The sequence below is a fragment of the Lentzea sp. NPDC058450 genome, from assembly GCF_042721395.1.
Lineage (GTDB): Bacteria > Actinomycetota > Actinomycetes > Mycobacteriales > Pseudonocardiaceae > Lentzea.
The window spans coordinates 168,220-224,654 of record NZ_JBHXLO010000008.1 but is presented as its reverse complement, the minus strand read 5'-3'; the positions used below and the strand labels follow the sequence as shown (position 1 = coordinate 224,654).

At 69.9% G+C, this 56,435-nt stretch carries 53 protein-coding genes and 2 pseudogenes (2 of these 55 only partly in view); 19 read left to right on the top strand and 36 right to left on the bottom strand.

Annotation, left to right across the window (positions count from 1 at the left end; all coding sequences use genetic code 11):
- The 4 genes and pseudogenes from ACFWNN_RS15825 to ACFWNN_RS15810 all read right to left on the bottom strand — a co-directional run.
- Window positions 1-161: pseudogene (locus tag ACFWNN_RS15825) on the bottom strand (ATP-binding cassette domain-containing protein); its annotated part reaches 346 nt to the left of the window's first position; the annotation flags it as partial.
- A gap of 692 nt (window positions 162-853) precedes the next feature.
- Window positions 854-1,483, bottom strand: a complete 630-nt coding sequence (locus tag ACFWNN_RS15820; RefSeq protein WP_382440612.1) for a DUF4041 domain-containing protein — start codon at window positions 1,481-1,483, stop codon at window positions 854-856.
- A gap of 75 nt (window positions 1,484-1,558) precedes the next feature.
- Complete coding sequence (locus ACFWNN_RS15815) at window positions 1,559-2,317, bottom strand: LLM class flavin-dependent oxidoreductase (protein WP_382440611.1); 759 nt, start codon at window positions 2,315-2,317, stop codon at window positions 1,559-1,561.
- A gap of 39 nt (window positions 2,318-2,356) precedes the next feature.
- The gene (locus tag ACFWNN_RS15810) at window positions 2,357-2,827 is read right to left on the bottom strand and encodes a hypothetical protein (protein ID WP_382440610.1); all 471 of its coding nucleotides are present in this window, start codon (window positions 2,825-2,827) and stop codon (window positions 2,357-2,359) included.
- 139 nt (window positions 2,828-2,966) lie between these two features.
- Between ACFWNN_RS15810 and ACFWNN_RS15805 the strand changes: the two genes are divergently transcribed.
- Complete coding sequence (locus ACFWNN_RS15805; protein ID WP_382440609.1) at window positions 2,967-3,518, top strand: hypothetical protein; 552 nt, start codon at window positions 2,967-2,969, stop codon at window positions 3,516-3,518.
- Here the strand turns inward: ACFWNN_RS15805 and ACFWNN_RS15800 are convergent.
- Window positions 3,508-6,342 (bottom strand): BTAD domain-containing putative transcriptional regulator, encoded by a 2,835-nt coding sequence (locus ACFWNN_RS15800; protein ID WP_382440608.1) that lies wholly within the window; start codon window positions 6,340-6,342, stop codon window positions 3,508-3,510. The two genes, ACFWNN_RS15805 and ACFWNN_RS15800, sit on opposite strands and share 11 nt — an antisense overlap.
- A 192-nt stretch (window positions 6,343-6,534) precedes the next feature.
- The gene (gene mug, locus ACFWNN_RS15795; protein WP_382440607.1) at window positions 6,535-7,029 is read right to left on the bottom strand and encodes a G/U mismatch-specific DNA glycosylase; all 495 of its coding nucleotides are present in this window, start codon (window positions 7,027-7,029) and stop codon (window positions 6,535-6,537) included.
- Window positions 7,030-7,067: 38 nt separating this feature from the next.
- Between mug and ACFWNN_RS15790 the strand changes: the two genes are divergently transcribed.
- On the top strand, window positions 7,068-7,511 hold the full coding sequence (locus tag ACFWNN_RS15790; protein ID WP_382440606.1) for a hypothetical protein: 444 nt from the start codon (window positions 7,068-7,070) through the stop codon (window positions 7,509-7,511).
- Complete coding sequence (locus ACFWNN_RS15785; protein ID WP_382440605.1) at window positions 7,508-7,945, top strand: hypothetical protein; 438 nt, start codon at window positions 7,508-7,510, stop codon at window positions 7,943-7,945. The genes ACFWNN_RS15790 and ACFWNN_RS15785 overlap by 4 nt, the downstream gene beginning before the upstream one ends.
- On the opposite strand, the gene ACFWNN_RS15780 is transcribed toward ACFWNN_RS15785, so the two are convergent.
- The 4 genes from ACFWNN_RS15780 to ACFWNN_RS15765 all read right to left on the bottom strand — a co-directional run bounded on the left by ACFWNN_RS15780 (window position 7,942) and on the right by ACFWNN_RS15765 (window position 11,034).
- The gene (locus ACFWNN_RS15780) at window positions 7,942-8,253 is read right to left on the bottom strand and encodes a hypothetical protein (protein WP_382440604.1); all 312 of its coding nucleotides are present in this window, start codon (window positions 8,251-8,253) and stop codon (window positions 7,942-7,944) included. The genes ACFWNN_RS15785 and ACFWNN_RS15780 overlap by 4 nt on opposite strands.
- 11 nt (window positions 8,254-8,264) lie before the next feature.
- On the bottom strand, window positions 8,265-8,714 hold the full coding sequence (locus ACFWNN_RS15775) for a hypothetical protein (RefSeq protein ID WP_382440603.1): 450 nt from the start codon (window positions 8,712-8,714) through the stop codon (window positions 8,265-8,267).
- A 74-nt stretch (window positions 8,715-8,788) separates the two neighbouring features.
- The gene (locus ACFWNN_RS15770) at window positions 8,789-10,441 is read right to left on the bottom strand and encodes a bifunctional metallophosphatase/5'-nucleotidase (RefSeq protein WP_382440602.1); all 1,653 of its coding nucleotides are present in this window, start codon (window positions 10,439-10,441) and stop codon (window positions 8,789-8,791) included.
- Between the two features lie 86 nt (window positions 10,442-10,527).
- The gene (locus ACFWNN_RS15765; protein WP_382440601.1) at window positions 10,528-11,034 is read right to left on the bottom strand and encodes a hypothetical protein; all 507 of its coding nucleotides are present in this window, start codon (window positions 11,032-11,034) and stop codon (window positions 10,528-10,530) included.
- Between the two features lie 109 nt (window positions 11,035-11,143).
- Between ACFWNN_RS15765 and ACFWNN_RS15760 the strand changes: the two genes are divergently transcribed.
- Genes ACFWNN_RS15760 through ACFWNN_RS15745 form a run of 4 tightly spaced genes read left to right on the top strand, consistent with a single transcriptional unit; the run spans window position 11,144 to window position 16,789 of the window.
- Window positions 11,144-11,869, top strand: a complete 726-nt coding sequence (locus ACFWNN_RS15760) for a response regulator transcription factor (protein WP_382440600.1) — start codon at window positions 11,144-11,146, stop codon at window positions 11,867-11,869.
- Window positions 11,847-13,241: a sensor histidine kinase gene (locus ACFWNN_RS15755; RefSeq protein WP_382440599.1), complete on the top strand. Its 1,395-nt coding sequence runs from the start codon at window positions 11,847-11,849 to the stop codon at window positions 13,239-13,241. The genes ACFWNN_RS15760 and ACFWNN_RS15755 overlap by 23 nt, the downstream gene beginning before the upstream one ends.
- Window positions 13,242-13,259: 18 nt before the next feature.
- Window positions 13,260-14,981 (top strand): ArnT family glycosyltransferase, encoded by a 1,722-nt coding sequence (locus ACFWNN_RS15750; protein WP_382440598.1) that lies wholly within the window; start codon window positions 13,260-13,262, stop codon window positions 14,979-14,981.
- Window positions 14,978-16,789: an ArnT family glycosyltransferase gene (locus tag ACFWNN_RS15745; protein WP_382440597.1), complete on the top strand. Its 1,812-nt coding sequence runs from the start codon at window positions 14,978-14,980 to the stop codon at window positions 16,787-16,789. Before ACFWNN_RS15750 ends, ACFWNN_RS15745 begins: the two co-directional genes overlap by 4 nt.
- 14 nt (window positions 16,790-16,803) lie before the next feature.
- Here the strand turns inward: ACFWNN_RS15745 and ACFWNN_RS15740 are convergent, their stop codons facing one another.
- The 3 genes from ACFWNN_RS15740 to aspS all read right to left on the bottom strand — a co-directional run bounded on the left by ACFWNN_RS15740 (window position 16,804) and on the right by aspS (window position 21,132).
- Window positions 16,804-17,628 (bottom strand): SGNH/GDSL hydrolase family protein, encoded by an 825-nt coding sequence (locus ACFWNN_RS15740; RefSeq protein ID WP_382440596.1) that lies wholly within the window; start codon window positions 17,626-17,628, stop codon window positions 16,804-16,806.
- Window positions 17,629-17,681: 53 nt separating this feature from the next.
- Window positions 17,682-18,857 (bottom strand): hypothetical protein, encoded by a 1,176-nt coding sequence (locus tag ACFWNN_RS15735; protein WP_382440595.1) that lies wholly within the window; start codon window positions 18,855-18,857, stop codon window positions 17,682-17,684.
- A 487-nt stretch (window positions 18,858-19,344) separates the two neighbouring features.
- A complete protein-coding gene (gene aspS / locus ACFWNN_RS15730) occupies window positions 19,345-21,132 on the bottom strand; it encodes an aspartate--tRNA ligase (protein WP_382440594.1) in 1,788 nt (595 codons plus the stop codon).
- Window positions 21,133-21,253: 121 nt separating this feature from the next.
- Between aspS and ACFWNN_RS15725 the strand changes: the two genes are divergently transcribed.
- Window positions 21,254-21,541 carry a hypothetical protein gene (locus tag ACFWNN_RS15725; protein WP_382440593.1) on the top strand — a complete coding sequence of 96 codons (288 nt, stop codon included), beginning with the start codon at window positions 21,254-21,256 and terminating at the stop codon, window positions 21,539-21,541.
- Here ACFWNN_RS15725 and ACFWNN_RS15720 read toward each other — a convergent pair.
- From ACFWNN_RS15720 to ACFWNN_RS15695, 6 genes are all read right to left on the bottom strand, one after another.
- Complete coding sequence (locus tag ACFWNN_RS15720) at window positions 21,512-21,874, bottom strand: hypothetical protein (RefSeq protein ID WP_382440592.1); 363 nt, start codon at window positions 21,872-21,874, stop codon at window positions 21,512-21,514. The genes ACFWNN_RS15725 and ACFWNN_RS15720 overlap by 30 nt on opposite strands.
- On the bottom strand, window positions 21,871-22,914 hold the full coding sequence (locus tag ACFWNN_RS15715) for a hypothetical protein (RefSeq protein ID WP_382440591.1): 1,044 nt from the start codon (window positions 22,912-22,914) through the stop codon (window positions 21,871-21,873). The genes ACFWNN_RS15720 and ACFWNN_RS15715 overlap by 4 nt, the downstream gene beginning before the upstream one ends.
- 22 nt (window positions 22,915-22,936) lie before the next feature.
- On the bottom strand, window positions 22,937-24,316 hold the full coding sequence (locus tag ACFWNN_RS15710) for a hypothetical protein (RefSeq protein ID WP_382440590.1): 1,380 nt from the start codon (window positions 24,314-24,316) through the stop codon (window positions 22,937-22,939).
- 60 nt (window positions 24,317-24,376) lie between these two features.
- Window positions 24,377-25,546, bottom strand: a complete 1,170-nt coding sequence (locus tag ACFWNN_RS15705; protein WP_382440589.1) for a S8 family peptidase — start codon at window positions 25,544-25,546, stop codon at window positions 24,377-24,379.
- Between the two features lie 118 nt (window positions 25,547-25,664).
- Window positions 25,665-26,738, bottom strand: a complete 1,074-nt coding sequence (locus ACFWNN_RS15700; RefSeq protein WP_382440588.1) for a S8 family peptidase — start codon at window positions 26,736-26,738, stop codon at window positions 25,665-25,667.
- Window positions 26,739-26,819: 81 nt separating this feature from the next.
- A complete protein-coding gene (locus ACFWNN_RS15695) occupies window positions 26,820-27,980 on the bottom strand; it encodes a S8 family peptidase (protein ID WP_382440587.1) in 1,161 nt (386 codons plus the stop codon).
- Between the two features lie 181 nt (window positions 27,981-28,161).
- On the opposite strand from ACFWNN_RS15695, the gene ACFWNN_RS15690 reads away from it, so the two are divergent.
- On the top strand, window positions 28,162-29,058 hold the full coding sequence (locus tag ACFWNN_RS15690) for a hypothetical protein (RefSeq protein WP_382440586.1): 897 nt from the start codon (window positions 28,162-28,164) through the stop codon (window positions 29,056-29,058).
- Here the strand turns inward: ACFWNN_RS15690 and ACFWNN_RS15685 are convergent.
- From ACFWNN_RS15685 to ACFWNN_RS15650, 8 genes and pseudogenes are all read right to left on the bottom strand, one after another.
- Window positions 28,998-29,801 (bottom strand): alpha/beta fold hydrolase, encoded by an 804-nt coding sequence (locus ACFWNN_RS15685; protein ID WP_382440585.1) that lies wholly within the window; start codon window positions 29,799-29,801, stop codon window positions 28,998-29,000. The two genes, ACFWNN_RS15690 and ACFWNN_RS15685, sit on opposite strands and share 61 nt — an antisense overlap.
- Window positions 29,802-29,814: 13 nt before the next feature.
- Complete coding sequence (locus tag ACFWNN_RS15680) at window positions 29,815-30,954, bottom strand: acyl-CoA dehydrogenase family protein (protein WP_382440584.1); 1,140 nt, start codon at window positions 30,952-30,954, stop codon at window positions 29,815-29,817.
- Window positions 30,951-32,783, bottom strand: a complete 1,833-nt coding sequence (locus ACFWNN_RS15675) for a biotin carboxylase N-terminal domain-containing protein (protein ID WP_382440583.1) — start codon at window positions 32,781-32,783, stop codon at window positions 30,951-30,953. Before ACFWNN_RS15675 ends, ACFWNN_RS15680 begins: the two co-directional genes overlap by 4 nt.
- A 5-nt stretch (window positions 32,784-32,788) precedes the next feature.
- Window positions 32,789-34,339, bottom strand: coding sequence for an acyl-CoA carboxylase subunit beta (locus ACFWNN_RS15670; RefSeq protein WP_382440582.1), 1,551 nt, complete (start codon window positions 34,337-34,339; stop codon window positions 32,789-32,791).
- On the bottom strand, window positions 34,339-35,451 hold the full coding sequence (locus tag ACFWNN_RS15665) for an acyl-CoA dehydrogenase family protein (RefSeq protein ID WP_382440581.1): 1,113 nt from the start codon (window positions 35,449-35,451) through the stop codon (window positions 34,339-34,341). Before ACFWNN_RS15665 ends, ACFWNN_RS15670 begins: the two co-directional genes overlap by 1 nt.
- Window positions 35,448-36,955, bottom strand: a pseudogene (locus ACFWNN_RS15660) (acyclic terpene utilization AtuA family protein). Before ACFWNN_RS15660 ends, ACFWNN_RS15665 begins: the two are co-directional and overlap by 4 nt.
- 47 nt (window positions 36,956-37,002) lie before the next feature.
- Window positions 37,003-37,734 carry a TIGR03084 family metal-binding protein gene (locus tag ACFWNN_RS15655; protein WP_382440580.1) on the bottom strand — a complete coding sequence of 244 codons (732 nt, stop codon included), beginning with the start codon at window positions 37,732-37,734 and terminating at the stop codon, window positions 37,003-37,005.
- On the bottom strand, window positions 37,731-38,258 hold the full coding sequence (locus ACFWNN_RS15650) for a TetR/AcrR family transcriptional regulator (RefSeq protein WP_382440708.1): 528 nt from the start codon (window positions 38,256-38,258) through the stop codon (window positions 37,731-37,733). Before ACFWNN_RS15650 ends, ACFWNN_RS15655 begins: the two co-directional genes overlap by 4 nt.
- A 127-nt stretch (window positions 38,259-38,385) precedes the next feature.
- On the opposite strand from ACFWNN_RS15650, the gene ACFWNN_RS15645 reads away from it, so the two are divergent.
- From ACFWNN_RS15645 to ACFWNN_RS15635, 3 genes are read left to right on the top strand one after another with little or no spacing between them, the layout of a single operon-like run.
- A complete protein-coding gene (locus tag ACFWNN_RS15645; protein WP_382440579.1) occupies window positions 38,386-39,117 on the top strand; it encodes a putative protein N(5)-glutamine methyltransferase in 732 nt (243 codons plus the stop codon).
- A gap of 19 nt (window positions 39,118-39,136) precedes the next feature.
- On the top strand, window positions 39,137-39,481 hold the full coding sequence (locus ACFWNN_RS15640; RefSeq protein ID WP_382440578.1) for a nuclear transport factor 2 family protein: 345 nt from the start codon (window positions 39,137-39,139) through the stop codon (window positions 39,479-39,481).
- Window positions 39,482-39,512: 31 nt separating this feature from the next.
- Window positions 39,513-40,040 carry a DUF4865 family protein gene (locus ACFWNN_RS15635; protein ID WP_382440577.1) on the top strand — a complete coding sequence of 176 codons (528 nt, stop codon included), beginning with the start codon at window positions 39,513-39,515 and terminating at the stop codon, window positions 40,038-40,040.
- On the opposite strand, the gene ACFWNN_RS15630 is transcribed toward ACFWNN_RS15635, so the two are convergent.
- Complete coding sequence (locus ACFWNN_RS15630; RefSeq protein WP_382440576.1) at window positions 40,027-42,003, bottom strand: intein-containing Rv2578c family radical SAM protein; 1,977 nt, start codon at window positions 42,001-42,003, stop codon at window positions 40,027-40,029. The two genes, ACFWNN_RS15635 and ACFWNN_RS15630, sit on opposite strands and share 14 nt — an antisense overlap.
- A 45-nt stretch (window positions 42,004-42,048) precedes the next feature.
- Here ACFWNN_RS15630 and pnuC point away from each other — a divergent pair, with 45 nt between their 5' ends.
- The 3 genes from pnuC to ACFWNN_RS15615 are packed head-to-tail and all read left to right on the top strand — an operon-like array spanning window position 42,049 to window position 45,042.
- Complete coding sequence (pnuC, locus tag ACFWNN_RS15625) at window positions 42,049-42,621, top strand: nicotinamide riboside transporter PnuC (protein WP_382440575.1); 573 nt, start codon at window positions 42,049-42,051, stop codon at window positions 42,619-42,621.
- Window positions 42,618-43,679: an AAA family ATPase gene (locus tag ACFWNN_RS15620; RefSeq protein WP_382440574.1), complete on the top strand. Its 1,062-nt coding sequence runs from the start codon at window positions 42,618-42,620 to the stop codon at window positions 43,677-43,679. Before pnuC ends, ACFWNN_RS15620 begins: the two co-directional genes overlap by 4 nt.
- A complete protein-coding gene (locus ACFWNN_RS15615) occupies window positions 43,657-45,042 on the top strand; it encodes a YibE/F family protein (RefSeq protein ID WP_382440573.1) in 1,386 nt (461 codons plus the stop codon). Before ACFWNN_RS15620 ends, ACFWNN_RS15615 begins: the two co-directional genes overlap by 23 nt.
- Here the strand turns inward: ACFWNN_RS15615 and ACFWNN_RS15610 are convergent.
- Window positions 44,963-45,316 carry a DUF1304 domain-containing protein gene (locus ACFWNN_RS15610; RefSeq protein WP_382440572.1) on the bottom strand — a complete coding sequence of 118 codons (354 nt, stop codon included), beginning with the start codon at window positions 45,314-45,316 and terminating at the stop codon, window positions 44,963-44,965. The two genes, ACFWNN_RS15615 and ACFWNN_RS15610, sit on opposite strands and share 80 nt — an antisense overlap.
- A 46-nt stretch (window positions 45,317-45,362) precedes the next feature.
- On the opposite strand from ACFWNN_RS15610, the gene ACFWNN_RS15605 reads away from it, so the two are divergent.
- Window positions 45,363-46,199 (top strand): spermidine synthase, encoded by an 837-nt coding sequence (locus ACFWNN_RS15605; RefSeq protein WP_382440571.1) that lies wholly within the window; start codon window positions 45,363-45,365, stop codon window positions 46,197-46,199.
- Window positions 46,200-46,307: 108 nt separating this feature from the next.
- On the opposite strand, the gene ACFWNN_RS15600 is transcribed toward ACFWNN_RS15605, so the two are convergent.
- The 3 genes from ACFWNN_RS15600 to ACFWNN_RS15590 are packed head-to-tail and all read right to left on the bottom strand — an operon-like array spanning window position 46,308 to window position 48,927.
- Window positions 46,308-46,934: a hypothetical protein gene (locus ACFWNN_RS15600; protein WP_382440570.1), complete on the bottom strand. Its 627-nt coding sequence runs from the start codon at window positions 46,932-46,934 to the stop codon at window positions 46,308-46,310.
- Window positions 46,931-48,211 carry a histidine--tRNA ligase gene (hisS, locus tag ACFWNN_RS15595; protein ID WP_382440569.1) on the bottom strand — a complete coding sequence of 427 codons (1,281 nt, stop codon included), beginning with the start codon at window positions 48,209-48,211 and terminating at the stop codon, window positions 46,931-46,933. The genes ACFWNN_RS15600 and hisS overlap by 4 nt, the downstream gene beginning before the upstream one ends.
- A gap of 5 nt (window positions 48,212-48,216) precedes the next feature.
- Window positions 48,217-48,927, bottom strand: coding sequence for an MBL fold metallo-hydrolase (locus ACFWNN_RS15590; RefSeq protein WP_382440568.1), 711 nt, complete (start codon window positions 48,925-48,927; stop codon window positions 48,217-48,219).
- Window positions 48,928-49,041: 114 nt separating this feature from the next.
- On the opposite strand from ACFWNN_RS15590, the gene ACFWNN_RS15585 reads away from it, so the two are divergent.
- Window positions 49,042-49,899, top strand: coding sequence for a peptidylprolyl isomerase (locus tag ACFWNN_RS15585; protein ID WP_382440567.1), 858 nt, complete (start codon window positions 49,042-49,044; stop codon window positions 49,897-49,899).
- Between the two features lie 99 nt (window positions 49,900-49,998).
- Here ACFWNN_RS15585 and ACFWNN_RS15580 read toward each other — a convergent pair whose 3' ends face one another.
- On the bottom strand, window positions 49,999-52,284 hold the full coding sequence (locus tag ACFWNN_RS15580) for a RelA/SpoT family protein (RefSeq protein WP_382440566.1): 2,286 nt from the start codon (window positions 52,282-52,284) through the stop codon (window positions 49,999-50,001).
- A 122-nt stretch (window positions 52,285-52,406) separates the two neighbouring features.
- The gene (locus ACFWNN_RS15575; RefSeq protein WP_382440565.1) at window positions 52,407-53,228 is read right to left on the bottom strand and encodes a helix-turn-helix domain-containing protein; all 822 of its coding nucleotides are present in this window, start codon (window positions 53,226-53,228) and stop codon (window positions 52,407-52,409) included.
- A 1,093-nt stretch (window positions 53,229-54,321) separates the two neighbouring features.
- On the opposite strand from ACFWNN_RS15575, the gene ACFWNN_RS15570 reads away from it, so the two are divergent.
- Window positions 54,322-54,603 (top strand): hypothetical protein, encoded by a 282-nt coding sequence (locus ACFWNN_RS15570; protein ID WP_382440564.1) that lies wholly within the window; start codon window positions 54,322-54,324, stop codon window positions 54,601-54,603.
- A 116-nt stretch (window positions 54,604-54,719) separates the two neighbouring features.
- On the top strand, window positions 54,720-55,037 hold the full coding sequence (locus tag ACFWNN_RS15565) for a hypothetical protein (RefSeq protein WP_382440563.1): 318 nt from the start codon (window positions 54,720-54,722) through the stop codon (window positions 55,035-55,037).
- A 51-nt stretch (window positions 55,038-55,088) separates the two neighbouring features.
- Here ACFWNN_RS15565 and ACFWNN_RS15560 read toward each other — a convergent pair whose 3' ends face one another.
- The gene (locus ACFWNN_RS15560; RefSeq protein WP_382440562.1) at window positions 55,089-55,580 is read right to left on the bottom strand and encodes an adenine phosphoribosyltransferase; all 492 of its coding nucleotides are present in this window, start codon (window positions 55,578-55,580) and stop codon (window positions 55,089-55,091) included.
- 23 nt (window positions 55,581-55,603) lie between these two features.
- Window positions 55,604-56,435, bottom strand: the 3' portion of a protein-coding gene (gene secF, locus ACFWNN_RS15555; RefSeq protein WP_382440561.1) for a protein translocase subunit SecF. 320 nt of this gene lie beyond the right edge of the window; the window shows 832 of its 1,152 coding nt (coding positions 321-1,152); its start codon lies off the right edge, out of view — the gene reads right to left on this strand; the stop codon is at window positions 55,604-55,606.

The window sequence follows — 56,435 nt, the reverse complement described above, 5'->3', positions numbered from 1 at the left end:
ACCATGCCCATCAGGGTGCTCTTGCCGGCGCCGTTCGGGCCTACCAGCGCTACGGTTCGGCCGGGTGGGATCTGCAGTGTGCAGTCTTGCAGGGCCCAGCCTCGTGGGTACTTCTTCCCCAGGTTCTCCGCCAGGACTGGCGGGTGCTCCCTCTGCCTCATGGGTTCTACCGTAGCACCCTTTCACTAGATAACTAGTGAAAGGGTGCTAGCTGGGGTGGTATGCGTCGCCAGTGCGGTGGTCGGGTTGGGTGCAAAGACGAACTGCGGACGAGCGTGGTCGAGTCATCGCCGCTGGCGCGTCGATAGAGATTGGGGCTTGACTTCGGGGCCCTTGCGAGGCGCTGATCGGCCGGAAAAGGCCGGGCTGAAAAGCGCCCGGCCGAGCTCTCGAAGCTAGCACCTCGCACCCAAAGTCAAGCCCCAATCTCCTTGCAGCGTGGGCACGTTGGCAGCGCACGTCGCCACACCGCTTGGACCGAGCCAAGAAGGAAGGACGCCTCGCCTTCGGCATTGCGTTGGGTCTTGGCCGGGCGCTCGGCTGCGCCATCGCGATGCTTACGCTCAGACGGGCTCGCCTTCGGCATCGCGAGTCCTCAAGCCATTGGTACCCGGCAAGGTCCACCCGTCTTGGCTCACCACACCTGCCGCCGTACCTCGACCGCCGTGCCCTGCCTCACCCAGCACTGTGCCGCCTCGCCTGCCGTACCTCGCTGCCGCGCTTCGCTGACTTGCTTCGCGCCGCGCTGCCCTGCCCCGCCTCGCCTTGCCTCGCCTTGCCTCGCCTTGCCTCGCCTTGCCTCGGCCTGCCTCGCCCAGGCCCGCGTTGGCGAGGGCACCCGAGCCGGCGGCTGTCAGGACGCGATGCGGCGGGTGCGCCTCGACTCCTGCCTGCGCTGGAGGTGGTCTGCGGTGAGTTCCAGTTCGTAGGCGCGCAGGGCCTGGTAGCGCGGCGAGACGCGGAGCCCGAAGGTTCCGCTGAGGCGTTCGATCGCCGACGCCGCGCGATCGAGCCTCCTTCTCGCCGCGTCCAGGCCGCCCGCTCGCAGCATGCGCAGGCAGTTCTCGGCCTCGCAGTTGTACGAGCGGAGCATGAGCGCCGACCAGTCCTCGACGAGCCTGCGGCCGGTCACGTCCGATCCGTTGTAGGTGACCTGCCCGCCACCTTCGATCGCCGCACCGGTCTTGATCAGGGTCTTCATCTCGTCGTGGACCAGGTCCAGCTGTGCCTGGTGGTCCGCTGTGGCGTCGGTGCGGAACACGCCGGCTCGCTGGAAGGTCAGTTCGTCCTTCAGCGGCTGGAGTTCGGCGCGGGCGGTGGTGATGCGGTGCCGCAGCGCTACTAGTTCGGCACCGGCTCGGTCCACCTCTTCGAACGCACTGGTCTGCGCCGTCTGGGCTGCGCTGATCCTGGAGAGGAGTTCTTGCAGGCCTTCCACGGCCTGCTCCAGCTCAGCGATCCGGCGGTCTTTGCGCCCGAGCATGCTTACCTCCCCGATCAGCGACGAAAGGCCCATGACCGTTCCATCGCAAGGGGGAATCCGCCGTTATCTCTCGCGCTACGCACTCACACCATCGAGTGATCCCACGAAACGAACGAACCCTTCGGGGTCTTCGCTCGTGGCGGACTGCTGCAAGATCACGCTGGTCGCGCCCGCGTCGGCCACGGAAGCCACCAGGTCCGTGACGTACGCACGGTCGCGCGAGTCCGTCTCCACGTAGACGACGACGGGGTGCGTGCGGGTCGCGCTGATCGCACGGACGCGGTCGAGGTCGGCCGAGGCGTCGAGGACCGTGCCGTCGCCCACCTCGCCGGCGAGGTCCAGGGTCTTCATGCCCAGTCCGCCCACGTAGATCGGCATCGGCGCGGCGGGCGGCCAGTCCAGGGCCACGCCGGTCAGGTTCACGTACCGGCCGGAGACGGTGACGCGTTCGCCTGCCAGCAGCGCCTTCAGAGCGAGGGTGTACTCGCGCAGCAACGTCAGGGGTGATGCCACTCGCGCGCCGACCTGACCCATCCAGTCCTGCACGCCGTGCCCGACGGCCAGGGTCACGCGGCCGGGGAAGAGACGCTCCAGCGTCGCGGTCTCCATCGCGGTCAGCGCCACGTTGCGCAGCGGCACCGGCAGCAGGCCGACGCCGACGTGCAGCCGCGAGGTCCAGGCCAGCGCGGCGGACGCGCAGGCGATGCCGCTCTCCAGGAAGCAGTCCTCCCACAGCCACAGGGAGTCCACTCCGGACTCCTCTGCGGCGAGGACGACGGAACGCAGGTTCTCGGGTGGGAGCTGGGGCCGGTAGACAACGCCGAGTGTGGTCACTCCGCCAACCTACTACCGGCCCCCGACAGAACTACGGCGTCAGCACCCGCAGTTGTGGTACGTGACGTCCCAGTGGTTCGACTCCAGGTAGTAGACGTTGCCGGCGTTGGAACGCCACTTGTTGCCACCGATGGAGGTGAAGCTGCCCTTGATGTAGTTCGTGACGCAGGTGCTCAGCCGGTAGTCGACCTTGTAGCCGTTCCAGTGGGAGTAGGTGCCCGACGCGTGGCCGGTCTCCGTCCCGCCGGTGATGGTCAGCGCGCAGCCCGACGCGCTCTTGAACGTCTTCGCGCCCGCGATCGTCGTCTGGTTGATCTGCTCGAACGACGTGCAGTTGGGACGGTTGCGGTCACTGCACCCACCACTGGACGTCCAGCCGATGCCGGCAGCGCTGAGCTGCGCGGTCGCCTGGGAGTGGGTGTACTTGGCAGGGGCCGCCGACGCGACGGACGCGCCCATGATCAGAGCGGCGAACATCGCGATCACGGCTGCGATCGTGCGAACGAACATGTGCTCTCTCCTTCAAGCCCAAAGCAAGGTGCCGCGAAAGCTAGGAAGGAGCGGTAAAGGAAGGCCTAAATCGGTCTTTGGCCGATCTTTGGCGCCTCCGTGGACAGTTCCGGTCGTCACCAACGATCGGAGCAACACCATGCGCATTCGCCACGCCGTGGCGGCGACCGCCATCTCGCTGGGGCTGCTGGGCGGCATGAGCGGCATCGCCCAGGCCGCGCCGGAGGGACCGTCCGAGCAGGCGACCGCCGCGACGCAGGTCGAGGCGGCGGCCGGGTACGGCGGTTCGATCAGCCGCACCGAGGTCATCAAGCGCGCCAAGGACTGGTGGGACCGCAAGGTCCCGTACAGCCAGTCGGCCTACGCCTGGGACATCAACAAGGGCAAGAAGTACCGCACCGACTGCTCGGGCTTCGTGTCCATGACGTGGAAGCTCACGTCGAGCCTCAACACGTCCACTTTGGACAGCGTCGCCACCAAGATCTCGTGGGCGAACCTCAAGCCGGGCGACATGATCCTGCGCAACGGCCACGTGAAGCTGTTCGAGAAGTGGGCCAACTCGGCCAAGACCTCCGCGTGGATCTACGAGGAGGGCAGCACCGCCACGGACATGGACCACGAGACCGTGACGATCTCGTCGCTGAAGAGCGGCGGCTACGCCCCGTGGAAGTACAAGAAGATCACGGGCTGACAGACGCGAGGCCCCACTGAGCCGGCCACTGGTGCACCTCTCCCATCTCCCTGGTGCCCAGGCGCGTGAACAGGCCGGCGGCCTCGTCCCAGGAGCGGTCCGCGCCTTCCCAGTCCCCCAGACGGGCGTGGACCGCTCCGAGGTCGCGCAACGTCCTGGCCCGCCACAGCGGCAGGCTCAGGTCGTTCCACACCGGCAGCAGATCCGTCAGCACCACCCGTGCTCCCGCGTGGTCGCCCGCCGCGAGCCGCCACTCCCCCAGCGTGCGGCGGACCAGCGCCTCGCCGAACCGGTCCCCGACGTCGCGGCACCCGTCCAGCGCCTGCCCGATCAGCGCCTCGGCCGGGTCGAGGAAACCCCTGCGCAGCAACACCTTCGCCAACGCCTGCGCGGTGTAGCAGCCGAGCAGTTCGTCTCCGGTGCCCGCGACCATCTCGTGCGCGCGCCGGATGTGCTCCTCGGCGAGGTCCAGCTCGCCGCGCGCCCGGTGCACGAGCCCGATCCCCCGTGCCGCCAGCGCCTCACCGCGCCGGCTGCGGGCCTGCCGGTAGACAGAGGCGGCCTGTTCCAGCGTCTCGAACGCCCCCGCGTCGTCGGCCAGTTCCCTTTTGATGGAGCCGATTCCGTACAGCGCGTGCGCCTCGCCTTCGAGGTCGTGCGACGCGAGCAGCTCACGCGCCCGGTCCAATGCCTCCAGCGCGCACGGGTACTGACCCAGGTCGCGGCACACCATGCCGATGCCGTTCATCGCGACGGCCTCGCCCCGCTGGTCGCCCAGGTTCACGAACAACGTCTGCGCGGTGTCGAACCACGACCGCGCCTCGACCAGGTTGTCCCGCTTGTAGTGCATCTGCCCGAGGCTGCACCGCAGCACCGCCTCCAGCCGCAGGTCGCCGGTCCGCCACGCCGCCTCCAACGCGGCCGTGTGCGTCCTCTCCCAGGCCTCGTAACGGTTCCTGAGCCCGAACCAGGCGAACACCAGCACCTCGGCGAGCTGCGAGGCGATCTCCACCAGGCCGAGCTCCGCCGCCCGTTCCACGAGCCGCACGAGCAACGGTTCCTCGCGCGCGAACCACGCGTCCTTGTCGGCGGGCCGCGCGACCGGGGCGAGCACGCCCAGCGAGTCCTGCATCCGCGGCACGGCGAGGAACAGCTGCTCGGTCAGGCCGTCCACAGTGGACAAAGCGGCGACGACGGCCCGCCGGACCACGTCCTCCCTGTCGTTCTTGGCGTCCTCGGCCTCGGCCAGCTCACGGGCGTGCAGCCGCACCAGCTCGTGCATCCGGTACCGCGCGCTGCCGATGACGTCGAGCAGCCGTGCGTCGACGAGCTGGTCGAGCACGTCCTCGTCGAGCAGGTGCACCCACAGGAAGCTCGGCACCTCGGGCAGCCCGAGGAACCCGAAGATCCGGTACGCGCGGCGGGCGTTCGCGTCGAGCGCCCGGTAGGTGAGCTCCAGGCCGGCCCTGACCGCCAGGTCGTCCGCGACCAGCTCGTCGAGCCGGGACCGTTCGTCGGACAGCCGCCTGACCAGCTTCGACACCGGCCAGTGCGCGCGTCCGGCGAGCCGGGCGCCGGTGATCCGCACGGCGAGCGGCAGGTACCCGCACAGCCGCGCGACCTCTTCTGCCTGGTCCGGCTCCGCGGCGACCCGGTCGTCTCCGAGGATCCGCCGCAGCAACGTCACCGCCTCGTCGCTGCTCAGCACGTCGAGCGGGATCCGGCGGACGCCTTCGAGCCCGCACAGCCTGCTGCGGCTCGTGATCAGCGTCAGACAGCCCGGACTGCCCGGCAGCAACGGCCTGACCTGCGAGACGCTCGTGACGCCGTCCAGCACGATCACGACCCGCCGCCCGCTGACCGTGGCCCGCCACAGCGCCGCGCGTTCCTCGGCGGACTCCGGAATCCGTTCGCTCGGCACGTCCATGGCCCGCAGCAACGCGTCGAGCGCGCCGGACGGCGAGTGCAGGTCCACGAACAGCTGCCCGTCCGGGTACCGGTCGGCGAGCCGATGGGCCGCGTGCACGGCCAACGCCGACTTGCCGACGCCCGCGGGTCCCTCGATCCACCACACGCCGCCGTCGCTGTCGAGCAGCCGCGACAGCTCCCGGTCGCGCCCGGTGAAGTCGCCCGCGTCGCGCGGCAGGTAGTTGCGGCGGCTGTCCCGCGAGCCCTCCAGCACGTCCCGGTAGAGCTGCTGCAACTGCTCGCCGGGCTCGACCCCCAGCTCGTCCACGAGCACCTTGCGCGTCTCGCGGAACACCCGCATGGCGTCGGCCCGCCTGCCCGCCCGCGCCAACGCGGTCATGAGCTGCCCGCGCAGCCGTTCGGCCAGCGGGTACTCGGCGACGAACGCCCCGAGCCGGTCGACCAGCTCGGCGTGCCGGCCCAGCGCCAGCTCGGCGTCGACCCACGCCTCGGCGGCCGCGAGCCGTTGCACGTCGAGGGTCTGCGCGAACACCACCGGAGCGCCGCGCCACAGCTGCAACGCCTGGTCGAGGCACTCGGCCTTGACCTTCAGCTCGGCCTCTTCACCCGCTCGCGCGACGAGCCGCCGGAACGCGTGCAGGTCGACGGACTCGGGGTCGGCGTTCAGCACGTACCCCGCCGCCCGGTGCTCGACCGGCAGCCCGGTCCGGCGCAGGCTGGAGATGTGCACCTGCAGCGACTTGCGCGCCTGCGGCGGCGGTTCCTCGCCCCAGATGAGGTCGATGAGGCGTTCGACGGGCACGATCTTCCCGCATTCGACCGCCAGGACGGCTAAGATCTGCGCGGGCTTCGGCGGCACCGTCGGTTCCACCGGCCCGAGAATCCTGATCTCCACTGCGCCCCCACCAGTGTTGAAGATTCACCAAGTTCTGCACGGCATTGCCAAATTCTGACGCAGCCCGGCATTCCGGGGTTCCACTTCCAGGTGAATGCACTCGAACGGACGCAGATGTGGATGCAACCAGACCAGGCCCCACTCCGTCCAGCCCACTTTCAGTGGGCATGAATGTGAACACTTGTTCTGTTTCTAGAGACTCCTTTTGAGACGCCCGAACTCCTCCGCGAGCGCCGGCAACTGCCAGTGAGCGTTCAGCCCGCTCGGATTCGGCAGGATCCACACGCGCACGCCGCCCACGGTGTCCTGCTGGGCCCCGACCTGCGCCTTCTTCCGGCCGAACGCGGCCCGGTACACGGTCACGCCGAGTACCGCGAGAACCTTCGGTGAATACCGCTCGACCTTTTCGGTCAGCTCGGCCGCGCCTTGCCGCATTTCGTCAATTGTTAATTCGGCGGCCTGGGCGCTGGGCCGCGCGACGACGTTCGTGATGCCGAGCCCGAGATCGAGCAGCTTCTCCTGCTCGGCGGGCGCGAACTGGTGCGGCGTGAACCCGGACAAATGCAGCGCGGGCCAGAACCGGTTTCCGGGCCGCGCGAAGTGGTGCCCGGTCGCCTCCGACACGAGCCCCGGGTTGATCCCGCAGAACAACACGTCGAGCCCGGGCTTGATCACATCGGCAATCACGTCGCCAAGCCTACGAGGCGCGACATAACCTGCCCGCCATGGCCGATCTGACGATGACCTGGTCCGTGCGCGACGGGTGGGCGGACGTGCGGCTGGCCGACCGCGCGGCGCAGGTGGTGGTCGTCGCCTCGTACGTGACCGCCGCTCCCGAGGACCTCCTGACCGCCGTGACCCGCCTGCTGCGCGGCGACGCCGAGACCCGTGCCGAGTTCGAGGCCGAGCCCACCGTCTACCGCTGGCACTTCCGGCGCGACGGTGGCGCGGTCGACCTGCGGATCACCGAACACCCCGGCCACCGGCGTCCCGGTGCCGAGATCTGGTCGACCCGGCAGCCGCTCGGCACGCTCGCCCGCACCGCCGTCCGCGCCTTCGACGCGCTGGCCCCGGCCGAGTACGAACGGGACTGGCGGCGCCCGTTCCCCCGCCACGAACTCGAAGGCCTGCGCACCGCGTGGCGCGAGCACCAGGCGGCCACGCTGTGAAGCCGATCCTCTTCCTCGACGTCGACGGCCCGCTGCTGCCGTTCGGCGACGGCGTCCCCGGCGACCCCGGCCTCCCCCGCCTCGACCCCGCGCACGGCCCGTGGCTCGCCGCCCTGCCGTGCGAGCTGATCTGGGCCACGACCTGGATGGACGACGCCAACACCCACATCGCGCCCCTGCTGGGCCTCCCGCCGCTCCCGGTTGCGAACTGGCCCGACGACGAGCCGCCTCAAGGCCTGCACTGGAAGACCCGCGGCCTGACAGCGATCGCCGGCACCCGGCCGTTCGCCTGGGTGGACGACGAGATCCGCGACGAGGACCGCGCCTGGGTCGCCGAACACCACGGCGACGCGCTGCTGCACCGGGTGGACCCGCGGCACGGCCTGACCGACGCGGACTACCTCACGCTCGACGCCTGGCTGCGCGCCCGCTAGGCGTCAGCCGGAACGCGCGGGCGGGGCGTCCACATCGTGTAGCCGGCGCGGCGGGCGTCCTCGGGCGAGTGGAAGAACGCGTCGCCCTTCATGCGCTTGTAGTACGGCGAGTCGGGCGTGTGGAACATCATCGTGCGCGAGTTCGCCTTGATCGAGGGCACCGGGGCCGCGGGCTCCTCCATGATCGACAGGGGCTGCACATCGGCCGGGGCGGTGTCGCGCGTGCGCATCGTCAGCCAGGTCAGCAGGACGCCGGCGAGGAACGCGCCCGCGCACAGCAGGAACATCTGGAAGAAGAACCCGAACACCGAACAGCTCCCTAGCCCGTAGTCGTGAAGTCCTCGTCGACGCGCAGGCCGGGGGCGGCCGAGCGCAGCGCGTCGCTGAGCGAGCCCGCGCGCTCCGGGTCCTCGACGCGTGCCGACGCGGTCAGGTGTCCTTCGTGGACGACACCGGTGAACTCGGTGACGCCGTGGTCGAGCACGGCCCGCAGCACCGAAGTGACCACCCCGGGCGCAACGGGCAGGCGGTCCCCGAGCGTCATCACGTCGGTGACGCGGTGGTCCGTCAGGGCGCGCACGGCGTCCACGACCTGCTGGCGTTCCTCGGCGGACGCGGCGGTGCCCGCCAGCACGACCTCGACCTGTCGCACCGCGATCACCAGCTGACCGGGCGCCACGACCGGAGCGGGATGGGCGGCGAGACCCACCGAAGCGAGCAGGGCAGGCACGACGAATGCGCCGACGGCAACGCGTTGCGGCAACTGCACGCGCTTGGACTATCTCATCCGGCTGATCGACTTCCACCGACCGAGCGGGAACCAGCAGGACACCCCACCGGAATTCACTCTTTAGTGGAAACCACCACGGGTTCGCCGCCGGACACCAGCCGCCAGTCCGAGCCGGTGAACTCGGCGGGGTCGAGCGAGCCGGCCGCCTTGACCCAGTCGATCAGCAGCTGCCGGATCTCCTGCTGCTGGTTGTGCAGCACGGGCGCCGCCGCGACGTGCGGGAAGTCGCCGCCGCCCGCCTGCCGGTAGTTGTTCACGGCCACCGCGAACTCGGCCGAGTCGCCCACCGGCCGTCCGTCGTAGGCGAGCGAGCGGATCCGCGACCCGACCGGTGCGGAGATGTCGATGTCGTAGGTCAGCGGCGCCGCGAGCCCGTAGGCGATGTCGAAGTTGTAGTCCGGCACGTCGTTCGACACCTCGGCCGCCGTGAACGGCCCCGGCCCCGACACCTGGGCGAAGTAGCGCGCCGACTCCTCCAGGAAGTCGCGCACCTGCGCGCCCGTCATCCGCACGCCCACCAGCGTGTTGTCGAAGATGTAGAGCCCGGCCACGTCCCGGATGGACACGTCCCCGGCCGGGATCGCCGCCGCGCGGTTGAAGGGCGCGCACAACGACAGCACCGGCAGCGAGGTGGCCTTCGCGACCTCCAGCGCCTGCACGTGGTTGATGAACCGCAACGCGGGCGTGTCCTCGAACCGCGACCGCGCCGCCGACATCGCCGACGCGCAGGTCCCGATGTTCCCGTTCACGTAGGACACGACCTTCTCGTGGTCGTGCCGCAGCAACCGCACGATCCGCGGGTCCTCCTGGACCGAGGCCGACGACAGCACCGAGGACCGCGAGCCGACCAGTTCCCAGTGCCCGTCGTGCGCCAGGTCGAACTCCATCACCGACAACCGCTTGCCCCAGTACAGCGGCTCGGTCAGCAGCACTGGCCGCCCGGTCACCTTGTTCGTCACGATCCGCTGCGGGATCTCCACGTGAGCGTGGCCCACCAGGATCGCGTCGATCCCCGGCACCGTCTCGGCGAGCAGCTCCGAGCAGTTCTCCGGGAACGGCACCTGGTCGCCGAGCGACGACGACAGGTCGGCGCCGGAGTGCGCCACCACGATCACCAGGTCGGACTTGTGCCGCAGCTCCGGAACCCAGTGCAGCGCCTGCTCCACGAGGCCGGGGAACGTCAGCACGCCGTCCACGTGAGCGCGGTCCCACACGGCGATCCCGGGGTTCGTGAGCCCCAGGATCCCGACCTTCAACGGCTGCCCGCCGGTGCGCCACACCGTCTTCACCACGTACGGCGGGAACGCGGGCAGTCCGGTCGCGACGTCCAGCGCGTTCGCCGCCAGCAACGGGAAGTCGAGCTGCCGTTCGAACGTCCGCAGCACCTGCAACCCGTAGTTGAACTCGTGATTTCCCAGTGCGGCGGCGTTGTAGCCGATGGCGTTCATCGCCGCCGCCATCGGATGCACGTGCGCACCACGCGTGATCGGTTCGACCTTCGCGTAGTAGTAGGCGAGCGGTGTGCCCTGGATGGTGTCACCGGCGTCGAGCAGCAACGTCCGATGGCGGCCCACCGCCGACCTCACGTCGTTCACCAGGGTCGAGATCTTCGCGAGCCCGACGTCGTTGTGCGCGAAGTCGTCGAACTCGCGGTTGAGGTAGTAGTCCCAGTTGAACAGGTTGCCGTGCAGGTCTGTCGAACCCATCACCGTCAGTGTGAACGTCCGCACGCTCACCTCCGGTTGTGGTCGGGCTGATCACCCGACCATAACCGCTCACACTTGACCCCAAATCACCTCGTGGGAGGGGTCTGTCCCTGCCGTTGCCCGCGCTGACCAGGTTCGACGACGCTGGTGGCCACGGACTTGCCGTCTTCTGTGGTGGCGATCACCGTGACGGTGTCCCCCTTCTCGACACCTTCGGCCACAGTGTCGGCGTCGATCACGTATGTCTTGGTGTAGCCGTCGGTCGACTTCACCTCCACGGAGGAGTCGCTGATCGCGGTCACCTCACCGGTCTGGAACTCGCCGTGCGTGGCGGTGCCGAAGCCGAGGCCGCCGCGCATGCCGCCGCCCGCGCCGTCCGGCGGGGTTCCGCCCATGCCTCCGGGTCCGCCGAAGCCCATCGAGTCGGCCTGCTGGTTCGTGCCGCTCGCGGCGTAGATCGCGACGCCTCCGGCACCGGCGATCGCGACGGCGATGGCCACGGCCGCCACGGTCTTCTTCGCGGTCCACGCGGGGCGAGCCTGCTGCTGTGCGGGCTGGGGTGCGCCCCACTCCGGGGGCTGTTGTTCGGTCATGACGGCAACCGTGGCGGCCGCGCCTGTGCCGGACCTGTGTGCGCCGTAGGCCTGAGCTGTGGGGATCGCTCACAGCTGGTACACAGGATCCGCGTTCACGATGGGAGCCATGCGCGCGATGAAGACCGAACTCCGCAGGCCGGACGGCACACCGGTCCGGGTGCTCGTCGTCGACGACGAGTCCACCCTGGCCGAGCTGATGTCGATGGCGTTGCGCATGGAGAAGTGGGACGTGCGCACGGCGCTCGACGGGACCACGGCTGTGAAGACCGCCCGGGAGTTCCGCCCGGACGTGGTGGTGCTCGACGTGATGCTGCCCGACTTCGACGGCTTCGAGGTGCTGCGCAAGATGCGCGCGGAGGCCCCGATCCTGCCGGTGCTGTTCCTGACGGCGAAGGACGCCGTGGAGGACCGCATCGCCGGTCTCACCGCGGGGGGCGACGACTACGTCACCAAGCCGTTCTCGCTGGAGGAGGTCGTGCTGCGGTTGCGCGCACTGCTGCGGCGCACCGGCGTGACCGACGCGGACGCCGGCACCCGGCTGATCGTCGGCGACCTGTCGCTGAACGAGGAGACCCGCGAGGTCGAACGCGCCGGCACCGCGATCGACCTGACCGCGACCGAGTTCGAGCTGCTGCGCTACCTCATGCGCAACCCGAAGCGCGTGCTGAGCAAGGCCCAGATCCTGGACCGGGTGTGGAGCTACGACTTCGGCGGCCAGGCCAACATCGTCGAGCTCTACATCTCGTACCTGCGCAAGAAGATCGACGCCGGGCGCACCCCGATGATCCACACGATGCGAGGCGCCGGATATGTCCTCAAGCCTGCGACCTAGAACTCTGCGGGCTCAGCTCGTCTCCGGCCAGATCGTCCTGCTCACGGCATTGAGCCTGGTGATCGGCGGGGTCGCGGTGCTCGCGCTGCACGCGTTCCTCATGAACAACCTGGACCGCGAGGTCACGACGCTGCGGCCCGGTCCGCCCGGCCAGCAGTACGGCCCTCCCGGCATCAACGCGCGGATCTTCCCCGACGGCAGCATCGGCGGCACGATCGAGCTCCCCGGCTGGCAGGCACCGCGCATGCTCACCGACGACGAGATCAAGGTGCTGGCGGCGACGCCCTCGGGTGTGCACACGGTGAACCTGGGCGAGGCCGGAGAGTTCCGCGTGGCGACCGATCAGCGCGGGATCAAGGGACTGTCGCTGACAACGGTCACGGACATCGTGTGGCAGATGGTGTGGATCCTCGCGGCGCTCATCCTCGCGGGAGCCGCGGTGGTCGCGCTGGCGGGCAGGGTGATCGTGCGGCGCGCGCTCGTGCCGTTGGACCGCGTCGCCGAGACCGCCACCCGCGTCTCCGAGCTCCCGCTGCACGAGGGCGAGGTCGCGCTCGCCGAGCGCGTGCCGGAGGAGGACACCGATCCCGCGACCGAGGTCGGCAAGGTGGGCCTGGCGCTGAACAAGATGCTCGGCCACGTCGACGAGGCGCTGAAAGCCAGGCACGACAGCGAGACGCGGGTCCGGCAGTTCGTCGCCGACGCGTCGCACGAGCTGCGTACGCCCCTGGCCGCCATCCGCGGGTACGCCGAGCTGACCCGCCGCACCGGCGAGGACCTGCCGCCCGCCGTCACCCACGCGATGGGCCGGGTGGAGTCCGAGGCGGTGCGGATGACGTCGCTGGTCGAGGACCTGCTGCTGCTCGCTCGCCTCGACGCCGGGCGGCCGTTGGAGAGCGAGGACGTGGACCTCTCCAGGCTGGTGCTCGACGTCGTCGGGGACGCCCGGATCGCGGGCCCCGACCACAGCTGGAGGATCGCGCTGCCGGACGAGCCCGTGACGGTTCCCGGTGACGTGCAACGGCTGCACCAGGTCATCGGCAACCTGCTGTCCAACGCCCGCGCGCACACCCCGCCGGGCACCACCGTGACCACCGGCCTGTCCGTCCACAACGGACGCGTCGACCTGAGCGTGACCGACGACGGCCCCGGCATCCCGGCCGGGCTGGAGGTCTTCGAACGGTTCGCGCGCGGCGACTCCTCGCGGTCGCGGGCGGCGGGCAGCACCGGGCTGGGGCTGTCGATCGTGGCCGCCGTGGTCGGCGCGCACGACGGCGAGGTGTCCGTCGCGAGCCGTCCGGGCGCCACCACGTTCACGGTCTCCCTGCACACAGCTCGTTCACAGCGGGAGCACACGACCGACCCAGCGTAGGCCGCGAGGCTCGTCGCCATGAGACGAGAACGCCTGGCGCTGGCGGTCCTGCTGATCGCGACCGGCGCGCTGTACCTGTGGCGGCTGGGGGACTCGGGCTGGGCCAACGCCTACTACTCGGCCGCCGCGCAGGCCGGTGCGACGAGCTGGAAGGCGTGGTTCTTCGGTTCCTCCGACGCCTCGAACGCGATCACCGTCGACAAGACGCCCGCCTCGCTGTGGGTGATGGGCCTGTCCGCCCGGCTGTTCGGCGTCAACGCGTGGAGCATCCTGGTGCCGCAGGCGTTGATGGGCGTCGGCAGCGTCTGGCTGCTGTACGCGACCGTGCGCCGCTGGTTCTCCCCCGCCGCCGCGCTGATCGCCGGCGCGGTGCTCGCGCTGACGCCAGTCGCCGTGCTGATGTTCCGCTTCAACAATCCCGACGCGTTGCTGGTCCTGCTGATGATCGCGGGCGCCTACTGCGTGACCCGCGCGGCCGAGAAGGCGAGCCCGCTGTGGCTCGCCCTGGCCGGTGTCGCGATCGGGTTCGGCTTCCTCACCAAGATGTTGCAGGCGTTCCTGGTGCTGCCCGCGTTCGCGCTGGCGTACCTGATCGCCGCTCCCACGACCGTCGGCAGGAAACTCCTGCACCTGACCGGCGCGCTCGGCGCCATGATCGTCGCGGGCGGCTGGTGGATCGTCGCCGTGGAGCTCACGCCCGACCGGCCGTACATCGGCGGGTCGCAGACCAACAGCGTGCTGGAACTGACGTTGGGCTACAACGGGTTCGGCCGCCTCACCGGTGACGAGGTCGGCAGCGTCGGCGGCGGCCGCGGCTGGGGCAGCGCGGGCTGGAGCCGGTTGCTGAACGAGGAGATGGGCAGTCAGATCGCCTGGCTGCTGCCCGCCGCCGTGGTGCTGCTGATCGCCGGGCTGTGGCTCACGAAGGGCCGCGCCCGCACCGCGCTCGCGTTGTGGGGCGGCTGGCTCGTCGTCACGGCCGGGGTCTTCAGCTTCATGAACGGCATCATCCACTCCTACTACACCGTCGCGCTGGCCCCCGCGATCGCCGCGATCATCGGCATCGCCTCCGCCGAGCTCTGGGACCGCCGCCACGAACCCGTCGCCGCGGCGGTGCTCTCCGGTTCGGTCGCCCTGTCCGCGCTCCAGTGCTACGTCCTGATCAACGGCTTCTCGACGCCGGTCGCGCTGCTGGTCCTGATGACGGGCCTGATCGCCGCCGTCGGCCTGGTGCTGTCGCTGCGCTGGGCCATCCCGGTCGCGCTGATCGCCGCGTTGCTGGGCCCCACCACCTACTCCTTCGCGACCGTCACCACCCCGCACACCGGTGCGTTGCCGGTCGCGGGCCCGTCGAACGGCCGGATGGGCGGCATGGGCGGCGGGCTGCTCGACACGACCACCCCGGACGCCGAGGTCACGAACCTCCTGCAGGACAACGCCGACAGCTACAGGTGGGTCGCCGCCACCATCGGCTCCAACAACGCGGCGGGCCTCCAGCTCGCCAGCGGGCGGCCGGTCATGGCGCTCGGCGGCTTCAACGGCACCGACCCCGCCCCCACGCTCGCCGAGTTCCAGGAGATGGTCCGAAGTGGACAGATCCACTACTACGTCGCGGCCGGACGGATGATGCAGGGCGAGACCGGCAGCGACGACGCCCACCGCATCGCCGAGTGGGTCGCCCAGAACTACACCGCGACCACCGTCGCCGGTGCCACCCTCTACGACCTGGACGCGTCATGACCGCCACCCTCGCCCCCGCGCCGGCCGCGGCCCCGCCCGCCCCGAAGCGCGACCCGAAACCGTTGCACCGCCTGGCCTTCCTGGCGCTGCTCGCCGGCACGGCCGTGCTGTACCTGTGGAACCTGACCGCGTCCGGCTACGGCAACGAGTTCTACGCGGCGGCCACGCAGGCGGCGTCGCAGAGCTGGAAGGCGCTGCTGTTCGGCTCGCTCGACCCCGGCAACACGATCACCGTCGACAAGCCGCCCGCGTTCCTGTGGGTGAGCGGGGTGTTCGCGAAGGTCTTCGGGTTCTCCAGCTGGACCGTGCTGGCCCCGCAGGCGTTCGAGGGCATCGCGGCCGTCGGCCTCCTCTACGCGACCGTGAAGCGCACGTCAGGCCCGTGGGCGGCCCTGTTCGCGGGCGCCGCGTTCGCGCTCACCCCGGTGGCGGCGCTGATGTTCCGCTTCAACCTGCCGGACGCGCTTCTGGTGCTGCTGATGGTCGCGGCCGCGTACTGCACGGTCCGCGCGCTGGACAAGGCGAGCCCGTGGTGGCTCGCGCTCGCCGGCACCGCGATCGGGTTCGCGTTCCTCACCAAGATGTTGCAGGCGTTCCTGGTGCTGCCCGCCCTCGCGCTGGTCTACCTGATCGCCGCGCCCACATCCGTCTGGAAGCGCCTGTTGCACCTGCTCGGTGCCGGTGTCGCGGTCGTCGTGTCCGCGGGATGGTTCATCGCGCTGGTGGAGTTGTGGCCCGCCGACAGCCGTCCGTACATCGGCGGCTCGACCAACAACTCGTTGTGGGAGCTGGCGATCGGCTACAACGGCCTCGGCCGCATCTTCGGCAACGCCGGTCCCGGCGGAGGCGGCGGGGGCATGGGCGGCAACGGCAACATCGGCTTCGGCGGCTCGACGGGCATCGGCCGGTTGTTCGGCGCCAGCATGGGTCCGGAGATCTCCTGGCTGCTGCCCGCCGCGTTGATCGGCCTGGTCGCCGGGCTGTGGTTCCTGCGCCGGGCGCCCCGCACCGACCGCACCCGTGCGGCGCTGGTGCTGTGGGGCGGCTGGTTGCTGGTGAGCGGCGCGGTGTTCAGCTTCATGAGCGGCATCACCCACCCCTACTACACGGTGGCGCTGGCTCCCGCGATCGCCGCCCTGGTCGGCATCACCGCCCGTGAGCTCTGGCGTGGCCGTGGACACTTCCCGGCGCGCATGGCGTTGACCGCGATGGTCGCGGCGACCGGCGTGTGGGGCTACATCCTGCTCGACCGCACCCCGGACTGGGCGCCGTGGGTGCGCTGGCTCCTGCTGGCCGTGACCGCGGTCGCCGTGCTGGCACTGGTGTTCGGCCTCGACCGCCGCTGGGTGGCCGGAGTGCTGGTCGCCGCGACCTTGCTCGGCACGTCCGGCTACGCGGTCGCCACCGCCGCGACGACGCACAGCGGCTCGATCCCGTTGTCCGGCCCGCGTTCCCAGCAGGGCGGCGGCATGGGCATGGGCGGGGGCACGTCGTCGTCGGAGGTCGTGCAGCTGCTCAAGGCGACGGACACCGAATGGGCCGCCGCCACGACCGGCGCCCAGAGCGCGGCCGGACTCCAGCTGGCGTCAGGCCGGTCGGTGATCGCGATCGGCGGCTGGAACGGCAGCGATCCCGCCCCGACGCTGGACGAGTTCAAGCAGCTCGTCGCCGACGGAAAGGTGCGCTACTACGTCGAGGGCGGCCGCGGTGGCGGTCCCGGTGGCAGCAACGAGATCGGCGAGTGGGTCGCGGCGACCTTCACCGCCACCACGGTCGGCGGCCAGACGCTCTACGACCTCCAGGGCTGAGGTCAGGCGACACGTCAGAGGCGGCCGGTGTCAGCGGGGATAACCTCCCCCGGCACCGGCCCCGCACCTGCCTGGAACACCGTGCCCCCTGGGAACACCGTGCCCGCCGGGAAGATCTCGGCCGGTTCCTGGTCCGCCCACAGCAACGGCACCAGGTCGGCACCGCGCTTGAACAACCACGGCACGCCCTTGAGCACCAGCCACGCGAGGTGGTGCCACACCGTCAGCTCGCGCCCGCCCGAGCACTCCAGGCTGACCTCGCCGACCTGGTGCCCGACCGCCCGCAGCTCCGCCGCGAACGCCCGCGCCAGCATCCGGTGCCCGCGCTCGGACGGGTGCAGCCGGTCGACCGCCCACGTGTCCAGCTCGTACGCGCCGGGCATCGTGTGCAGGTCGACGCAGCGGACCCCGTGCCGTGCCACCACGACGTCGACCACGCGGTTGTACTCGTCGATGCGGTCCTTCAGCACCCGCCGCAACCGGCCGGGAAGCTTGAACACGCGGCCCTGGTCGTGGAACCGCACGGTGACCACCGAGACCCCGGCGGCGGTCAGCTCGCGGCACACGTGGTCGAGGTCCTCGTGCATCCGCCGCACGGAGAAGTCGGACCGGAGCGTGTCGTTGACGCCGGCGATCACGACGGCGGCGGAGGGCTTGTCCCGCAACGCCTGGGGCAGCTGGGTGCGTCTGACGTCGGCCAGCCGGGCGCCGGAGACGGCGTAGTTGCGGTAGCCGTTGTCGGAGTACGCGGACGAGAGGATCGGGCCGAAGCCGCGCCAGCCGCCGGGCACGAGGTCGCCGATCCCGACCGCTGTCGAGTCACCGAGTAACACCAGCACGCGAAACAGCATCAGCTGGCCCGGTGATCTCGGCGTGACCGTGCGGGAACGGTTCAGCGAAATGCTGGGTAAAGCGGGAGTTCGAGCACCTCAGGGCCGTAGCGGTCGGCCAGTGCCCCGATCACCGCGTCGGCGTGCGACGCGACCGTCTTCTCGCCGAGGATCAGCGCGTCCGACCGCAACCTGATCCACCGGCCGGTGAGCACCACGCTGCGCGGCGGCGCGTCGGCGTCCGGGACGGGCATCGGCTTGGACAGCGCCCGCCACGTCGCGAGCCACACCCACAGCAGCTGGGCCTCCAGCAGCCGCGGTAAGAGCACCGCGTCGTCGTCCATCTCGGGCCACACCGACCCGACCTCGGCCCGCCAGGCGGCGACCATGGCCTCGGACATGCCGGGCGGCAGCCCCCACCCGCACCAGCAGGACGGGAACGGCACCCGCAGCGCGGCGGCGTCGAACACGATGTCGCGGACGCAGCCGCCCTCGAAGTCGACGAACCGTACCCCGCGCGAGGTGACCAGGTGGTTGTCCGGGCACGACGTCGACGGGCTGAACGCGCGCCGCCGCGACGTGCTGAACGCCCGCGCCGCACCGGCCGCGAACTCGACAGCCTGCGTGGACGTGGCGACGCCGAGGGTTTCCTCCAGCAGTCCCGGTAACCCGGCGATGGCCGTGTGCACGTCGACCGCGATCGGGTCCTGGCAGCACTGCGCCCCGGCCCGCCGCATCAACGCGTCGAAGTCCGCGTCCCGGCCCGCCGTCGTCGCGTGCAGCCGGCCCATCGCGTGCGCCCAGGACAGCAACCCGCGTTCGGCGGCCCGCGCGTCCTTGGCGTGCAGCTTCTCCGACAGCCTCGGTGCCCGGCCCAGGTCCTCCAGCACGACCAGGCGCGAACCGGCGTCGTGCGCGAACAGCTCCGGGGTGGCGCGTTCCTCGGCGGGCAACGCCGTGAGCAGCTGGTGGCTGACGGCCTCGTGCGCCCACGGATCGCGGTCGCCGCTCGCCTCCGGATACCGCTTCACGACGAGCGTGCGCGGCATGGAGAACGGCGACGAGGCCACCCTCACCCGGATTACCACGGAACGACCGGTACCCCCGAGAGCCTCGGGGTCCGCGAGGCGCACCTGTGCGCCCAGTCGTCTGGTCAGTACCCGCTCAGCCGCCCCGACAGCGTCCGCGATCTCTGGTGAAGTCGTGTCGGGAGGGCCCGCGGTGATCTCCACGCTCATCCCCTCCGACCCTACTCCCCAAGTCCGTGAGCCGGACCGACGCTAATCCGGCCAGGCTGCGACCACCACCACTCGTTGGTAACGGCTCGCGCTGTTTCCGGATCCCCCTCCGACGTGTGGACGTGTGGAAACACCTTCCGTTGCCCACTACGCACTGATCAAGGCGATCGATCGACGCCTGAACGTCAATACCGATCAAGTAGCTGCTCGATCGGGCGAACCGGTCTCATGTTCTGGGACGCGAGGAGGCACCTCGGAGGTTGCCTCGCCGCGTGGAAAAGATCGTCAAGCCTTCTCGACGCCCTCGTCCGGGCTCGTTTCCGGAGGCTTCGCACCCCGGACGTGTGGCCCCGGCAGGCAGCGCACGCGGTCAGCGGCGGTGTGCTGCCGGGCCCGCCACGACGAGGCCAGCACTGCCCGGCACCGAACCGCACCCAGGTGAGGTGGCCCGGCCGCCGTGCGACCGGGCCACTCCTCCTGAAGGTCGTCAGGCCTTCGGCTCGCCCTTGTCCTGCGGCTTCGCGTCCACACCGGCCTCCTTGCGCTGCAGCGCCGTGATGGGCGCCGGAGCGGCCGTCAGCGGGTCGTAGCCGCCGCCCGACTTCGGGAACGCGATGACCTCGCGGATCGAGTCCGCGCCCGCGAGCAGCATGCAGAGGCGGTCCCAGCCGAGCGCGATGCCGCCGTGGGGCGGGGCGCCGTACTTGAACGCGTCGAGCAGGAAGCCGAACTTCTCCTGCGCCTCCTCGGCGCCGATGCCCATGACGTTGAACGCGCGCTGCTGCACGTCCGCGCGGTGGATACGAATCGAGCCACCGCCGAGCTCGTTGCCGTTGAGGATCACGTCGTAGGCGTAGGCCAGCGCGTTGCCCGGGTCGGACTCGAAGTTGTCGACCCACTCCGGGGTCGGCGAGGTGAACGCGTGGTGCAGCGCCGTCCAGTTGCCGCCGCCGACCGCGACGTCACCGGCCTCGAGCTTGTCGACCGACTCGAACATCGGGAAGTCGACGACCCAGCCGAACGCCCAGGCGTTCTCGTCGATCAGGCCGACGCGGTGCGCGATCTCCACGCGGGCGGCACCGAGCAGGGCGCGCGCGTCGCGGGGGTCGCCCGCGCCGAAGAAGATGCAGTCGCCGGGGTTGGCGCCGGTGGCCTTCGCGAGGCCGTCGCGCTCGGTGTCGGTCAGGTTCTTCGCGACCGGGCCGCCGAGCGTGCCGTCCTCACCGACGAGCACGTACGCGAGACCCTTGTGGCCGCGCTGCTTCGCGAACTCCTGCCACGCGTCGAGCGTGCGGCGCGGCTGCGAGGCACCGCCCGGCATGACGACGGCACCGACGTACGGCGCCTGGAACACGCGGAACGTCGTGTCCTTGAAGTACTCGGTGAGCTCGGTGAGCTCGAGCTCGAAGCGCAGGTCCGGCTTGTCCGAGCCGTACTTGGCCATCGCGTCGGCGTAGGAGATCCGGCGGAACGGCAGCTGGAGGTCGACGCCCTTGGTCTCCTTCCAGATCGCGGCGAGCAGCTTCTCGGTCAGGCCGATCACGTCGTCCTGCTCGACGAAGCTCATCTCGACGTCGAGCTGGGTGAACTCCGGCTGGCGGTCGGCGCGGAAGTCCTCGTCGCGGTAGCAGCGCGCGATCTGGTAGTAGCGCTCCAGGCCACCGACCATGAGCAGCTGCTTGAACAGCTGCGGCGACTGCGGCAGCGCGTACCAGGAACCGGGGCGCAACCGCGCCGGCACCAGGAAGTCGCGCGCGCCCTCGGGCGTGGACCGGGTCAGCGTCGGCGTCTCGATCTCGACGAACTTCTCGGCGTGCAGCACCTCGCGGGCGATGCGGCTGACCTCGCTGCGCAGCCGGATGGCCTTGGCGGGCGCGGCGCGGCGCAGGTCGAGGTAGCGGTGCTTGAGCCGCGCCTCCTCGCCCGGCTCGACCTCGCTCTCGACCTGGAACGGCAGCGGCGCGGCCTCGTTGAGGACCTCGAGGTCGCTCACGTAGACCTCGATGGCGCCGGTCGGCAGCTCGGGGTTCTCGCTGCCCTCGGGGCGCTTGCTCACCTCGCCGGTGACCTTGACGACGTACTCGCTGCGCAGCCGGTGCGCGCGCTCCGCCATCTCGCCCTCGCGGAAGACGACCTGCGCGACACCGGACGCGTCGCGAAGGTCGATGAAGATGACACCGCCGTGATCCCGCCGGCGGGCGACCCACCCGGTGAGGGTGACGGACTGCCCGGCGTGCTCGGCCCGGAGTGACCCGGCCTCGTGCGTGCGCAACACGGTGGTGGCTCCTTGTAGACGAAGTAAACCTTGTCGTCAAGGCTAGCCGGAGCCACCGACAGATTTTCAGGCAGGGCTTTCTCGCTGCGCGGATGATCTCCGTTGGCTACCGTCGGGCGGCATGCGGATCGCGTTCGCCCTAGTAGGCATGCTGGTGATGACCGTGGTCGCCGTGGGCGTGCTGTTCATCGGCGTCCTCGGCTTCACGCCGACCACCACCTGTTCCGGCGCCTGCCAGGCACCGCTGGTGATCACCTTGGCCGGCACGGTGGTCATCGGCCTGTGCGCGACGTTCGCGACGTGGTTCCGCGCCGTCCGCGCGCCCCGCGCCGCCGTGCCGTGGCTGGGCGCGGCACTGATCATCGTGCTCTACCTGGTGTCACTCCAGATCGCGCAGAACGTCCTCTAGCCGCGCCTTCTCCCACGCCGCGGCCCATCCGGCGTCGACCTGCTCGGCGTCGCCCCACTCGGCGATCCGGTGCAGCAGGTCCACCAGCCGCGCCCAGGGTTCGCGGTCCAGCGACGGCAGCACCTCGACCAGGAACGGCAGCACCGCCGTGGCCGCCCCGCACACGAACCCGCCCTCCTCGTGCACCGTCCGGTCCAGGTCGGTGATCGCCCGCGCGACCACTTCGGGATCGTCCGACAGCAACGCCCGGACGTGACCCGGCGTGTCCAGCGCGGGCCCGTAGGCGTGGTCGATCGAGTGCCACGGAACGTCGTCCAGTCCCTCCAGGCTCATCCCAGCTCCAGCAGCACCGAGGTGGCGAGCGCCGAGACGTGCTGCCCCAGCGACGTCACTCCGGTGTCGTGCACCCGCTCGGCGACGAGGTCCCGGTACTGCGCGGCGCGCGCGACGCCGACCAGCCACACCGCGAACGCGCGCAGCCGGACGTCCGGGTCGGTGATCCACACCGGCACGAACGGCACGACCAGGCCGACGTCGGTGGTGTCCCGTTCGAAGAGCCTGCGCAGGTAGTCGAGCGCCTCGGTGCGCCACGGCAGCACGTCCACCAGCGCCAGCACCAGGTCGATGCCGTCGAAGTCCTTGGGGCCCACCAGCCAGAGCACGTGCTCCAGCACCTCGTCGTAGCCCATCTCGAACGACCCGGTGGCGAGGAACAGCTCCAGGTCCCCGGTCAGCCCGCGCAGGATCACGTCGTGGTCGGGCCGGGTGGCCGCGGACACGAGCATCCGCGCCAGGGGTTCGGAGTCCGCGACCGGCAGCTCCCGCAGCCACGCCACCGCCGCCTCGTCCCCGCGCCCGGCGAACTCCGTGGCGACGATCACCAGGCACAACCGGGTGGCCGGATCGAACTCCTCCTCCCACCGCTTCGCCAACGCGGGCAACACGGGCGCGCTGTCGCCGAGCCCCTTGCCCAGCATGAACAACGTGCCGCGGCGCACCGCCGCCGAACTGTGGTCGAGCAGCGCGAGCAACGCCGGCTTCGACGCCTCCCAGGCAGGTGGCCAGCTCGGGTGCACGCCGACCGAACCGCTGCCCCCGGCGACCGCGATCGCGCCGCACAGGTTCTCCAGCAGCCACTCCCGGCTGGGCGTGTTGTCGTGCGCGACCAGTTCCAGCAGGAACGGCCACGCCGCCGCGGTCGCCTCGCTGACCTCGGCGGGGTCGCCGGTCAGGTGCCGCACCAGTTCCTCGTGCGGCTCCACGGAGGTCCGCGCCTGCCTCAGCAACCTGGGAAGCTCGTCGGCGTACCCGTCATGACTGCGCAACCGGTACCAGTCGATCTTCTTCAGGCCGTCCACCACGGGTCCGATCATTCCACCTGCCGCGGCGGACGCGTCACGAGCGCTCCAGCAGACCCCGGACGTCCTCGCCCTCGTCGAACCCCTGCCACGAACCGCCGCCGCCGAGCCGGTGGTCGGAGGCGAGCAGCTCGTCGCGCCGGGGCACGCGGACGCCGAGCTCGACGAGGTGGCGCACGGCGGTGATGCCGTCCTCGCCCAGCGCGCGGCCGCGCCACCGCTCCACCTCGGCGAGCGCGAGCCGCTCGAGCTCCCCGACCTCGCCGGTCCGCCGCCAGTGCTCGTACCAGGCCCGCATCCGCTTGGGCGGGAACGTCTCGTCGAGCGACAACGTGGCGGGGTCGTAGTCGCGGTAGCCCTGCCGGTCCGGTGGTGGCCAGGTCGTCGCGGGCGCGGGCCGTCCGCACCGGGCGAGCGCCCACGCCGCCACGTCGCCGATCCGGTGCCGCGCCGAGATTTCGGTCCCGTCGGTCAGCAGTTCCGCGACGGCGTCCGCGTGCTCGGCGGCGCGCAGACCTCCGGCGACCTCCACGGCGAAGCGGCGCGACCGGGGGTCGGGATCGGCGAGCCACCCGGCCAGCAGCGGTCGCACCCGCGGCTCCGCCGAACGCCAGGTCCGCACGGCGGTGAGCAGGCCGTCCAGCGCCTCCGTCCGCCACGACGGGTGCTGGAGCAGTGCGAGCCACAGGCCAGTCAGTTCGGCCGGGTCGTCGCCGAGCAACCAGCGCAGGTGCGCCAGCAGGTCCGCGTAGTTCATCTCGAAGAGCTCGTAGAACGGCCGCAGGTCCGCGTTCAGCCCGCGCACCAGCACCGCGGCGTCCGGCCGCGCGGCCGCGGACACCAGCATCGCCGCTTCCGGCTCGTCCTCGGGAACCCGCAGCGCCGCCAGCCAGTCCACCGCGGCCACGTCACCGTGCCCCGCGAACTCCGCCGCCGTGAACACGACGCTCAGGCGCGTGACCCGATCGGTCTCGGCGGCCCACAGCCGGGACAGGGCGGGCAGCACCGGCGCGCTGTCCCCGCGCCCCCGGGAGAGCACGTGCAACGCGGGCCGGCACAGGTCCGGGGAGCCGAGCAACGCGAGCAGCGCGGGTTTCGCCGCCTCCCACGCGACGTGCCAGCTGGGGTGGACGTCGTGGCCGCCGCCCCCGCCGTTCAGGGCGATGGCCGCGCAGAGCTCGCTCAGGATCCACTCGCGACGCGGCGTTTCCTCGCAGGTGACCAGTTCGAGCAGGAACGGCCAGGCTGCCGCGGCCGCCTCGGTGACGTCGAACTCGCCGTGGATCAGCAGGTCGAGCAGTTCCTCGCCGGCCGCACGGGACGTGCCCACTTCCCGCAGCAGCACCGGAACCTGGTCGCCGTACCCGCCGTGGTTGCGCAACGCGGACCAGTCGACGGCCCCCAGACCCTCCACCATGGACACCAGAATAGGAAAAGCCGCGACCGGGGGTCGCGGCTTTTCTCATGGGGCGTCAGCTCACGCGGTCGGCGCGAGGTACAGCAGGCGGTTCGGCGAGCCCGAACCCGGGTTCGTCACCTTCGACGGCGTCGACTGCGAGATCAGGTACGAGGCGACCTGAGCCGGCGTGGCCGACGTGTTCGTCGAGAGGTAGCGAGCGGCGGCACCCGCGACGTGCGGGGTGGCCATCGACGTGCCCGAGATGGTGCTCGTGGCGGTGTCGGAGGTGTTCCAGGACGACGTGATGTCGCGGCCCGGGGCGAAGATGTCGAGCACCGCGCCGTAGTTCGAGAACGACGAGCGGGCGTCGGTGCGGTCGGTGGAGCCGACCGTGATCGCCTCGGTCACGCGGGCCGGCGAGAAGCCGGACGCGTTGGCGTTGCTGTTGCCCGCCGCCACGGCGAACGTGACGCCCTTGGCGATGGCGTTGCGCACGGCCGTGTCGAGGGTGGCGTTGGCGCCACCGCCGAGGGACAGGTTCGCGACGGCCGGCTTGGCCGCGTTGGCACCCACCCAGTCGATGCCGGCCGCGACGCCCGCGAGGGTGCCGGAGCCGTTGTTGTCGAGCACGCGGACGGCGACGATGCGCGCGGACTTCGCGACGCCGTACTGCGAACCGGCGATGGTGCCAGCGACGTGCGTGCCGTGGCCGTTGCCGTCCTGCGCGACGTTGTCGTTGTCCACGAAGTCACGGCCGTTCGAGGCGCGGCCCCCGAACGTCGAGTGGCTGATGCGGACACCGGTGTCGATGACGTACGCGGTCACGCCGGCGCCGGTCGAGGTGTAGCTGTAGGAGCTGTTGAGCGGCAGGTTGCGCTGGTCGATGCGGTCGAGGCCCCACGACGGCGGGTTCGTCTGCGTGGCCTGCGTGTGCACGACCTGGTCGGCCTCGACGAACTCCACCGACGGGTCGGCGGCGAGCCTCTTGGCCTGCTTCTCGGAGAGCTTCACGTTGAAGCCGCCGAAGGTCTTGTACTCGCGCTCGACCGAGCCGCCGAAACGGGAAGCGAGGGCGTGCCCGTTCGTCTTGCCCTCCTTCAGCTTCACGATGAAGGAGCCGGCGATCTTCTCGGGGTGGTTGAGGGACAGCACCTCGCCCTCGGCGGCGGAGGCGCTGGGAACCATCAGAACCGACAGGGCGAGACTCGCCACGCCGGCACCGGCCAGGAACCGGATCTTTCGCGTCATGATTGCATTCCGTTCATTGCAGGGGAACGAAGCGCTTTCGACGTTATGGAGAGATCCGGTTCCTGCCAAGGGTGTCTTAGTGTTTAAGACGGGCTTGCATTGCCGGACAATTCACCTTTCACAGGGATGGCGGCCAGTAGAGGATACGACTGACGGGTGGCGTGCCCGGAGTGGCCGTGGTAACCAGCGCGCGTTCCACCTGCGCGGGCGTGGCCGCGCGGTTCCTCTCCAGGTACCGGGCCGCGACACCGGCCGCATGTGGTGCGGCCATTGAGGTTCCGCTCAGCGTCGCGGTCGCGGTGTCCGAAGTGTTCCAGGCGGACGGGATGCTGACGCCCGGCGCGTAGAGGTCCACCAGCGGTCCGTAGTTGGACGAAGAGGCCTTGGTGTCGGTCTGCGTCAACGCTCCCACGCAGATCGCCTGCGAAACCCGTTGCGGCGACGAGTTCACGGGGTCGGTGTTGCTGCCTCCTGCTGCGAGCGTGTACGAAACACCGGAGTCGATCGACTTCTTCACAGCGGTGTCGAGTGCCGCGGAAGCACTGCCGCCCAACGACATGTTGGCCACCGCGGGCTTGACGGCGTTGCGCGTCACCCAGTCCACGCCGGCGATGACACCGGCGATCGTGCCGGAGCCCGACCCGTTCAGCACGCGCACACCCCACACGGTGGCCTGCTTGGCGGCGCCGTACTTCGTGCCGGCCGCGATGCCGGCGACGTGCGTGCCGTGGCCGTTGTCGTCCTGCGCGACCGCGTCGTTGTCGACCGTGTCCCAGCCGTTGCGCGCGCGGCCGCCGAAGTCCGCGTGCGTCACGCGCAATCCGGTGTCGATCACGTAGATGTTCACGCCACGCCCGGTGGTCGCGTACTCGTAGCGCCGGTCGAGCGGCAATGCGCGCTGGTCGATCCGGTCGAGTCCCCACGGCGGATCGACCTGGACGCCGAGTGCGCGCACGATCCCGTCACGCTCCACTGAGGACACGTTCGGGTCGGCTTTCAACGCCCGCAGCTGCGCGGCGGTCAGCCTCGCGCTGAAACCGTTGAAGACACTGGAATAGCGGTGTTCGACGGTGCCGCTGAACGACGAGACGGCGCCGTCCTTCAACACCACGATGTAGGACGAGGTGGCCGCGGACGCCGGGGCGACCACGACCGTTGCCGCGAGCGCGGCGACTGCCAGCAGGGCTCTCACGGGCGGATTTCCTTCCGGTTGCAGGGGAAAACGGCCCCGGCTCGCGAGAGGAGCCGGGGCCGCACATCACAGGGACCGCATTCAGCTGGTCGGCGGCCAGTACAGGAGCCTGGTCGTCGTGCCGGCGCCGGGGTTGGTGACCTTGCCGTTGGTCGCGTTGCTCGTGATCGCCGTCGCCACCTGGGCGGGCGTCACGTTCCGGTTGCCCTGCAGGTAGCGGGCCACCACGCCGGCGACGTGCGGCGACGCCATCGAGGTGCCGGAGATCGTGTTCGTGGCCGTGTCACTGGTGTTCCACGCGGACGTGATGCCACCACCGGGTGCGAAGACGTCCACCACGGCGCCGTAGTTGGAGAAGGAGGAACGGGCGTCGGTGCGCTCGGTGGAGCCCACGGTCAGCGCCGCCGCCACGCGCGCGGGCGAGGTGTTCGCCGCGTTCGTGTTCGAGTTGCCCGCCGCGACGGCGAACGTCACGCCGCGCGTGATCGCCCCGCTCACGGCGTTGTCGAGCGAGGTGTTCGCGCCGCCGCCCAGCGACATGTTGGCGACAGCGGGCTTGACGTGGTTGTTCGCCACCCAGTTCACGCCGGCGACGACCCCGGCGATGGTGCCGGAACCCGCGTTGTTCAGCACGCGGACACCGATGATGGTCGCCTGCTTCGCGACACCGTACGAGGTGCCCGCGACGGTGCCGGCGACGTGCGTGCCGTGGCCGTTGCCGTCCTGCGCGACGGCGTCGTTGTCCACGAAGTCGTAGCCGTTGCGGGCACGGCCGCCGAAGTCGCGGTGGGTGATGCGGACACCGGTGTCGATGATGTAGGCGTTCACGCCCGAACCGGTGGAGTTGTAGGTGTAGCGCTGGTCGAGCGGCAGGTTGCGCTGGTCGATCCGGTCGAGCCCCCACGACGGCGGGTTGACCTGGGTCGCCTGGATGCTGACCACCTGGTCGCGTTCCACGTACTCGACCGAGGGGTCAGCGGCCAGTCTGCGTGCCTGGGCGTCGCTCATCTTGACCGAGAAGCCCTGGAACACCGTGTCGTAGACGTAGCCGACCTGACCGCCGAAGCGGGAACCGAGAGTCTGCGCGCTCGCGGTGATCCCGCCGTCCTTGAGCTTCACGATGAAGCTTCCGGCGATGTTCTGACCGGGCGAGACGCGGATCTCGCCCACCGCGGCGGTGGCCGGTGCCGCGAACGCGGCGATCATGACCGCCGAACCCAGCAGAGTTGCAGTCTTGCGCATTGTGCAGTCCTGTTCGTCGCAGGGATGCTGCGTGGAAACCATCGGGCCTATTGGCGGCGTAATAGTCCCGAGATCTGAACCTGGCGGGTATCCCAGCCCGTGAAAACCGCCGATCGGCTGTACCGCGTTTCCTTTGCTGCCGATAGCCTTCCGATCTTGACTCCGTGAAACCGGAGGAGCGATGCTCACGATTTACCCACCGCGCGAGGAGCTGGCCGACCTTCTCGTGACGGGTCCGTTCGCGGACGCGTTGCGGGTCGCGATCCAGGTGCGGGGACTCAGTCTGGAACGGTTGCAGCACCGGCTGAAGGTGCGGGGCGCGCCGATCAGCGTGACGGCGCTGAGCTACTGGCAGTCCGGCAGACGCAGACCCGAGCGGCCCGAGTCGTTGATGGCCCTCACCCACCTGGAAGACGTCCTGGGGCTGCCCGAGAGCGCTCTCAGCCGCCTGCTGGGCCCACCTCGGCCGCGTGGCCGTTCACGCAGGCGGGAGCCGTCCGCCTGGGCCGCGTGGGACTCGTCCGGCCTGGTGCTGACCGCCCAGCACGACCGGGTGGACGTCGCGCCCTGCGGCGGGGTGCGCGGCGTCCGGTCCCGCCAGGTCATGCGGGCGAACTCGGCCGCTGTGGACCGCTGGATCCTTTGTCAGGAAACGGGTTCCGCGCAGCCCGCGCTCACCGCGGTGCGTTCCTGCCGGGTCGGCCGGGTCGCCCGCGAACGCACGAACGGCGTGCTCGTCGCCGAGCTGTTGTTCGACGAACCGATCTCCGCGGGCGAGTCCGTCGCGATCGAGTACGAATTGATCTATCCACATCCGACGGCCGAGCACACGCATTTCCGCCGGTTCGCCGAACGCGTCCACGACTACGTGCTGGAGATCAAATTCCAGGCGGAGCCGGACGCCTGCGAGGAATTCGCGTCCGGCCCGGCCGGAACGGAAATGTTCGGCGCGCGCCCGGCTCCGGTGGACGACGGCGGCTACGCGCACGCCGCCGCCCTCGACTTCGGCCCCGGCGTCTACGGAATGCGCTGGACCGCCGCCGCGAACGCCACGGGGTCGTCCACCCAGGGGAAGTGACCGGCGCCGGCCTGCGACACGAACCGGGCGCCGGGAATCAGCTCCGCGTACTCCCGCGCGCGGTTCGGCGGCAACGACACGTCGTACTCGCCGGCCACGAAAACCGTTGGCACGTCGAGGTTCTGGAGAGCCGCACGGACCCGAGCCGGGTCGAACGCGCCCTCGGCGTAGTACTCTGCGGCGGCCTCGTCGTTGCGCGGGTGGTCTTCGAGGGCGCGCGCCTCGTCGTCCCAGCGCCCGTAGTGGAACGGGGCGATCTTCGCGAACGCCTCCGCGCTGAAGTTCCCGGCCCAGATCTGCTCGAACCCCTGGATCGCCTCGGCGTACCAAGGTTCTCCCGACCGCTTCAGCGCCACCGCGCGGCGGTCGTCGTCGGTCACGTCGATGCCGACCACTCGCGCACTCGGCGCGACGAGCACGAGTTCCTTGACGTGCTGCGGAAAACGCGTCGCGTACAGGATCGCGAGCGTGCCGCCCGCGGAGTGCCCGAGGAGCCGGATGCGGTCCAGTCCCAGGTGCTGCCGCAACGCCTCGACGTCGTCGACGACGTGGTCGGCGCGATAGCTGTCCGCTTTCTCCGATTCACCGGTGCCGCGCAGGTCCAGCCGGATCAGGTCGGGCAGCGGCAGTCCGCCCAGGTACGACGAGGCCTGCATGGGCCCGCCGGGCAGGCAGATCAACGGGTCGCCGGCCTCACCGTGGTAGGTGAGGCCGACGCCGTCCGAAGTCGTGAAAGTCCCCATGCCCCGCAGTGTGTCAGTAGGACCGGGGGAGCTTCAGCGAGTTTTGCGCGACGAAGTTGAGCACCATCTCCCGCGACACCGGCGCGATCCGGGAGAGGCGGGACGACGCGAGCATCGACGCGAGGCCGTACTCGCGGCTCAGCCCGTTGCCGCCGTGGATCTGGATCGCCTGGTCGACCGCGGCCGCGATGGCCTCTCCCGCCGCGTACTTGGCCATGTTCGCGGCCTCGCCCGCCTGCTTGTCCCGGCCGGAGTCGTAGAGCGCGGCGGCCTTCTGCGTCATCAGCCGGGCGAGCTCGATCTCGACGTGGATCTTCGCGAGCGGGTGCGCGAGGCCCTGGTGGGCGCCGATCGGCGTGTCCCAGACCTGCCGCTCCTTCGCGTACTTCACGGCCTTGGCGACCGCGAGCCGCGCGGACCCGGTGGCCATGCTCGCGCCCATGATCCGTTCGGGGTTGAGCCCGGCGAAGACCTGCAGCAGGCCCTGGTCCGGCGAGCCGACGACCGCGTCGGACGGCAGCCGCACGTCGTCGAAGAACAGCGTGAACTGCTTCTCCGGCATGAACAGGTCCATGTCGATCTCTTGCCAGGTGAAGCCCTCGGCGTTCGTCGGGACGACGACGAGCACCGGCCCGGTCTCCAGGATCGCGACGACGAGCACGGCGTCGACCTCGTCGACACCGGAGATGTAGGTCTTGCCGCCCTTCAGCACCCAGTCGTCGCCGTCGCGGCGCACGCTCGTCCTGAGCTTGTGCGAGTTCGACCCGGCGTCCGGCTCGGTGATCGCGAACGCCATCTTGAGCGTGCCGTCCGCGAAACCGGGCAGCCACTTGGCCTTCTGCTCGTCCGTGCCGAAGCGGGCGAGCACCGTGGCGCAGATCGCCGGCGAGACCACCATGAGCAGCAACGGGCTTCCGGCGGCCGCGAGCTCCTCGCACACCGCCGCCAGGTCGCCGATGCCGCCGCCACCGCCGCCGAACTCCTCCGGCACCGCGACACCGAGGTAGCCGAGCTTGCCGGCCTCCTCCCACAGCTCGGTCGTCTTCTCCCCCGCCCTCGCCTTGGCGGTGAAGTAGTCGTGGCCGTACTGGGCGCCGAACTCGGCGACCGCCTTGCGCAGCGCGACCCGCTCTTCGGACTCGACGAAGCTCACGATTCCTCCACTACAGCCAGAACATCGCCTGCGTTGACCTGCTGTGCCTGCTCGACAAGGAGTTCGGTGACCGTGCCCGCGTTGGTCGCGAGCACCCGGTGTTCCATCTTCATGGCCTCCAGCACCAGCAGTTCGGCGCCGGCCTCGACCACATCGCCCTGCTGGACCGACACCCTGACCACGGTTCCCGGCATCGGGGCGACGGTCGCGCCCGGCGCGAGCTTCGTCTCCGGTTCGGGGAACCGCGGCACGACCTTCAGCGTCACCGACCCGCGCGGCGAGTCGACCTCCACCACGTCGCCGTACCGGGCCACCTGGAACGGAACGCGCACGCCGTCCAGGTCCAGCACGACCGTGTCCGGCGTGGCCTGGCTCGGGTCGTACTCGACCTCGACGAGCTCCTCGCCGAACAGGAACTTCGCCTTCGGCCGTTGCGACCGCACGTTGCGCCACCCGAGCGGCAGCGTGCCGATCCGGCGCGTCGCGGCCTGCGCCAGTGCCGCCGCGAGCGCAAACGGTTGCGGGTCAACGGACCTGGTGAAGTCGTGCTCGTCCAGGAACCCGGTGTGGGTGTCCCCGTTCAGGAAGTCCTCGTCGCCCAGCACGTCCACGAGCAGCTGCCGGTTCGTCACCAGCCCGTGGATCCGGGCGCTCTCCAGCGCCGTGGCGAGCTTGCGGGCGGCGGCCCTCCGCGTCGGCGCGTACGCGATCACCTTGGCCAGCATCGGGTCGTAGTGCACCGACACCACCGAGTCGTCCTCGACGCCGCTGTCCAGCCGCACGTCGCCGGGCACCTCGAACCGGTGCAGCGTGCCGCTCGCGGGCCGCCAGTCGTGCGCGGGGTCCTCGGCGTACAGCCGGACCTCGATCGCGTGGCCGCGCGGTTCCGGTGCCTCCACCGGCAACCGCGCGCCCTCGGCGATCCGCAGCTGCCACTCCACCAGGTCCACGCCGTACACGAACTCCGTCACCGGGTGCTCGACCTGCAACCGGGTGTTGACCTCCAGGAAGTGGAAGTCCTCGCCCTTCAGCATGAACTCGACGGTGCCCGCGCCGACGTACCCGATCGACTCGGCCGCCGCCGTGGCCGCCGCGAACAACCGCTGCCGCACGTCGTCGCCGACCGCCGGGCTCGGCGACTCCTCGACGATCTTCTGGTGCCGCCGCTGGATCGAGCACTCGCGTTCGCCGAGCGCCCACACCGTGCCGTGCGCGTCGGCGAGGACCTGCACCTCGACGTGCCGCGCCTGTTCCAGCAACGGTTCGCAGAACACCGTGGGGTCGCCGAACGCCGACTCGGCCTCGCGCCGCGCGCTCGCCAGGGCGTCCGCGAACTCCGCCCTCTCCCGCACGATCCGCATGCCGCGCCCGCCGCCACCGGCCGACGCCTTGATCAGCACGGGGAACTCGGTGACGGTCTCGGGATCGAGCTCCGGCAGCGTCGGCACGCCGGCCGCCGCCATCCGCTTCTTGGCCGCGACCTTGGACCCCATCGCCTCGATGGAGTCCGGTTCCGGCCCGACCCACGTCAGCCCGGCGGCCTGCACCTTGCGCGCGAACTCGGCGTTCTCGCTGAGGAAGCCGTAGCCGGGGTGCACCGCGTCAGCCCCGGCCTTCAGCGCCGCCTCGACGAGCAGGTCGGCCCGCAGGTAGGTCTCGGACGGCGCCGCGCCGGGCAGCCGGACCGCGAAGTCGGCCTCCCGGACGTGCGGCGACTCGGCGTCCGGGTCGGAGAACACCGCGACCGTCCGGATGCCGTTGTCGTTGCAGGTGCGGATGATCCTGCGGGCGATCTCGCCCCGGTTGGCAATGAGAAGACTCTTGATCATCCCGCTCACATCCGGAAGACGCCGAAGCCGTCGGCGCCCTTGATCGGTCCGCTGTGGACAGCGGAGAGGCAGAGGGCGAGCACGGTCCTGGTGTCGCGAGGGTCGATCACGCCGTCGTCGTAGAGCTTCCCCGACAGGAACGGCGCGAGCGACTGCTCCTCGATCTGCGCCTCCACCATCGTGCGCATGGCGGCGTCGTGCTCCTCGTTGTACTCCTGCCCCTTGGCCAGCGCGGCCTGCCGCCCGACGATCGACAGCACGCCCGCGAGCTGCGCGGGGCCCATCACGGCCGACTTGGCGTTGGGCCAGGTGAACAGGAACCTCGGGTCGTAAGCGCGGCCGCACATGCCGTAGTTGCCTGCGCCGTACGACGCGCCCATCGTGATCGTCAGGTGCGGCACCCGGCTGTTCGAGACGGCGTTGATCATCATCGAGCCGTGCTTGACGATGCCGCCCTGCTCGTACTGCGCGCCGACCATGTACCCGGTGGTGTTCTGCAGGAACACCAGAGGCGTGTCGCTCTGGTTCGCCAGCTGGATGAACTGGGTGGCCTTCTGCGACTCCTCGCTGAACAGCACGCCGCGCGCGTTGGCGAGGATGCCGACGGGGTAGCCGTGGATGCGCGCCCACCCGGTGACGAGGCTGTTGCCGTACAACGGCTTGAACTCGTCGAAGTGCGATCCGTCGACCAGCCGCGCGATGACGTCGCGCGGGTCGAACGGCACCCGCTGGTCCTCCGAGACGACGTCGAGGATGCTCTCGGCGTCGAACCGCGGCTCCTCGACGGCGGCGGGCTGCGGCCCGAGCTTGCGCCAGTTCAGCCGCGCGACGACCCGCCGGGCCAGCCGGATCGCGTCGGTCTCGTCCTCGGCCACGAAGTCCGCGAGCCCGGACGTGGCGCCGTGCATGGTCGCGCCGCCCAGCGACTCGTCGTCCGCGTCCTCACCGGTCGCCATCTTGACCAGCGGCGGGCCACCGAGGAACACCTTGGAGCGGTCCTTGATCATGATCACGTAGTCGGACATGCCCGGCACGTACGCGCCGCCGGCCGTCGCGTTGCCGAACACCGCCGTGACGGTGGGAATGCCCGCGGCCGAGAGGCGCGTGAGGTCGCGGAACGCCCGCCCGCCGGGGATGAAGATCTCGCTCTGCGTCGGCAGGTCGGCGCCGCCCGACTCGACCAGGCTGACCAGCGGCAGCCGGTTCTGCAACGCGATGTCGTTGGCCCGCAAAGACTTGCGCAGCGTGTACGGGTTCGATGAGCCGCCGCGCACCGTCGGATCGTTCGCGACGATCACGCACTCGACGCCCTCGATCCGCCCGATGCCCGTGACGACGGACGCCCCGACCGGGAAGTCCGTGCCCCACGCGGCGAGCGGCGACAGCTCCAGGAACGGGCTGTCCTCGTCGATCAGCAGCTCGACCCGTTCGCGGGCGAGGAGCTTGCCGCGCTTGTGGTGCCGTTCGACGTACTTCGGCCCACCCCCGGCGAGCGCTTTGGCGTGTTCGGCGTCGAGGCCCGCGATCTTCGCGAGCAGCGCCTCCCTGTTGCCCATCAGGCGAACCCCAATCGTCGTGCCGCGAGCTCGGTCATCACTTCGCTCGCGCCGCCCCCGATGCCGAGGATGCGGGCGTCCCGGTAGTGACGCTCCACTTCGGACTCCCGCATGTATCCCATGCCTCCGTGCAACTGCACCGCCTCGTCGACGACCGCGCTGCACGCGTCGACGGCGGCGTTCTTCGCGAAGCAGACCTCGGTCACGCAGTCCTCGCCGCGCTCGATCCGCGCCGCGACCTCCCGCGTGTAGGTCCGCGCCAGGTCGATCTGCTGCGCCATCGCGGCGAGCTTGTGCCTGATGACCTGGTTCTTGATCAGCGGCTTGCCGAACGTCTCGCGGTTGCGCGTCCACTCGACGGTGAGGTCCAGCGCCCGTTGCGCGGTGGCATAAGCCTCCACCGCCATCGTCACGCGCTCGACCTGGAACTGCCGCATGATCTGCGCGAACCCCTGGTTCTCCTCGCCGACCAGGTTCGCCACCGGCACCCGCACGTCGTCGAAGTGCAGCTCGGCGGTGTCGCTGCAGTGCCAGCCCATCTTGTCGAGCTTGCGCCGGGTGAACCCGTCCTCGATCACCAGCAGCGAGATGCCCTGGTAGCCCTCGCCACCGGTGCGCACCGCGGTCGTGACGAAGTCCGCGCGGCACCCGGAGGTGATGAACGTCTTCTCGCCGCTGACGACGTAGTGGTCGCCGTCCCGCACGGCTTTGGTGCGGATGGCCGCGACGTCGGAGCCGGCGCCGGGTTCGGTGACCGCGAGGCTGCCGATCTTCTCGCCCCGGATCGCGGGCTTCGCGAACCGCTCGATCAGGTCCTCGTTCCCGCTCTGCCAGATGTGCGGGATCGCGATGCCGAGCGTGAACAACGCCGAGATCACCCCGGACGAGCCGCCGTTCTGGATGATCTCCTCGGTCATCGCGACCGAGTCGAGCAGGTCGCCGTGCTCGAACCCGATGCCGAGCAGGTCGAGCGCCGCCGCCTTCTTGTGCAGCTCGCGCGGCACCTCGCCGTCGCGTTCCCACTGGTCGAGGTGCGGCACGATCTCCTTGCGGGTGAAGTCCGCGACGAGCTGCCTCAGCTCCTTGCGCTCGAACAGGTCCTTCGTGATCACAGCAGCTCCTCGGGGATCTCTACTTCCCTGCTCCGCAACCACTCGCCCAGGGCCTTGGCCTGCGGGTCGAACCTCGTGCTGCTCGCCACGCCGTCGCCCAGCAGGCCGTGCAGCACGAAGTTGAGCGCCCTGAGGTTCGGCAGCTCGTACCGGCTCACGTCCCGCGCCTCCGGCAGCAGCTCCTTGAGCTTCTCGACGGTCAGGAACCCGTTGAGCCACTCATAAGCCTCGTCGTCGCGCACCCACACGCCGAGGTTCGCGTCGCCGCCCTTGTCGCCGCTGCGCGCACCGGCGATCGTGCCCAGTGGCCTCTTCACAGCAACACCGCCTTGGCGCTGACCTCGTCGCGGTTGATGTAGGCCGCCTTGTAGACCCCGAACGGCGTGCCGTCGCTCGGTGGCGCCGTCACGTGGAACCCCGGATAGCTCGCGAGGGCCAGCTCGATCGCCGCCCGGCTGAACCCCTTGGCCCGCTTGGGGTCCGTCGTCTTGATCATGACGTGCAGCAACGCGCTGGCCTGCTCCTCGGTCGCCGCGTCCGCCTGGTCGGTCCTGGCCAGCGTCCACGTCAGCCCGTCGGTGCCGATCGCGTCGTGCAACTGGCGCCGCACCAGCTCGGCCTTGGCGTCGACGTCCAGTCCGGTGAGGACGAACGTGGTCGAGTTCCGGAAGCCGCCCAACGTGTTCAGGCACACCTTGAGCGTCTCCGGCGGCGGAGACCCCTTCGTGCCGCTGATCCTGACCCCTCGCTCGTGGTCCTGGAGCCGGATCGTGTCGAAGTGCGTGGTGACGTCCGGGCCGAGGTACTCCGGCGCGCCGATCTCGTACAACAGCTGTGCCGTCACGGTGTCGACGGTGACCGCGCCACCCGTGCCGTCGTGCTTGGTGATCAGCGACGACCCGTCCTCGTCGATCTCCGCGATCGGGAACCCGGGCCGGGTCACGTCGATCTCGGTGAAGAACGAGTAGTTGCCGCCCGTCGCCTGGGTGCCGCACTCCAGCACGTGGCCCGCGACCGTGGCGCCGGCCAGCCGGTCCCAGTCGTCGCGCGCCCAGCCGAAGTGGGCCGCCGCGGGGCCCACGACCAGGCTGGCGTCGGTGACGCGGCCGGTGACCACGACCTGCGCGCCCTGGTTCAGGCAGTCCGCGATCTCCCACGCGCCGAGGTAGGCGTTGGCCGTGAGCGCCTCGGGGAACCGGCCCTTGAGGTCGTCGCCGGCTACATAACCGACTTTCGCCCCGAGCTTGTCCGCCAGGTCACCGGAGTGGAGCTCGCCGAGCTTGCGCGCGAGTCCCTCCGGATTCAACCCGCCGGCGTTCACCACGATCTTGACGCCCCGATCGAGCGCCAACCCCAGGCAGTCCTCCATCTGCCGCAGGAACGTCTTCGCGTACCCCAGCGACGAGTCCTTCATCCGGTCCCGTCCGAGGATCAGCATCGTCAGCTCGGCCAGGTAGTCGCCGGTCAGGACGTCCAGCTCACCGCCTTCGAGCTGCTCCCGCATCGCGGACAACCGGTCGCCGTAGAAGCCGGACGCGTTGCCGATCCGGATCACCGGCCACCTCCGGGCGGTCCCGCGAAGGCCTGCGCGATCGGCACCCACTCCTGCGCGACCGGCCCGACGGCCTCGATCGCGAGCTCCTTGCGGTTGCGCCGCTGCGTCACCAGCCACGCGAAGTCCAGCGCGGGCCCGGTCACCCGGTTCTCGGCGTCCTCCGGCCCCCACGTCCACAGCTCGCCGGAAGGCCCGGTCAGCTCGACCCGCACCTCGGCCTCGGGCGCCGCCAGTCCGTTGAGCAGGAAGGCGAACCCCATCGTCCGCACCCCGATGTGGCACACGTGCCTGATCCGCGCGGTCGGCTCCCGCACGACGCCCAGGGCGTCGGCGACGTCCTGCCCGTGCGCCCAGGTCTCCATGATCCGCGCGGTCGCCATCGACGCCGGGCTCATCGGCGGCCCGAACCAGAGGATCTTGCCCTCGGCCCGCGCAAGCTGGTCCCGCAACGCCGCCCGGCTGTCCCGCCACAGCTCCACCAGGTCCGGCAGCACCGCCGCCTCGGCCGCGGTGCGGTCCACGATGTCGGCGGTCAGCGGCTGCGCCTTGAACGCCTCGGGGTCGGTGATCGCGAGGATCGCCGCCTTGTCCGTCCACATGAGATGACCGATCTGGTGCCCGACCGTCCAGCCCTCGGCGGGTGTCGGCACCGAGAAGTCGGCGCCCGCGACGATCTCGTCGAGCGAACGCGACTCGGCGTCGAGGTCGGCCAGCAGTTCCGTGATCACAGCTGCTCCTCCAGCATCCGCGCCCAGTAGCGCACCACGTGCGCCCGGCGCTTGGCGTCGTCGGCGAGCTGGTTGGCGAGCGCCAGCCCGCGCACAAGATCCAGGGTTGCCTGCACGGCGTCCTTCACACCCGGCTTGGTGTCGTCCACTTCCAGCAGCTCCAGCGCCAGCCCGTACACCTCGCGGCCCAGCCGTGCCTGCAGCTCCAGCACCTGCTCGCGCAGCTCGGGATCGGTGCGCGCCGCCACCCACAGCTCCAGCGCGGCGGTGAACAGGTCGCTCGCGTGGAAGTCCGCGATCAGCTCCACCACGGCGTGCGTGCTCTTCTCGGCGATCTCGGCCCGCCGCTTGAGCACCTCGACGCTCTCCGCCCCGACGTGCTCCACAGCCGCCGCCACCAGCTCACCGCGCGTGCGGAAGTGGTGCAACTGGGCGCCGCGCGACACCCCGGCGCGTTCCGCCACCTCGGTCGTCGTCGTGCCCGACCAGCCGCGTTCCACCAGGCACTCGACGGTCGCCTCCATCAGCTTCCGCTTCGTCTCCCGCGTGCGGTCGGCCTGACGCTGCCTCGTCTCCACCCGGCCGAGTCTTCCGCCGAACAAACAAACAGTCAAGCCTGCTTGTAAGTACGCTTGCTAGCGTCCGCGACCGATGAACATCGTGGAACGCCTGCGCGCCGCCGGCTGCGTCTTCGCCGAGGAAGAGGCCGCGCTGCTGGAAGAAGCCGCCGAGTCCCCTCACCACCTGGAAGAACTGGTCACCCAGCGCGTCAACGGCCTCCCGCTGGAGCACGCCGTCGGCTGGGCCCTGTTCTGCGGGCAGCGGATCGTGGTCACCAGGGGCGTCTTCGTCCCCCGCCACCGCACCGAACTGCTGGTCGACCTCGCGACCGACCTCGCGCCGTCCGTGGTCGTCGACCTGTGCTGCGGCTCGGGCGCGGTGGGCGCCGTGCTCCAGCACCGCCTGCCGGACGCCACGGTGCACGCCGCCGACATCGACCCCGCCGCCGTGGCGTGCGCCCGCCAGAACCTGGCCAACGTCCACGAGGGCGACCTGTTCGACGCCCTGCCCGCTGACCTGCGCGGCACCATCGACGTCGTGGTCGCCAACGTCCCGTACGTGCCGACCCTCGACATCCCGTTCATGCCGGTCGAGGCCCGCGACCACGAGGCCCGCGTGGCCCTGGACGGCGGCGTGGACGGCCTCGAAGTACTCCGCCGCGTCGCCCAGCAGGCCACGTCCTGGCTGCGTCCCGGCGGCGACCTGCTGAGCGAGACCAGCGAGCGCCAAGCACCTGCCGCACTGGCCGCGTTCACCGCCGCAGGCCTCACCTCCAAGCTCGTGACCAGCGAAGACAGCAATGCGGTGGTCGGACGGCGCTAGGTTCCGTACAATGTACGGTATGGCGTACGACGAGGTCATGCAGTGGTTTGCGAAGTGGGACGCGCTCGCGGTGAAGGGCGACGTCGAGGCGATGGCCGACATGGCGTTGTTCCCGATCAACACGGTCACCGACGGCTCCGCGACGTCGTGGGACCGCGAGACGTTCCTGAGGGAGATGGGCGCCCAACTGGGCGGCGACGTGCAGATGGAGTCCACCAGGACGCCGCACTTCATCAACGACAACCTGGTCTTCGTCATCACGGACGGCACGATCAACGGGATGACGGTCCGCTACGGCGACCTGCTCACCAGGGTGAACGGTGAGTGGAAGTTCCAGACGATGGCCCAGGGCGGCTGGGCCTAGGCGCTGTCCGACAGTTCTGTACAACGGAGCCATGATCGCAATGCAGTACGAGATCAGGCTGCCGTCGGACTACGACATGGAGATCATCCGCGAACGCGTCCGCACCCGCGGTCACGCGCTCGACGGGTTCGACGGCCTGGGGTTCAAGGCATATCTGGTCCGCGACACGCAGTACGCGCCGTTCTACGTGTGGAACACCTCGGCGGGCATGGCGAACTTCCTCTACCGGGGAGGTGGTTTCCAGGGGATCCTCGCCGACTTCGGCAGGCCGGTAGTGCGGCACTGGCCGGGCGTGGCGTTCCTCAGGGGTGATGCGGCGCGGGCGAAGTACGCGACGCGCGAGATCATCACGCTCGCACCCGAGGCGAACCCGATCGACGCGCTGAAGGAGATCGAACTGGAGAAGGTGCCCGGCCTGCACTCGGCGGCGCTGGGCGTCGATCCGCGCACGTGGGAAGTCGTGCGCTTCGAACTCTGGGAGGAGCACCCCGGGGAAGAGGGCGCCTACGAAGTCCTCCACTTCTCCGAGCCTGGGCTCGAAGAGATCACAGCAGGGTGAGTTGTTCCTGGTCCACGCGGGGCGCCGGCACACCGACCGGCAGGCTTCCGTCGGGCCACACGCCGTCGTCGTCGCCGGGAACTCCGGTGACGGCGTCGGTGGAACGCCCGCGCGGCGCCAGCCCGTGCTTCTCGATCAACGGCACGACCCGCGCGGTCAGCCGCTCCCGGTACCGCTTGTCCACATAGGACCGGTTGCCGTACAGGTATCGGTACGTCTCCACGAGGTCCGGGTGCTCACGGCGCAGCCACTGGGCGAACCACTCCTTCGCTCCCGGACGCAGGTGCAACGGCAGCACGGTCACGCCCGTGGCGCCCGCCTCCGCGATCTGCTCCAGCAGGAAGTCCAGCTGCTCCACCGAGTCCGTGAGCTCGGGCAGCACCGGGGCGACGAACACCCCGCACGGCAAACCCGCCTCGCGCACCTTGCGCACCAGCTCCAGCCGCGCGGCCGGCGTCGGCGTGCCCGGCTCCAGCGACTTGTGCAGGTCGCGGTCCATCAACGCCAGCGACACCGCGATGCCGACCGGCACGACCTCCGCGGCCGCCGTCAGCAACGGCAGGTCACGCGCCAGCAGGGTGCCCTTCGTGAGGATCGAGAAGGGCGTGCGGGAGGCGGTCAGCGCCTCGATGATCCCTGGCATCAAGGCGTACCGCCCCTCCGCCCGCTGGTATGGGTCGGTGTTCGTGCCGAGCGCCACGTGTTCCTGCTTCCAGCGGGACGACCGCAGCTGGCGCGACAGCACCTCCCCCGCGTTCACCTTGACGATCAGCTGGCTGTCGAAGTCCTTGCCGGTGTCGAGGTCCAAATAGGAGTGCGTCTTGCGCGCGAAGCAGTTGTGGGACACCACTCCGTTGGCGACGAAGTCGGCGGTGCCGGTCGAGATGTCGTAGAGGGTCATCTCCCCCAGTGGTTCCACGGACACGACGCCGAGCGGTTGCTGCGACTTGATCGCCACACCGTCGATGTCGCGCTTGCGGGTGATCGCCGGGTCGACGGTGTGGAAGAAGCGCAGGTTCTCGCGCAGCCCGCCGCGCAACCGGATGACCCGCACGCCACGACGGCGGCGCAGCTCCTCGATCGCGAAGTCGAAGTCGAAGTGCTTCAACGCCAGGCAGATCGCCTCCAGCACCACGGTGTTGCGCGTCGACATCCGCAGGATGCTGCGCGAGCAGGTCCCGAGGTAGTCGAACGCGCCTGCCAGGAATCCCTTGAGCCAGTCGGGGTTCGGGGCTATCTGCCAGTGCGCGAGCTCGCGCACTTGGTGCAGAAATCCCCTCCCTTCTCGCACCCCGAAGTAGTCGAGATACTCCTGGGTGCGGTCCATGGCCTCGATGTCGGCGACCGGGATGCGGAAGTCGGTTTCGTCGTCGACCATGCCGCGCAGGTAGCCGCGGCGGTAGTCGTCGGTCACGGCGGGCTGCTCGACGAAAGCCCCCGTGCCCATGAGTTTGTTGCCCGTCGTGAGGTGCGGGCGGCGGCCGACGCCGGCCGTCTCGCCCGTCACGTGCTTCCAGCCGCGGTCGGTCAGGAACCGGTGGTCCCCCGACGCGACGACGCTCGTGCCGTCCTCCAGCGTCAGCCGGTACGCCTGCTTGCGCGTCTCCCAGTGCGCGAGCACGGTCGTGAGCTTGTAGCGCCGGTAGTTGCCGACGAGCTCGGTGCCGTAGATCTCATCGCCTTCGCGCAGCTCGGACAGCGGTTTCGTGCGACCGTTGCCCATGAGGATCGGCGTGTCGCCCGCCATGCAGTACGTGCAGGCGTGTGAACAGCCGCGATACGGGTTCACCGTCCACGCGAACGGCAGCGACGACCCCGGTACCCCGTTGAGCACGGATTTGGCGCGGACCTCGTGGAACACCACGTCCGCGAACTCAGGAGTTCGTACGCTGCGCACCAGTCCCGGTAGCCCCGGTAGTGCCTGCTGCGGCTCTGCCTCGAGTTTCTGCCCGTCCCATCGCACACCATCGATTCGAACACATGTTCGAACGGCGGTCAAGGAGCGCACGTGTCACCCATTGAGGTAGCAGGCTTCATCACCGGCGCACTCTGCGTGTGGCTCGTGGCCCGGCAGAACCCCTGGAACTGGCCCATCGGGATCGCCAACAACATCGCGTTCCTCGTGCTGTTCTGGACCAGCGGCCTCTACGCGGACTCCGGCCTCCAGATCGTCTACATGGCACTCGCTCTCTACGGCTGGTGGGCGTGGGTGCGCGGCGGCGAGCAGCACAGCACGTTGCACGTCAGCCGCACGACCACCTCCCAGTGGGTGTGGCTCGCGGTCGCCGGCGTCCTCGGAACCGGTCTGCTGCACTGGGTCCTGGTCACGTTCACCGAGTCGACGGTGCCGTTCTGGGACGCCGTCACGACCGTGCTGTCGCTGCTCGCGACCTGGGGTCAGACGCGCAAGAAGGTCGAGTGCTGGTGGCTGTGGATCGCCGCGGACGTCATCTACGTGCCGCTGTACGCCTACAAGGAGCTGTACCTGACAGCAGCGTTGTACGTGGGGTTCATGGTGCTGTGCGTGATCGGCCTGCGCAGCTGGACCAAGGACCTCAAGGCTTCCGAGGTGCCCGCGTGAAGGAGTTCGAACACGCACTCGTGCTCGGCAAGTTCTACCCACCGCACAACGGACATCACCACCTCATCGAGACGGCGGCCGCGCGGAGCGTTCGCACGACGGTGACCGTTCTGGCCGCTTCGCACGAGACGCTGCCCCTCGAACACCGCGTGCGCTGGCTGACCGAGACGCACGCGCACACCCTGGGCGTGCGGATCATCGGCGACCTCGACGACCACCCGATGGACTTCGACTCCGACGAGATCTGGGACCTGCACGTCCAGCTCACCCGCGCGGTGCTCGCCCGGCGGGCCATCGCGGACGGCGAACCGGGCGAAGCACGCGTCGACGCCGTGTTCTCCAGCGAGAAGTACGGCGACGAGCTCGCCCGCCGGCTCGGCGCGCGGCACGTGCTCGTCGACCTCGACCGCCTCACCCACCCGGTCTCCGGCACGGCGATGCGCACCGACCCCGTGGCGAACTGGCACCACCTCGCGCCCGCCACCCAGCGCGGCCTGGGCCGGAAAGTCGTGGTCCTCGGCGCCGAGAGCACCGGTACGACGACGCTGTCGAAGCAGCTCGCCGACCACTTCGGAGCGCCCTGGATCCCCGAGTACGGCCGCGAGCACACCGAGCACAAGCTGGCCGCCGCCAGGTCGTTCGCCGCGGACGCCACCCTGGACGGTCTGGTGTGGACGCTCGGCGACTTCGAAGACGTTGCGCGCGAGCAGGAACGCCGCATCCAGGCCGAGACCGCGCCGCTGGTGATCGCGGACAACGACGCGTTCGCCGCGACCGTCTGGGGCGAGCGCTACCTCGGGTTCCGGCCGGAGATCTTCGCCGGCACCGAACCGGACCTGTACCTGCTGACCGACCACGCGGGCGTTCCGTTCGAACAGGACGGCTGGCGTGACGGCGAACACCTGCGGGAGTGGATGACCGGTTTGTTCGAAAAGGAGCTGACGCGGCGCGGCGTGCCGTGGCTGAAGCTCACCGACGACAGGTTCGCCACGGCCGTGACCGCGATCGAACATCTCATGCGGCAGGATGTCGCGCGTGGGTCACGGTCACGGGCATAGCCACGCGCTGAGCGAGGAACCGGCGTCGCAGCGCGTGCGCACGTTGCTGATGTGGCTGCTGGTGCCGTTGGCGCTGGCCACGGTCGTCGGCGCGGCGCTGCTGTACCCGTTCGGGGTCGAGCAGAAGACCGGCGCCCAGGTGGGGCTGAACCAGTCGCCGGTCGAGGCCGTCGTCACGGGTCTGGCGGAGAACTGCGGCGAGAAGTGCGTCGCGATCACCGTGAAGATGACCGACGGCCCCTCCCCCGGCCAGAGCATCACGATCCCGAGCGTGAAGGGTCCCGGCGCGCCGAGCTTCAAGCTGGGCGACGAGGTGGTGCTGTCCTACTCGGGCACGCAGCCGCAGGCCGCCGAGTCGTACCAGATCGTCGACTACCAGCGCGGCTGGTCGCTCGCGGTGCTGGCGCTGCTGTTCGCGGGCGCCGTGCTGCTGCTCGGGCGCTGGCAGGGCCTCGCCGCGCTGGGCGCGTTGCTGCTGAGCTTCGTGGTGCTGGTGCTGTTCATCATGCCGTCGCTGCTCGCGGGCAAGGACCCGCTGACGGTGGCGGTGGTCGGCGCCGGGCTGATCATGTTCGTGGTGCTGTACCTGACGCACGGCGTCTCGGCGCGCACGTCGACAGCGGTGCTCGGGACCATGGTCAGCCTCGCGCTGATCGGGGTGCTGGGCGCGGCGTTCTCGGCGCTGTCGAGCCTGACCGGCCTCGACGACGACACGGCGAACCTCGTCCGGCTGCTCGGCACCGACATCGACACCCGCGGCCTGCTGCTCGCGGGCACCCTGATCGGCGCGCTGGGCGTGCTCGACGACGTCACGGTCACCCAGACCAGTGCCGTGTGGGAGCTGCGGCGCGCCAACGGCGAGCTGACGTGGCGGGAGCTGTTCGCGGCGGGCTCGCGGATCGGCCGCGACCACATGTCGTCCGTGGTGAACACGCTCGTGATGGCTTACGCGGGCGCCGCGCTGCCGTTGCTGCTGGCGATCTCGCTGGCCGGGCGTTCGATGGGCGAGATCCTCACCGCGCAGCAGATCGCGCAGGAGATCGTGCGGACCCTGGTCGGCAGCATCGGCCTGGTGGCGGCGATCCCGGTGACCACGGCGCTGGCGGCCTGGGTCGCCGTGCGCCAGGAGGTCACGCCCGTCGCGGTTCCCGAGCCCGATCCCGAACCGGAACCCGAGCCGAAGACCGTGAAGCGCGCGAAGCCGGCGCCGAAGCCCCGGCCCGCGCGCATCGAGGGTGACCTCTTCACGGGCTACGACCCCGACAAGGGGCCGTGGGTGCGGCCTAGCCGGCCAGCAGCACGAAGAGCAGCGCCAGCGTCCCCGGCACCACCTGCACGAAGAAGATCTTCCGGCTCGCCGTGAACGTGCCGTAGATGCCGGCGACGATCACGAACACCGTGAACAGCACGGACGCGCCGAAGTCCTGGCGGACGATCGCGTAGATCAGACCGGCGGCGAGGAAACCGTTGTACAGGCCCTGGTTCGCGGCGAGCGCCTTGGACTCCTGCGCGAACTCGGGCGTGAGGCCGAACGCCTTCTGCCCGCGCGGGGTCGTCCAGAGGAACATCTCCAGGACCACGATGTAGATGTGGATCAACGCCACGAGGGCGAGCAGTACGTTGGCGATGACCTGCACTTGGGTTCCTCCTCAGAGCTGACACACGCGGTGAGACAATAGAGCAGTGGGAAGACAACGGCCCGACACAGAGGCGATCACCGAGTCGATCGACTCAGGCGTCGCGGAGCTGGTCCCCGACCTCGGTGGACGGAACTCCTGGACGTTGCGGGTCAACGGAACCCCACAGTCGCATGTGGACCTGGACGACCCGACCTACCTGGAGTTCGAGTACGTCCGCCGGCTGGGTCACATCGTCGATCTCACCGCGCCCTCACGTGTGCTCCACCTCGGTGGTGGCGCTCTCACGCTAGCGCGCTACGTGGCCGATCTACTCCCTCGCGCGTCTCAGCAGGTCGCCGAGATCGACGCGGGCCTGATCGCGTTCATCCGCCGCGAGCTCCCGCCGCCCTCCCGCGTCCGCATCACGACGGGCGACGCCCGGGCCGTGCTGGTCAAGGCCCGTCCGGGCTCGTTCGACCTGATCGTGAGCGACTGCTTCGCCGGAGCCCGCACCCCCGCGCACCTGACGTCCGTCGAGTTCGTGCGCCAGGCGTCCGACGCGCTGGCCCCGGACGGCATCTACGCCGCGAACATCGGCGACGGCAACGGCCTCCAGTTCGCCCGCTCGCAGTGCGCGACCGTGCGGGAGGTGTTCGAGCACGTCTGCGTGATGGCCGAACCGGGCGTGTTCCGCGGCCGCCGCTTCGGCAACTTCGTGATCATGGCCTCGCACACCGGCCTGCCGATGCAGCAGCTGACCCGCGCGACGGCGGGCGACCCGTTCCCCGGCCGCGTCGAGCACGGGACGGGGCTGACGAAGTTCATCGGGGGCGCCCCGGTGACCACGGACGCCACCGCCACGCTCTCGCCCGCTCCGCCCTCGGGCCTCTGGGGCACCTGAGCACAGCTCACCGCCGACCCCGCCTCCGGGTTCTCGGGCAACTGAGCACAGCCCTCTGACATGCCGAACGCCCGCCACGAGCTTCGCGGCGGGCGTTCAGTCCGTCTGTCAGTCGAGCGAGGTCACGAACTTCGACACGGCGTCCGGGTGGAGCTTCTGCGCCATCCGTCCCGCCGGAGCCAGCGACCCGAGCCGGTACAGCGGCCGTTCCGCCGCCGCCAGCCCGCGCGCCTCGGCCCGCAACTGGGCGACCAGCAGCTCCGAGAACACCAGACCCGGCGTGTCCCCGCGGGCCGCCAGCGCGTCCGCGAGCCGGCGCAGCTGGTACACGCCCAGCTCACGACCGCCCGTTCCCGCGTACATCGACAGGGCGACGTTGATCGCCTTCTTGTTGCCGCGCACGAACAGGCCGACCGTCCGCGCACCCCGCAGGTCCGTGACCAGCAGGTCGAGGCCGTCGGCGGTCGCGAGGTCGACCTTGCGCGTGCCGAACGCCCGCACGTGCACGGTCGTGCCCTGCAGCCACACCGTGCGGCGCGCCTCGGACATCGCCAGCAGGATCACCGGCAGCGCCACGATCACGGCCGCGATCACGCCGGGCCAGCGCCCGCCGATCAGGCCCACGATCGCGCCGAAGGCGAGGGCGACCATCAGGCCGCCGATCGCCACCATCCGCGCGCGCTTGCGGACCGTCACCTTGTCGAGCAGGTCGAGAACGAGCTTGTCGTCGCTCACGGGGTCTCCCGCACCGCCTCGGCGCCCTGGGCCAGCGCGTCCCGCACCGCCGGCACCACGTCCGTCAACGTCACGTCGACCTGATCGCCGGTCGCCAGGGTCTTCACCCCGATGGTGCCGGCCTCCAGGTTGCGCTCGCCGAGCACCAGGGCCAGCTTCGCGCCCGACTTGTCGGCGGCCTTGAAGCCCGCCTTCATCGACCGGCCGCCGTAGACCAGGTCGGTCCGCACGCCCGCCGCCCGCAGCTCGCCGGCGATCGCCACGAGCCGGGCCCGCGCGTTCTCACCCAGCGGCACGCCGATCACGTCGACGCGGCTGAACTCCGGCAGCACGCCCTCCGCCTGCGCGGCGAGCAGCGCGCGGTCGACGCCGAGGCCGAAGCCGACGCCGGACAGCTCCTGACCGCCGAGCTGCGCCATCAGGCCGTCGTAGCGACCGCCGCCGCCGATGCCCGACTGGGCGCCGAGGCCGTCGTGCACGAACTCGAACGTCGTCTTCGTGTAGTAGTCGAGACCGCGGACCATGCGCGGATTCTCGACGAACTTCACTCCCAGCTCGGTCAAGTACCCCTTGACGAGCTCGTAGTGCTCCCGGCACGCGTCGCACAGGTTGTCGACCATCAGCGGCGCGTCGGCGACCATCTCGCGCACCTCGGGGCGCTTGTCGTCGAGCACGCGCAGCGGGTTCAGCTCGGCCCGCTCGCGGGTCGCCTCGTCGAGCGGCAGCTTCGCGAGGAACGCCTGCAGCTTCTCCCGGTAGGCCGGGCGGCAGTTCGCGTCGCCCAGCGACGTGAGCTCCAGGCGGTACCCGGTGAGGCCGATCGCGCGGAACCCGGCGTCACCGACGGCGATGACCTCGGCGTCGAGGGCCGGGTCGTCGATGCCGATGGCCTCGATGCCGACCTGGTGGAACTGCCGGTACCGCCCGGCCTGCGGTGCCTCGGCGCGGAAGAACTGGCCCGCGTAGTAGAGCTTGGCCGGCAGCGAGCCGCGGTCGAGGCTGTGCTCGATGACCGCCCGCATCACGCCGGCGGTGCCCTCGGGCCGCAGCGTGATGGACCGCTCACCGCGGTCCTGGAAGGTGTACATCTCCTTCGTCACGACGTCGGTCGACTCGCCGACGCCGCGCGAGAACAACGCCGTGTCCTCGAAGACCGGCAGCTCGATGTAGCCGTAGCCCGCGAGCTCGGCGGCCCGCGTCAGCGTGGACCGGACGTGCGCGAACGCGGCGGACGTCGGCGGGATGTAGTCAGGAACGCCTTTGGGTGCGGAAAACACGTCTCTCAAAGTCCTCGGTGAGGGGCGGCCGGACCGTCGTTCGAACCAACGGTCTGCAGTTGCAGCAGGTACGGGTTCGTCGCACGCTCGCGGCCTATGGTCGTCGTCGGGCCGTGGCCGGGCAGCACCACTGTGTCATCGGGCAAGGTCAGCACCTTGCTCTGCAGAGACGACAGCATCGCGGAGTGGTCGCCACCCGGCAGGTCGGTGCGTCCGATGGAACCGGCGAAGAGCGTGTCACCCGAGATCACCAGGCGACCGCCTTCCTGCACACCGGATCGGAACATCACCGACCCGCCGGTATGGCCCGGCGTGTGGTCGACGGCGATCTTCAGTCCGGCGAGGTCCAGGTCGACGCCGTCGGTGAGCTCGCGGACCTCGGACGGCTCCCGCATCTCCAGGTTGCCGCCGAAGAACGCGGCCGACTCGCGGCTGATGCCCTTCAACGGGTCCGACAGCATCGCTACGTCATCCGGGTGGATGTAGGCGGGCACGTCGTTGCCGTCGCACACGGGCGTGACGGAGAAGGTGTGGTCGAAGTGCCCGTGCGTGAGCAGCACGGCGACAGGCGCGAGACGGTGCTTGCGCAAGGCCTGCTCGATCGGCTCGACCGCGTCCTGACCGGGGTCGATGATCACGCAGGGCTCGCCCTCACCGGCCGCCAGGACGAAGCAGTTCGCCTGGAGCGCCCCGGTGGGGAACCCGATCACGAGCACGAAAATGACCTCCCTGTTCAACGACAGCCTAACCACCACACAAAGCTCATATGCCCAGGCCCTAGACTCCCGAGCCGACCGCCCTATTCGCATGAGTCCCTGGGGAGGGAGCACGTGCCCACCAACGAGCAGCGACGCGCGAACGCCAAGCGCAAGCTTGAGCGTCAAATGGTCTACCGCCAGGAGCGGGCCAAGAAGCGTCGCATCATCGCCGTCGTGTCGACGGTCGTCGTTGTTGCGCTCGTCGGAGGTGGCGTGTGGTTCCTCGCGACCAATGACGTATTCGGCAATGGTGACGCCGCCGCGTCGGAGACTCCCACCCAGGAGTCGGTGGACAAGGCGGAGAACATCCCCACCGCGCTGCACCAGATTCCGAAGCGCCCTGCCGCGCTTCCGGAAAAGGTGAACTGTGAATACACGAAGGGCCAGGAGCCGGCGGCCAAGGAGAACACGCCGCCCGCGAACGGCGAGCAGTCCGCCGTCGGCACCGTCGGCGTCACGCTCGGCACCTCGATCGGCGACCTGAAGTTCACCCTGGACCGCACGCTCGCGCCGTGCACGGTGAACAACTTCGTGAGCCTGGCTCAGCAGAAGTACTTCGACAACACGACGTGCCACCGCCTCGTGGTGACCGGCATCCAGGTCCTGCAGTGCGGTGACCCGGGCGGCAACGGCATGGGCGGCCCCGGCTACTCGTTCAAGGACGAGGTCTACCCGGAGCTCACCTACGGCCGCGGCGTGCTCGCCATGGCGAACTCGGGCCCGGACACCAACGGTTCGCAGTTCTTCATCGTCTACGGCGACGGCGCGAACCTGCAGGCCAAGTACACGATCTTCGGCACGGTCGACGAGGAGTCGCTGAAGAAGATCGACGAGGTCGCCAAGACCGGCACGATCTCGCAGGCGCCCGGCCAGGGCGACGGCAAGCCGAAGACCCCGGTCGACATCAAGTCCGCGCTGGTCGCGAACTAGTTCTTCGATGGAAAGGGCCCCCGGAGCATCCGCTCCGGGGGCCCTTTCGTGTGGTCGGCCCCAGTTGGTCCTGCCGGGTTGTGCGTGGCGCCTTGCCGGTTACGACGCCGACGTCACGCGATAGACGTCGTAGACGCCCTCAACGCTCCGCACGGCCTTCAGAACGTGCCCGAGGTGCTTCGGGTCGCCCATCTCGAACGAGAAGCGGCTGACGGCCACCCTGTCGCGCGACGTCGTCACCGACGCCGACAGGATGTTGACCCGCTCGTCCGCCAGCACCTTCGTGACGTCCGAGAGCAGCCGGTGCCGGTCGAGCGCCTCCACCTGGATGGCGACCAGGAAGACGCTGGACGCGGACGGCGCCCACTCGACGTCCAGGAGCCGTTCCGGCGACTTCAGCAGCTCGTCGGCGTTCGTGCAGTCGGTCCGGTGCACGGACACCCCGCCGCCGCGCGTCACGAAGCCGAGGATGTCGTCGCCCGGCACCGGGGTGCAGCAGCGGGCGAGCTTCACCCACACGTCGCCCGCGTCCTTGACGATCACGCCCGCGTCGCCGGTGGGGCGGCGCCGGGTGACCGTGGACGGGGTGGCGCGGTCGGCCAGTTCCTCCTCGGCGTGGTCCACCCCGCCGAGCTGCGCGACGAGCCGTTGCACGACGTGGCGGGCACTGGTGTGGCCCTCACCCACCGCCGCGTACAGCGCGCTCATGTCCGGGTAGTGCAGCTCCTTCGCCAGGGCCTGCATCGAGTCGACGCTGACCAGACGCTGGATCGGCAGCCCGACGCGCCGGACCTCCTTGGTGATCGCGTCCTTGCCCTGCTCGATCGCCTCTTCCTTGCGCTCCTTGGCGAACCACTGCTTGATCTTCGCCTTGGCGCGCGGGGACGCGACGAAGCTCAACCAGTCGCGGGACGGGCCCGCACCCTCCGCCTTGGAGGTGAAGATCTCGACGACCTCGCCGTTCTCCAACTTGCGTTCGAGAGCGACCAGACGACCGTTCACGCGGGCGCCGATGCAGCGGTGACCGACCTCGGTGTGCACCGAGTAGGCGAAGTCGACGGGCGTGGAACCCGTCGGCAACGTCTCGACGTCGCCCTTGGGGGTGAAGACGAAGATCTCGCGCGCGGCGAGGTCCCACCTCAGGCTCTCGAGGAACTCACCGGGGTCCGCGGCTTCCCGCTGCCAGTCGAGGAGCTGGCGCATCCACGCCATCTCGTCGATCTCGACGGACTTGCCGTTGTGCGTGCCCTTGGTCTCCTTGTAGCGCCAGTGCGCCGCGATGCCGTACTCGGCCCGCTGGTGCATCTCGTGGGTGCGGATCTGCACCTCGAGAGGCTTGCCGTCGGGACCGATGACGGTCGTGTGCAGCGACTGGTACACGCCGAACCGGGGCTGCGCGATGTAGTCCTTGAACCGGCCCGGCATGGGCTGCCAGGCGGCGTGCACGACGCCCATCGCGGCGTAGCAGTCGCGCACCTCGTCCACGAGGATCCGGACGCCCACGAGGTCGTGGATGTCGTCGAAGTCCCGGCCGCGGACGATCATCTTCTGGTTGATCGAGTAGTAGTGCTTCGGCCTGCCCTCGACCTTGGCCACGATCCGCGCCGTCTCGAGCTGACCGGTCAGCCCGCTGACGACGGACCGCAGGTAGGTGTCACGACTCGGTGCGCGCTTCGCGACCAGGCGGACGATCTCGTCGTACTTCTTGGGCTGCAGGATCGCGAACGCGAGGTCCTCCAGCTCCCACTTGACCGTCGCCATGCCCAGCCGGTGGGCCAGCGGTGCGAGCACTTCGAGCGTTTCCCGGGCCTTGCGGGCCTGCTTCTCCGGAGGCAGGAACCGCATGGTGCGCATGTTGTGCAGCCGGTCGGCCAGCTTGATGACCAGGACCCGCGGGTCCTTCGCCATCGCGATGACCATCTTGCGGATGGTCTCGGCCTCGGCCGCTGCCCCCAGCTTGACCTTGTCGAGCTTCGTGACGCCGTCGACCAGCCGGGCGACTTCCTCACCGAAGTCTTCCTTGAGCTGGTTGAGCGAGTAGTCGGTGTCTTCCACGGTGTCGTGCAGCAGCGCGGCCACCAGCGTCGTGGTGTCCATGCCCAGCTCGGCGAGGATGGTCGCCACGGCGAGCGGGTGGGTGATGTACGGGTCGCCGGACTTGCGGCGCTGCGGGCGGTGCTTCTCCTCGGCAACGTCATACGCGTGCTGCAGAAGCGCCAGATCGGCCTTGGGATGGAGGTCACGGTGCACGGCGGCGAGAGGTTCGAGGACCTGCTTCACCGGGGCCGCACGTTGGGCGGTGATGCGCCGCGCAAGGCGGGCGCGCACGCGCCGGGTAGCCGACGGTTGAACAACCGTCGCAGCGGGTTCGGTGTCTTGACTCAACCCCACGCTCCTCGGGTCTCGCGAGTACCGAGGATAACGCGTTTACGCTGACGAAACTTCCGATGGCGCGCTGAGCGGCGCAGCTCACACGATGAACGCCCGCCAAACTTCCGCCGCACCGATCACAGAGTCTCCAGGAATCTTCGCGACCGCCGTTCGTCCAACGCGAGGCCGTCCAACCACTTGAAGAACTCGCGACTGTCCGCGATGGAGCCACCGTCGTGCGCGAAAACGTTGCCCAAGTCCGACTCCCCGTACGCGAGCGGCGCCAGTTTCTCGAAGCTGAGCAACATCCGCGGCGAGCTCCGGACCGGCCCAGGACCAGCCGACACAGGCACGATCCGCACGCCGTGCGCCGCCGCCAGCACCCGCCCGTACTGCTCGCGCATGATTCTCTCGTCGCCGACCTTGAGCCGGAACGCGAACTCGTGCACGTAGAAGAGACATTCCGGACTATTCGACCGTCTCGCGGCCTCCTGTCTTTCCTTCAGCCTGGTCACTTCCTCCTCGATCTCGTCCGGCGACCCGCGCCCGGACTGTTGGAGCGCCCGCGCGTAACCGGGTGTCTGCATTCGCGCGGGAACGGTCAGCACGTCGTAGCTGGTGATCTTCGTGGCCTGAGCCTCCGCCAGGGTGAGCGTGCGGAGGTCGGCCGGCGGAATCAGCACGTACGGGTCGAACGCGTGCCGGTAGCGGGCGCGGAACGCCTCGAAGCAGTCGCTGTCGCGCCCGCACGTCATCAGGTACTGGACGAGGTCGATCTCGCTCGCCCGCGCCTTGCCCTTCTCGATGGTGGAGACCTTGCTCGGGTCCCAGCCGAGTTGCTCGGCGAAGGCCTGGCCGGTGAGCCGCGTGAACTTCTCGCGCATCCGGCGCAGTTCGTCGCCGAGCGCGCGGCTGCGGGCGGTGGAGGTGATCGCGGTGGTGGTGCCGCGGGTGGGCATGGGGCCTCCTGTCCAGTGGGGACGGATGAGGGGCGTGGGATGGGTGGTGCGCTTGGGTTTCGGCGCGGGGGCAGGGTGGGCCGAGCGAGAGTCCCGCAGGTCTCGGCGAAGGCTGCGGGCGACTAGAGGAAGGCGGGCAGGGCGGGACCGAGCGGAAGTTGCGCAGGCCTCAGCGAAGGCTGCGAGCGGCAAGCAGGCGGCCAGAGGCGGGCGGACAGGACGGGACCGAGCGGAAGTCACGTACGCCTCAATGCAGGCTGCGAGCGGCAAGCGGGCAGACAGAGCGGGACCATGCGGAAGCTACGCACGCCTCAACGAACGCTGCGGACGACGAGCAGGCGGCTAGAAACAGGCGAGCAGGACGGGACCATGCGGACGTCACGCACGCCTCAATGAACGCTGTGAGCGACAAGCAGGCAGCCAGAAGCAGGCGAGCAGGACGGGACCAAGCGGAAGCTACGCACGCCTCAGCAAAGGCTGCGAGCGGCAAGCACGCACGCGACTGGTAGCAGGCGCGCCGGCGGATAACAGGCAAGCGGACGGCAAGCAGGCACGCAGTAGACAGTCGGCAGGCAGACCAACGGACGGACAGGCGGCAGGCCAGCAAACAGGTGGGCACACGGCAGGCCGGCGGGAGTTCCACTGTGGAGTCTCGCCTTCGAGCCGCCGCACCGGACAAGGAACCGTTGGCGGAGCAGCACTATCGCGCCGACGACCGAACAGGTGCCGCCGTCCGACCAGGGCCGATGCAGTGGGCGGAGGGGGCGACGTTCTGACGGCCTACGTCGAGGGAATCCGCACGCCCGGACGGCAGCCGTCCCGCGTTTCGGCCACGCGAATTTCAACAACGTCCCCAGAGACAGAAATCAGATGGGTTTTCGAATCGCTCATGTGTTCGACCGTACCGCAAGATCACCGGATAACAGCACGTCAGAGGTCACTCATTCGGGTTAATCGGCACGGCCGCGACGCATAGGTGCCGTGAGTGCAAATCTCTCTCGTGGCAACGCAACCACCAAAGAACACGGTCACGGAAATGCGTTCCGGCGCAGCTGTGCCCGAATCCCCCGGTCGACCTGACAGACTCGGCCACGTGAGGACTCTGGTGTGGTGCGCCGCGATGACGTTCGTGTGGCTCGGCACGATGGCGTACCTGGCCCTGGACGACCCGGGCCACGTCGACCAGCGGTCCCTGATCGGCTCGGCGGTGGGGTGGGTGATCGCCACCGCGCTCAGCTGGCTGCTGCTGCGCCGCGCCGTCCCTCCGAGGCCACGCCTGTGGGAGATCGTCGTCGTGACCGCCCCGGCATCCCTCGTGACGCTCGTGTTCGTGAGCGTGGGCGCCGCGTTCGTGGCCCCGCCGCCGGGCGCCTGAGCTGCGGCGAGTGCGACTTCCACCACCAGGCGGTGTTTTGGTGGTTACGCGGCTGGCAGGATGGTCGTGAGTCGAAGGTCTGGGGGGACCACATGTCTACTTCGCCGCACCCTCAAGTGCGTTCCGTCAACAGTGGCACGCCGTTCGGTCATGCCGCCGCCGGTGCCGGCATCTGGTACCTGGCCCTCGTGGTCGGGTACGGGGTCTGGTCGTTCCGGACCGGCGCCGGGTTCGACCGGCTCGTCCCCGTGCTGGCGACCGGGTTCGTGCTGTGGAGCCTCACCTCGGTGATCATGTGGGCGCTCGCCAGGCGGGTCCGGATCAAGCCGTGGGTGCTGATCTTCCTGAGCGCGGCGATCTACTTCGTGCTGTCGCAGGTGCTCATGCTGATCGCCGCCGCCATAGGTGTCGCGTTCGTGATCATGGGCTTCTGAACGCCGAAAGGGGACCGGCGGAGCCGGTCCCCTTTCGACAACCACGAGCGGTCAGACGGCCAGCAGGGCGTTGACCTCGCGGCCCGCGAGGCGGGAACGGCCTCCCAGCGCGGAGATCTCCAGCACCACCGAGACACCCGTGACGATGCCGCCCGCGCGCTCCACGAGCGTGCAGGCGGCCTCCGCGGTGCCTCCGGTGGCGAGCACGTCGTCGACCACGACCACGCGCTGTCCCGGTGCGATGGCGTCGGCCGGCAGCTCCAGGGACGCGGTGCCGTACTCCAGCTCGTACGGCTCGGAGTCGGCGACGACCGGGAGCTTGCCCGGCTTGCGCAGCGGCACGACGCCGTAGCGCCAGCCGTAACCCAGAGCAGCACCCAGGAGGAAGCCGCGCGACTCGATGGCGGCGATCACCTGGGTGCTGTCGTCGATCTTGTCCTGCAATGCGTCGACCACGGCGCGCAGGGCGTCCGGGTCGGTGAGAACCGGCGTGAAGTCCCGGAAGACGACCCCTGGCTTGGGGAAGTCCGGGACTTCACGCATCAGTCCCAGAGCACGATCCAATTTCAACGCTGACGCTTCCCGGTCGGACGGCGGCGCGCGTCGGCTGCCTTGGCGGTGCGGTGGGGCACCGACGCGGCGGCGGCGTACGCCTCTTCCTTGCGCAGGTCGGCGGCGAGGTCGTCCTCGTCCACCGACTCGATGCCCTCGGCGACCTGCGGGCTCGTGGCCTTGGCGCGGCGGGCGGCCACGCGCTTGGCCTGCGCGATGTACTTCGGGTCGCGCATCTTCAGGTCCACCAGCACCGGGGTGGCGATGAAGATCGAGGACAGGGCGCCGATGAACATACCCACGAGCTGCACCAGCGCGAGGTCCTGCAGCGTGCCGACGCCGAGGATGCCGACGCCGACGACCAGCAGGCCGATGACCGGGAGGAGCGCGATCAACGAGGTGTTGATCGAGCGCATCAGGGTCTGGTTCAGCGCCAGGTTCGAGGCCTCGGAGTACGTGCGGCGGGTCAGGCCCAGCAGGCCTCGGGTGTTCTCCTTGACCTTGTCGAACACGACGACCGTGTCATACAGGGAGAAGCCGAGGATCGTGAGCAGACCGATCACCGTCGCCGGCGTCACCTCGAACCCGATGAGCGAGTACACGCCCGCGGTGATGATGACGTCGTGGAACACGGCGACGAGCGCGCCCACGGCCATCTGCCACTCGAAGTAGAACACCAGGAACAACGTCACCGCGATGAAGAACCAGAACAGGGCCCACAGGGCCTTGCCACTGATCTCACCACCCCAGGACGCGGAGACGGCGCTGTCGGAGATCGCCGTCTGGCCGCCCTGCGGCTGGAGGTCCGTCGCCAGGCCCGTCTTGAGGGCCGAGACCTCGGCCACG

Excerpts from the sequence above, each read along its gene's own strand:
- ACFWNN_RS15820 (WP_382440612.1), bottom strand. The coding sequence starts at position 1,483 with ATGCTCGGGCGCAAAGACCGCCGGATCGCTGAGCTGGAGCAGGCCGTG.
- ACFWNN_RS15710 (WP_382440590.1), bottom strand. The coding sequence starts at position 24,316 with ATGGTGGAGGGTCTGGGGGCCGTCGACTGGTCCGCGTTGCGCAACCAC.
- ACFWNN_RS15640 (WP_382440578.1), top strand. The coding sequence starts at position 39,137 with ATGGCGTACGACGAGGTCATGCAGTGGTTTGCGAAGTGGGACGCGCTC.
- ACFWNN_RS15685 (WP_382440585.1), bottom strand. The coding sequence starts at position 29,801 with ATGGGGACTTTCACGACTTCGGACGGCGTCGGCCTCACCTACCACGGT.
- ACFWNN_RS15805 (WP_382440609.1), top strand. The coding sequence starts at position 2,967 with ATGCGCATTCGCCACGCCGTGGCGGCGACCGCCATCTCGCTGGGGCTG.
- ACFWNN_RS15745 (WP_382440597.1), top strand. The coding sequence starts at position 14,978 with ATGACCGCCACCCTCGCCCCCGCGCCGGCCGCGGCCCCGCCCGCCCCG.
- ACFWNN_RS15635 (WP_382440577.1), top strand. The coding sequence starts at position 39,513 with ATGATCGCAATGCAGTACGAGATCAGGCTGCCGTCGGACTACGACATG.
- ACFWNN_RS15705 (WP_382440589.1), bottom strand. The coding sequence starts at position 25,546 with ATGACGCGAAAGATCCGGTTCCTGGCCGGTGCCGGCGTGGCGAGTCTC.
- ACFWNN_RS15725 (WP_382440593.1), top strand. The coding sequence starts at position 21,254 with ATGCGGATCGCGTTCGCCCTAGTAGGCATGCTGGTGATGACCGTGGTC.
- ACFWNN_RS15720 (WP_382440592.1), bottom strand. The coding sequence starts at position 21,874 with ATGAGCCTGGAGGGACTGGACGACGTTCCGTGGCACTCGATCGACCAC.
- ACFWNN_RS15790 (WP_382440606.1), top strand. The coding sequence starts at position 7,068 with ATGGCCGATCTGACGATGACCTGGTCCGTGCGCGACGGGTGGGCGGAC.
- ACFWNN_RS15715 (WP_382440591.1), bottom strand. The coding sequence starts at position 22,914 with ATGATCGGACCCGTGGTGGACGGCCTGAAGAAGATCGACTGGTACCGG.
- ACFWNN_RS15810 (WP_382440610.1), bottom strand. The coding sequence starts at position 2,827 with ATGTTCGTTCGCACGATCGCAGCCGTGATCGCGATGTTCGCCGCTCTG.
- ACFWNN_RS15650 (WP_382440708.1), bottom strand. The coding sequence starts at position 38,258 with ATGGAGGCGACCGTCGAGTGCCTGGTGGAACGCGGCTGGTCGGGCACG.
- ACFWNN_RS15760 (WP_382440600.1), top strand. The coding sequence starts at position 11,144 with ATGCGCGCGATGAAGACCGAACTCCGCAGGCCGGACGGCACACCGGTC.
- ACFWNN_RS15645 (WP_382440579.1), top strand. The coding sequence starts at position 38,386 with ATGAACATCGTGGAACGCCTGCGCGCCGCCGGCTGCGTCTTCGCCGAG.
- ACFWNN_RS15755 (WP_382440599.1), top strand. The coding sequence starts at position 11,847 with ATGTCCTCAAGCCTGCGACCTAGAACTCTGCGGGCTCAGCTCGTCTCC.
- ACFWNN_RS15560 (WP_382440562.1), bottom strand. The coding sequence starts at position 55,580 with ATGCGTGAAGTCCCGGACTTCCCCAAGCCAGGGGTCGTCTTCCGGGAC.
- ACFWNN_RS15670 (WP_382440582.1), bottom strand. The coding sequence starts at position 34,339 with ATGGGCAACAGGGAGGCGCTGCTCGCGAAGATCGCGGGCCTCGACGCC.
- ACFWNN_RS15690 (WP_382440586.1), top strand. The coding sequence starts at position 28,162 with ATGCTCACGATTTACCCACCGCGCGAGGAGCTGGCCGACCTTCTCGTG.
- ACFWNN_RS15770 (WP_382440602.1), bottom strand. The coding sequence starts at position 10,441 with ATGGGTTCGACAGACCTGCACGGCAACCTGTTCAACTGGGACTACTAC.
- ACFWNN_RS15765 (WP_382440601.1), bottom strand. The coding sequence starts at position 11,034 with ATGACCGAACAACAGCCCCCGGAGTGGGGCGCACCCCAGCCCGCACAG.
- ACFWNN_RS15750 (WP_382440598.1), top strand. The coding sequence starts at position 13,260 with ATGAGACGAGAACGCCTGGCGCTGGCGGTCCTGCTGATCGCGACCGGC.
- ACFWNN_RS15735 (WP_382440595.1), bottom strand. The coding sequence starts at position 18,857 with ATGAGCGTGGAGATCACCGCGGGCCCTCCCGACACGACTTCACCAGAG.
- ACFWNN_RS15575 (WP_382440565.1), bottom strand. The coding sequence starts at position 53,228 with ATGCCCACCCGCGGCACCACCACCGCGATCACCTCCACCGCCCGCAGC.
- ACFWNN_RS15675 (WP_382440583.1), bottom strand. The coding sequence starts at position 32,783 with ATGATCAAGAGTCTTCTCATTGCCAACCGGGGCGAGATCGCCCGCAGG.
- ACFWNN_RS15695 (WP_382440587.1), bottom strand. The coding sequence starts at position 27,980 with ATGCGCAAGACTGCAACTCTGCTGGGTTCGGCGGTCATGATCGCCGCG.